Annotated in this window: 57 protein-coding genes, 1 tRNA gene, 1 pseudogene and 2 riboswitches (1 of these 61 only partly in view); of the genes and pseudogenes, 8 read left to right on the top strand and 51 right to left on the bottom strand. The window is 56.8% G+C overall.

The features are described from left to right. Positions 1 to 657 precede the first annotated feature (657 nt). A complete protein-coding gene (locus EL26_RS13075) occupies positions 658 to 1929 on the top strand; it encodes a hypothetical protein (protein ID WP_052036334.1) in 1272 nt (423 codons plus the stop codon). Positions 1930 to 1973: 44 nt separating this feature from the next. On the opposite strand, the gene EL26_RS13080 is transcribed toward EL26_RS13075, so the two are convergent. From EL26_RS13080 to EL26_RS23805, 3 genes are all read right to left on the bottom strand, one after another. Beyond that, positions 1974 to 2050 (bottom strand) — tRNA-Pro (locus EL26_RS13080). Between the two features lie 168 nt (positions 2051 to 2218). Continuing rightward, positions 2219 to 4996, bottom strand: coding sequence for a hypothetical protein (locus tag EL26_RS13085; protein ID WP_038089540.1), 2778 nt, complete (start codon positions 4994 to 4996; stop codon positions 2219 to 2221). Positions 4997 to 5100: 104 nt separating this feature from the next. Then, positions 5101 to 6480, bottom strand: coding sequence for an Ig-like domain-containing protein (locus EL26_RS23805; RefSeq protein ID WP_052036335.1), 1380 nt, complete (start codon positions 6478 to 6480; stop codon positions 5101 to 5103). Positions 6481 to 6704: 224 nt separating this feature from the next. Here EL26_RS23805 and EL26_RS25845 point away from each other — a divergent pair, with 224 nt between their 5' ends. Together EL26_RS25845 and EL26_RS25820 are read left to right on the top strand one after the other, a co-directional pair. Continuing rightward, complete coding sequence (locus EL26_RS25845; protein WP_038089545.1) at positions 6705 to 7025, top strand: hypothetical protein; 321 nt, start codon at positions 6705 to 6707, stop codon at positions 7023 to 7025. Positions 7026 to 7089: 64 nt separating this feature from the next. Then, positions 7090 to 7230 carry a hypothetical protein gene (locus tag EL26_RS25820; protein WP_162835163.1) on the top strand — a complete coding sequence of 47 codons (141 nt, stop codon included), beginning with the start codon at positions 7090 to 7092 and terminating at the stop codon, positions 7228 to 7230. A gap of 64 nt (positions 7231 to 7294) precedes the next feature. Here EL26_RS25820 and EL26_RS13100 read toward each other — a convergent pair whose 3' ends face one another. The 5 genes from EL26_RS13100 to aroQ all read right to left on the bottom strand — a co-directional run bounded on the left by EL26_RS13100 (position 7295) and on the right by aroQ (position 10411). Beyond that, positions 7295 to 7777, bottom strand: a complete 483-nt coding sequence (locus tag EL26_RS13100) for a CD1247 N-terminal domain-containing protein (RefSeq protein ID WP_038089548.1) — start codon at positions 7775 to 7777, stop codon at positions 7295 to 7297. 63 nt (positions 7778 to 7840) lie between these two features. After that, entirely contained in the window at positions 7841 to 8107 is a 267-nt protein-coding gene (locus tag EL26_RS13105; protein WP_038089551.1) for a YqhV family protein, read from the bottom strand. Positions 8108 to 8250: 143 nt separating this feature from the next. Then, positions 8251 to 8811, bottom strand: coding sequence for an elongation factor P (gene efp / locus EL26_RS13110; protein WP_038089555.1), 561 nt, complete (start codon positions 8809 to 8811; stop codon positions 8251 to 8253). A 35-nt stretch (positions 8812 to 8846) separates the two neighbouring features. Next, the gene (locus tag EL26_RS13115) at positions 8847 to 9929 is read right to left on the bottom strand and encodes a M24 family metallopeptidase (protein ID WP_038089557.1); all 1083 of its coding nucleotides are present in this window, start codon (positions 9927 to 9929) and stop codon (positions 8847 to 8849) included. Between the two features lie 20 nt (positions 9930 to 9949). Next, positions 9950 to 10411 (bottom strand): type II 3-dehydroquinate dehydratase, encoded by a 462-nt coding sequence (aroQ, locus tag EL26_RS13120; RefSeq protein ID WP_038089560.1) that lies wholly within the window; start codon positions 10409 to 10411, stop codon positions 9950 to 9952. A 142-nt stretch (positions 10412 to 10553) separates the two neighbouring features. On the opposite strand from aroQ, the gene EL26_RS13125 reads away from it, so the two are divergent. Next, complete coding sequence (locus tag EL26_RS13125) at positions 10554 to 11162, top strand: histidine phosphatase family protein (protein WP_161780726.1); 609 nt, start codon at positions 10554 to 10556, stop codon at positions 11160 to 11162. Between the two features lie 195 nt (positions 11163 to 11357). Here EL26_RS13125 and gcvPB read toward each other — a convergent pair whose 3' ends face one another. From gcvPB to gcvT, 3 genes are read right to left on the bottom strand one after another with little or no spacing between them, the layout of a single operon-like run. Next, positions 11358 to 12830, bottom strand: a complete 1473-nt coding sequence (gcvPB, locus tag EL26_RS13130) for an aminomethyl-transferring glycine dehydrogenase subunit GcvPB (protein WP_038089566.1) — start codon at positions 12828 to 12830, stop codon at positions 11358 to 11360. Then, positions 12830 to 14179 (bottom strand): aminomethyl-transferring glycine dehydrogenase subunit GcvPA, encoded by a 1350-nt coding sequence (gene gcvPA / locus EL26_RS13135; protein ID WP_038089570.1) that lies wholly within the window; start codon positions 14177 to 14179, stop codon positions 12830 to 12832. The genes gcvPB and gcvPA overlap by 1 nt, the downstream gene beginning before the upstream one ends. A gap of 17 nt (positions 14180 to 14196) precedes the next feature. Beyond that, complete coding sequence (gene gcvT / locus EL26_RS13140; protein WP_038089573.1) at positions 14197 to 15294, bottom strand: glycine cleavage system aminomethyltransferase GcvT; 1098 nt, start codon at positions 15292 to 15294, stop codon at positions 14197 to 14199. Between the two features lie 64 nt (positions 15295 to 15358). After that, positions 15359 to 15467: riboswitch (glycine riboswitch) on the bottom strand. Beyond that, positions 15468 to 15593: riboswitch (glycine riboswitch) on the bottom strand. Positions 15594 to 15721: 128 nt separating this feature from the next. On the opposite strand from gcvT, the gene EL26_RS13145 reads away from it, so the two are divergent. Continuing rightward, positions 15722 to 17407 carry a DEAD/DEAH box helicase gene (locus tag EL26_RS13145; RefSeq protein ID WP_238546113.1) on the top strand — a complete coding sequence of 562 codons (1686 nt, stop codon included), beginning with the start codon at positions 15722 to 15724 and terminating at the stop codon, positions 17405 to 17407. Between the two features lie 25 nt (positions 17408 to 17432). Continuing rightward, positions 17433 to 18278 carry a YqhG family protein gene (locus EL26_RS13150; RefSeq protein WP_038089576.1) on the top strand — a complete coding sequence of 282 codons (846 nt, stop codon included), beginning with the start codon at positions 17433 to 17435 and terminating at the stop codon, positions 18276 to 18278. 171 nt (positions 18279 to 18449) lie between these two features. On the opposite strand, the gene EL26_RS13155 is transcribed toward EL26_RS13150, so the two are convergent. From EL26_RS13155 to EL26_RS13190, 8 genes are all read right to left on the bottom strand, one after another. Further along, a complete protein-coding gene (locus EL26_RS13155; protein ID WP_038089579.1) occupies positions 18450 to 19379 on the bottom strand; it encodes a hypothetical protein in 930 nt (309 codons plus the stop codon). Positions 19380 to 19550: 171 nt separating this feature from the next. Then, positions 19551 to 20477, bottom strand: coding sequence for a phosphate/phosphite/phosphonate ABC transporter substrate-binding protein (locus EL26_RS13160; protein ID WP_038089581.1), 927 nt, complete (start codon positions 20475 to 20477; stop codon positions 19551 to 19553). 127 nt (positions 20478 to 20604) lie between these two features. Beyond that, a complete protein-coding gene (locus EL26_RS13165; RefSeq protein ID WP_038089584.1) occupies positions 20605 to 21105 on the bottom strand; it encodes a hypothetical protein in 501 nt (166 codons plus the stop codon). A 34-nt stretch (positions 21106 to 21139) separates the two neighbouring features. Further along, entirely contained in the window at positions 21140 to 22105 is a 966-nt protein-coding gene (gene zapE / locus EL26_RS13170; RefSeq protein WP_052036336.1) for an AFG1/ZapE family ATPase, read from the bottom strand. A 63-nt stretch (positions 22106 to 22168) separates the two neighbouring features. Then, the gene (thrB, locus tag EL26_RS13175; protein WP_038089586.1) at positions 22169 to 23143 is read right to left on the bottom strand and encodes a homoserine kinase; all 975 of its coding nucleotides are present in this window, start codon (positions 23141 to 23143) and stop codon (positions 22169 to 22171) included. Positions 23144 to 23157: 14 nt separating this feature from the next. After that, the gene (locus tag EL26_RS13180; RefSeq protein ID WP_038089589.1) at positions 23158 to 23604 is read right to left on the bottom strand and encodes an ACT domain-containing protein; all 447 of its coding nucleotides are present in this window, start codon (positions 23602 to 23604) and stop codon (positions 23158 to 23160) included. A gap of 129 nt (positions 23605 to 23733) precedes the next feature. Further along, entirely contained in the window at positions 23734 to 25650 is a 1917-nt protein-coding gene (gene asnB / locus EL26_RS13185) for an asparagine synthase (glutamine-hydrolyzing) (protein ID WP_038089592.1), read from the bottom strand. Between the two features lie 91 nt (positions 25651 to 25741). Then, the gene (locus tag EL26_RS13190) at positions 25742 to 26251 is read right to left on the bottom strand and encodes a shikimate kinase (RefSeq protein ID WP_038089594.1); all 510 of its coding nucleotides are present in this window, start codon (positions 26249 to 26251) and stop codon (positions 25742 to 25744) included. Positions 26252 to 26601: 350 nt separating this feature from the next. On the opposite strand from EL26_RS13190, the gene EL26_RS24600 reads away from it, so the two are divergent. Then, positions 26602 to 26796, top strand: coding sequence for an aspartyl-phosphate phosphatase Spo0E family protein (locus tag EL26_RS24600; protein ID WP_081857187.1), 195 nt, complete (start codon positions 26602 to 26604; stop codon positions 26794 to 26796). Here the strand turns inward: EL26_RS24600 and EL26_RS13200 are convergent. The 12 genes and pseudogenes from EL26_RS13200 to EL26_RS13255 form a co-directional block, all read right to left on the bottom strand. After that, the gene (locus tag EL26_RS13200) at positions 26750 to 28927 is read right to left on the bottom strand and encodes a PAS domain S-box protein (protein WP_052036337.1); all 2178 of its coding nucleotides are present in this window, start codon (positions 28925 to 28927) and stop codon (positions 26750 to 26752) included. The genes EL26_RS24600 and EL26_RS13200 overlap by 47 nt on opposite strands. A gap of 64 nt (positions 28928 to 28991) precedes the next feature. After that, positions 28992 to 29330: a hypothetical protein gene (locus EL26_RS13205; RefSeq protein ID WP_038089600.1), complete on the bottom strand. Its 339-nt coding sequence runs from the start codon at positions 29328 to 29330 to the stop codon at positions 28992 to 28994. Then, positions 29327 to 29851, bottom strand: a complete 525-nt coding sequence (locus EL26_RS13210) for a PilW family protein (RefSeq protein ID WP_038089601.1) — start codon at positions 29849 to 29851, stop codon at positions 29327 to 29329. Before EL26_RS13210 ends, EL26_RS13205 begins: the two co-directional genes overlap by 4 nt. Continuing rightward, positions 29820 to 30278, bottom strand: coding sequence for a hypothetical protein (locus EL26_RS13215; protein ID WP_038089604.1), 459 nt, complete (start codon positions 30276 to 30278; stop codon positions 29820 to 29822). Before EL26_RS13215 ends, EL26_RS13210 begins: the two co-directional genes overlap by 32 nt. Further along, positions 30275 to 30757, bottom strand: a complete 483-nt coding sequence (locus EL26_RS13220; protein ID WP_038089606.1) for a prepilin-type N-terminal cleavage/methylation domain-containing protein — start codon at positions 30755 to 30757, stop codon at positions 30275 to 30277. Before EL26_RS13220 ends, EL26_RS13215 begins: the two co-directional genes overlap by 4 nt. Then, complete coding sequence (locus EL26_RS13225) at positions 30754 to 31131, bottom strand: competence type IV pilus major pilin ComGC (protein WP_038089609.1); 378 nt, start codon at positions 31129 to 31131, stop codon at positions 30754 to 30756. The genes EL26_RS13220 and EL26_RS13225 overlap by 4 nt, the downstream gene beginning before the upstream one ends. Before the next feature lie 27 nt (positions 31132 to 31158). After that, the gene (locus EL26_RS13230; protein ID WP_038089610.1) at positions 31159 to 32262 is read right to left on the bottom strand and encodes a type II secretion system F family protein; all 1104 of its coding nucleotides are present in this window, start codon (positions 32260 to 32262) and stop codon (positions 31159 to 31161) included. Then, the gene (locus tag EL26_RS13235) at positions 32259 to 33311 is read right to left on the bottom strand and encodes a GspE/PulE family protein (protein WP_052036338.1); all 1053 of its coding nucleotides are present in this window, start codon (positions 33309 to 33311) and stop codon (positions 32259 to 32261) included. Before EL26_RS13235 ends, EL26_RS13230 begins: the two co-directional genes overlap by 4 nt. 291 nt (positions 33312 to 33602) lie before the next feature. Continuing rightward, on the bottom strand, positions 33603 to 33986 hold the full coding sequence (locus tag EL26_RS13240; protein ID WP_152559266.1) for a hypothetical protein: 384 nt from the start codon (positions 33984 to 33986) through the stop codon (positions 33603 to 33605). 30 nt (positions 33987 to 34016) lie between these two features. Continuing rightward, positions 34017 to 34253, bottom strand: a pseudogene (locus EL26_RS13245) (LodA/GoxA family CTQ-dependent oxidase); the annotation flags it as partial. 163 nt (positions 34254 to 34416) lie between these two features. Next, on the bottom strand, positions 34417 to 35346 hold the full coding sequence (locus tag EL26_RS13250) for an S-layer homology domain-containing protein (RefSeq protein ID WP_038089615.1): 930 nt from the start codon (positions 35344 to 35346) through the stop codon (positions 34417 to 34419). Between the two features lie 201 nt (positions 35347 to 35547). Then, positions 35548 to 36888: an MFS transporter gene (locus EL26_RS13255; RefSeq protein ID WP_038089617.1), complete on the bottom strand. Its 1341-nt coding sequence runs from the start codon at positions 36886 to 36888 to the stop codon at positions 35548 to 35550. Positions 36889 to 37048: 160 nt separating this feature from the next. Between EL26_RS13255 and EL26_RS13260 the strand changes: the two genes are divergently transcribed. Beyond that, positions 37049 to 37843, top strand: a complete 795-nt coding sequence (locus EL26_RS13260) for a sulfite exporter TauE/SafE family protein (protein WP_052036339.1) — start codon at positions 37049 to 37051, stop codon at positions 37841 to 37843. A gap of 69 nt (positions 37844 to 37912) precedes the next feature. On the opposite strand, the gene EL26_RS13265 is transcribed toward EL26_RS13260, so the two are convergent. The 20 genes from EL26_RS13265 to EL26_RS13360 all read right to left on the bottom strand — a co-directional run. Next, positions 37913 to 38269, bottom strand: a complete 357-nt coding sequence (locus tag EL26_RS13265) for a M67 family metallopeptidase (RefSeq protein WP_161780728.1) — start codon at positions 38267 to 38269, stop codon at positions 37913 to 37915. Between the two features lie 17 nt (positions 38270 to 38286). Then, a complete protein-coding gene (gene obgE / locus EL26_RS13270) occupies positions 38287 to 39576 on the bottom strand; it encodes a GTPase ObgE (RefSeq protein WP_038089619.1) in 1290 nt (429 codons plus the stop codon). 12 nt (positions 39577 to 39588) lie between these two features. Continuing rightward, positions 39589 to 40155 (bottom strand): Spo0B domain-containing protein, encoded by a 567-nt coding sequence (locus tag EL26_RS13275; protein ID WP_038089621.1) that lies wholly within the window; start codon positions 40153 to 40155, stop codon positions 39589 to 39591. A 68-nt stretch (positions 40156 to 40223) separates the two neighbouring features. Next, entirely contained in the window at positions 40224 to 40526 is a 303-nt protein-coding gene (gene rpmA, locus EL26_RS13280) for a 50S ribosomal protein L27 (protein ID WP_038089623.1), read from the bottom strand. Positions 40527 to 40540: 14 nt separating this feature from the next. Then, positions 40541 to 40879 (bottom strand): ribosomal-processing cysteine protease Prp, encoded by a 339-nt coding sequence (locus EL26_RS13285; RefSeq protein WP_038089624.1) that lies wholly within the window; start codon positions 40877 to 40879, stop codon positions 40541 to 40543. Positions 40880 to 40888: 9 nt separating this feature from the next. Next, entirely contained in the window at positions 40889 to 41200 is a 312-nt protein-coding gene (rplU, locus tag EL26_RS13290; RefSeq protein WP_038089626.1) for a 50S ribosomal protein L21, read from the bottom strand. Positions 41201 to 41337: 137 nt separating this feature from the next. Further along, positions 41338 to 43032 (bottom strand): Rne/Rng family ribonuclease, encoded by a 1695-nt coding sequence (locus tag EL26_RS13295; RefSeq protein ID WP_038089628.1) that lies wholly within the window; start codon positions 43030 to 43032, stop codon positions 41338 to 41340. A 34-nt stretch (positions 43033 to 43066) separates the two neighbouring features. After that, a complete protein-coding gene (locus EL26_RS13300) occupies positions 43067 to 43987 on the bottom strand; it encodes a M50 family metallopeptidase (protein ID WP_052036341.1) in 921 nt (306 codons plus the stop codon). A 14-nt stretch (positions 43988 to 44001) separates the two neighbouring features. Then, a complete protein-coding gene (locus EL26_RS13305; RefSeq protein ID WP_038089629.1) occupies positions 44002 to 44973 on the bottom strand; it encodes a M23 family metallopeptidase in 972 nt (323 codons plus the stop codon). Positions 44974 to 45085: 112 nt separating this feature from the next. Then, complete coding sequence (minD, locus tag EL26_RS13310; protein WP_038089631.1) at positions 45086 to 45877, bottom strand: septum site-determining protein MinD; 792 nt, start codon at positions 45875 to 45877, stop codon at positions 45086 to 45088. A gap of 17 nt (positions 45878 to 45894) precedes the next feature. Continuing rightward, on the bottom strand, positions 45895 to 46584 hold the full coding sequence (gene minC / locus EL26_RS13315) for a septum site-determining protein MinC (RefSeq protein WP_052036342.1): 690 nt from the start codon (positions 46582 to 46584) through the stop codon (positions 45895 to 45897). Between the two features lie 34 nt (positions 46585 to 46618). After that, entirely contained in the window at positions 46619 to 48514 is a 1896-nt protein-coding gene (locus tag EL26_RS13320; protein WP_038089633.1) for a peptidoglycan D,D-transpeptidase FtsI family protein, read from the bottom strand. 117 nt (positions 48515 to 48631) lie between these two features. Further along, the gene (locus EL26_RS13325; RefSeq protein WP_038089635.1) at positions 48632 to 50548 is read right to left on the bottom strand and encodes a peptidoglycan D,D-transpeptidase FtsI family protein; all 1917 of its coding nucleotides are present in this window, start codon (positions 50546 to 50548) and stop codon (positions 48632 to 48634) included. A 41-nt stretch (positions 50549 to 50589) separates the two neighbouring features. Further along, entirely contained in the window at positions 50590 to 51096 is a 507-nt protein-coding gene (gene mreD, locus EL26_RS13330) for a rod shape-determining protein MreD (protein WP_038089636.1), read from the bottom strand. A 12-nt stretch (positions 51097 to 51108) separates the two neighbouring features. Beyond that, entirely contained in the window at positions 51109 to 51972 is an 864-nt protein-coding gene (gene mreC / locus EL26_RS13335; protein WP_038089638.1) for a rod shape-determining protein MreC, read from the bottom strand. Between the two features lie 42 nt (positions 51973 to 52014). Continuing rightward, positions 52015 to 53049 (bottom strand): rod shape-determining protein, encoded by a 1035-nt coding sequence (locus EL26_RS13340; protein ID WP_038089640.1) that lies wholly within the window; start codon positions 53047 to 53049, stop codon positions 52015 to 52017. Positions 53050 to 53131: 82 nt separating this feature from the next. Next, on the bottom strand, positions 53132 to 53842 hold the full coding sequence (radC, locus tag EL26_RS13345) for a RadC family protein (protein WP_038089642.1): 711 nt from the start codon (positions 53840 to 53842) through the stop codon (positions 53132 to 53134). 5 nt (positions 53843 to 53847) lie between these two features. Next, the gene (locus tag EL26_RS13350; RefSeq protein WP_038089644.1) at positions 53848 to 54456 is read right to left on the bottom strand and encodes a Maf family protein; all 609 of its coding nucleotides are present in this window, start codon (positions 54454 to 54456) and stop codon (positions 53848 to 53850) included. Positions 54457 to 54614: 158 nt separating this feature from the next. Continuing rightward, positions 54615 to 56033, bottom strand: a complete 1419-nt coding sequence (gene aspA, locus EL26_RS13355) for an aspartate ammonia-lyase (RefSeq protein WP_038089646.1) — start codon at positions 56031 to 56033, stop codon at positions 54615 to 54617. 58 nt (positions 56034 to 56091) lie between these two features. Continuing rightward, positions 56092 to 56724: the 3' portion of a hypothetical protein gene (locus tag EL26_RS13360; RefSeq protein ID WP_038089647.1), read on the bottom strand. 273 nt of this gene lie beyond the right edge of the window; the window shows 633 of its 906 coding nt (coding positions 274-906); the start codon falls outside the window, past its right edge — the gene reads right to left on this strand; the stop codon is at positions 56092 to 56094.

Consider the following 56724-nt stretch of genomic DNA (forward strand, 5'->3'; position numbering starts at 1 on the left):
AGTTTTCAAGGATCAATCGGCGAGATCACTCTCGCGTCAACCGCTTGTCTCTCGCGGCGACAGGTATTAAGATACCACACCGAAGAAGCAATGGTCAACTGTTAGTTATTGGAATAGACGCAAACCAAACGCGTTTTGTTTATTTTTTAAGTAAAATATCGTTGGTGAAATTTTCGTTGACGATCAGCCTCCCTCCCCGCTATCCTATTGCCACAAGGACGTCGAATATTTCTAAACATTCGGTGTTCCGATAAAACCTGGGAGGGATTTTCATGAAAAAAGAAATCAAGAAAGCAAACCTCACCCAACACGCGATCGTCACGGAGATGAAAGCAAAACCGACTCCGGACGTGTTTTACGGCGGCACCAGCCGTTGCTGGTAAGCAAACAACAACAGGCACCCGGTCCGCGGGTGCCTGTTTCCTCTTCTCCACTTCCCTCCTGCGAGGTGTTTCTATAATGAACAAACAAGCTTTGCTCATACAGTTCCACTCCCTCTCGCAACTTGCCCATGACCCCTCCGCTTGGCTGGACTCACGGGTCGGAAGCGATCTTTGGGTCGACGGGCTGAATGTGTTTCAGAATATCCAGACCGAGGATTTCGAGAGAGCGCTTACCCTCTTTCCAGAGAGAGGAGGACACTTCGACTCGTCCTCGATGATCCAAACCTTGCACGCGTTGCATCGCTTCTGCTTGGAGCAAAACGCGCGGGGAGAATTCGAACTCTACCAAGCGCTCGCGCTTGGCATGACGTGGTTGACGCTGCAACCGGAGACATATGGGCAGTTTTTTAACGTGCCGACGCAAGTGACAAACCACTCCACCGCGCTGTTGCTCAGCCCCACGTACCAAGCGGTCTGGGCGCACAGCTTCCAGGAGGGCCTCGAACTCTACGCCGATCTGGAAACCCGCCGCCTGTCGCTGTTTCGTCCCGAACACGGCCGCATCTACCAAAACCCGAACTCCTACCACCAAGGCGAGTTCCTGAAGTATCCGTTCCAAAACTTCTTCCATGAAATGACCCACATCTTGCTCACCTACGACGTCTACCCGCGCGTCTTGGGCACGCCGGAGGAAGAACGCAGCTGGCTGACCCAAATCGAAGCCAGCGTCTCTTGCTTGGAAGAGGACGTCATGGCGGAGTTGGTTGCCGTGCGCTCCGACCTGAACATCATCGACGACGGATTCGGCTCAACCGGTTCCTACCCGGAGTACGGCGAATTCCGCTATGCCGTGATCACCGGACAGCATGAAACGGGTCTCTCGCGAAAAGCTCTGCAGCACTTCCGCAAACGCTTCATACAACTGGGTGAAAACGAGACCTACATCCCGGAGAACCCGATCAAAGCGGAAATTCTTGCAAACTTTCAAGTCACCGACGCGGAAATCGAAACGATCCTGCCGCACTTCGCCGCGTACATCGCCAACCAGCAATTCCACACCACGTGGGGCATCGAAAGCAGCGCCCGCAACCGCATTCCCGGATTTCGCGAAGTGATCGAGTTACTTCCGCCCGACCCATATTGTTTGCAAAAAATGAAAGAGTGCCTCCGCCCCGACTCTTGGCCTACGCCGGAAGCGCTGCTCTCCAAAAACCCGCTGCCGGAGCTCTCCCTCGAGCAGCGCAACATCAACCGCCGCCGCTGGCGTTGGCGCGAGTTGCTGTGCCGGGTCGCGGAGATGCGCGGCTTCTTGCAAACAAAAGCGCTCGCCTCAGAGCCGCTCGTGCAAGACGAGCTGTTTGATTGCGCGCATGAAATCGCCGCCACCGTGCCGCTTTCCTTGACAGAAGCCCAGCACGACGTGAAGTACCCCGTCATGCAGCGCCGCATTGCAAACACGCTGCACCTCCTGCAAGACCCTGCCGATCGCGACCGCCTTCTGGAACTGGTCGATCAGCCGTTCACCTACGTTCTCGATCCTCGCTAAACAGAAAAAGCCCGATCTCCGAAGAGATCGAGCTTTTTCTGTTTTGGTCGGAATGCAGGGATTCGAACCCTGGACCTCACGCTCCCGAAGCGTGCGCGCTACCAAGCTGCGCTACATTCCGATATAAAGTTTTGATCGAAGTTTGTTTGATGCCGTGCAGAACAACGAAACTTATAATATCACGCTTCTGCCGCATGCACAACCGCTAATTTTTTCCTCTTGAAAAAAAGCCCGTTTCCGGGGGCTTGGCGGAGCGGAAACGAGCTTTTTCCATAAAGTATTGTCTGTGTTAGAACTCTTCCTCCTCGGAGTCGAGTTTCTGGATCTTGATCTCGCGGTATTCCTCGTCGTCCAGTTCCTCTTCGGCAGGGCGTTTTAAACCGTTGTCCACTTGACGTGCCGTGTCGAAACCGTAGAGGTAGCCATAGGTCTCCGTGCCATCGCGCATCACCAACGGGTCTTGTCCTTCTTGGAAGCCGCGGTTGTAGTCCGCCACCCCTGCGCGAACTCCCACGAACGGCGTCGCCGCATGCTTCTCGGAAGCAAACATGCCGCTGGAATAATCCCGATGTCCCGTCTCCCGTGCACCGTTTTGGATGAGCGGGTTCCTCGGCAGAACCCTCACACCGTTACGTCCGTCCAAAATTCCTGCCTCGTAGTCTTGCTTCGCCAATTTTGCGGCGGGAGTGGCCGGTTGATACGAGGGGTCTCGACGGGCTTGATACGCAGCTTCCAGGTATTCTCTTCGCTGGTAGAGTTCGGTCTTCCAGATTTCTTTGTCCAGAGCGGAGGCTTGATGTTTCGGTTCGTATTGGGTGCGAACCTCCCCCATCTTGGCGCTGTTCTCTTCGGAGTGACCTCTGAACAAGTTGTTGTAGGTTTCCCAGATCTTCGGGTACTTCGCTTTGATTGCGCTCTCCCATTCAAAGAAAATCATCGCCAAGTAAGTCTCTTGGTCTTCCTGAGGCGCGGTTGCCACGGCGGTTTTTTTGACGTCGAGGTGTTTAAGCGCTTGTTGTCGGACTAGGATGTTGATCGCTTCGTTTTTTTCAACTTCGCTCAAGACTTTCTTGGAATCAAGCTTTTTGGCGAGTTCTTTGGTTCGTTTTTCGGAGGATTTGTTGCGGTAGACTTTTTTCTTTTTCTTTTTGCCGAATTCGTTTTTGAATTTGGGAATCCAAACGCTATCGTAGAAGTCGGGCAATTCCTCCACATCTTCCGCTTCTTCCTCTGACGCATTATCTTCTTCGATCTGCATGCTCGGGTCCACGGAATCCGGAACTTCCTCTTCCTCTTCCTCTTGAGCTCCTTCTTCCTCCACGTTGCCACCGAGGTGTTCTTCCAAAAGTTTGAGGTACGTGTTGGCATCCTTCTCCCCGTTGGAAACGGCAGCCCCGTCTGCGTAACTCGCGAGCGGAGAGGAGTTATACGCCACCACATAATCGCTGATCATGTTCTGCAACATCGACGTCCACGCGAGTTCGGTCATCTTCACGTCCACGAGGGATGCTTTTGCTTTCAAGATGTTGGCTTCAATTTTGTTGTGAATGTCTTGCAAACGCTCTTGGTTCTCCTGATTGTGTCTTACCAGGGTTTCGCTTTGCGGTTGTTTCCTCAGGTCTTTTTCATAATGGCTCCCCCGCAGGAAAGGTTTGGTCAATAAATAGGTCCAGTCTTGATTTTTGAGAAACTCCCACTTGGAGAGCATGAGCAGCAGAAATTCCTCCATGTTCTTGCCCTTGGCTTCGGCAATCAATGAATCGCGGATCAGCCCCCAGGAAACGGTGTGGGACTTTTGCCCGGAGCGGTAGTACTTGGTGTATACGCGATCATCCGACATCTTCACGTGATCCAACCGCAATTCACCGGCTGTCAAGACTTGGACGAACGGGGAGGTCGAGTCCATTCCCATGCGGACTTGAAACTTGTCTTGCTGCGGAACTTCCTTTTCGACGACCATTCCGTTGTCCGCGTTGACCGGTTGGTTTTGAACGTTCGCCGGGGCGTTCTCTGCATCGGCGGCGTTCGGCACGACGATGAGGTTGTCGTCAAACGCGGCCTCTTGTTTGCCTTCAAGAACATGTTGAACGGCGGGTTGGAAGTATTTTTGGGTCAGCGGAAAAGCACGTCCGAAGATTTTTTGGAATTCCGCTTGCAGGTACTTGATCTCCTCGGGGTCTTGGACCCCGTGCGGATGGTCGGCACCGAGATCCCAATAGCGTTTGGCGCTCTTCATGACGTTTTTGGCATGACCGCGCAGTTCGAGGAGCGCGGCGTCCCGCGTGCTGTTGTCTTGGAGGAGCGGTTCTTTTTGTTTCAAATAGGATTCAAAACTTTCGAAGTCTTTGTTGGATTGGCCTTCCCCGTGGTATTCGGGACGGTCACCGTTGTAGCCGGTATGGGTCGTCAGCGGTGCCAACTGAATCGCGACAAATAAGTCGGTCACCAGCGATTGCACCAATTCCATCCACTTCAAGGGCGGATGGGAGGCGGCGATCAGACTGTTCATGTAGGCGGCGTCATATCTTTCGAGGTAGGCGTTCAACTCGACATACTCGTCACGGATGTCGGGGTTTTTTTTCTCCAAAAGCTTTAGTTGTTCGTCAAGCGAAAGCCAATCCACTTTGGCGTATGAGGTGAGAAAAGTCTCGACATCCATCCCTTTGGCGGCGGCATAGGAATGTTTGAGCAAAGTCCAAGAGATGGAATGGGCGTTCTGCTTGGCTCCCGTTTTGGTCGGCGGACGGTAGGAACCGGGGAACATGATGCTGCCGATCGTAATCAGATCGGCGGTGACGGCTTGATCGTTCCCTCCGTCTTCGCGGCTGATCTTGACTGTGTTGGTGTAGGTGGAGAGGTCTTCCTGTTCCTCGTCTTGCAGTTGGATCGGCGGTGCAGCAGAAGCAGGGGCGATGCGCTTTTTCATCAACTGGAGCACCGCTTGGTTGCCGTACGCCTTTTGCAACTGCAACAGACGGGCGGAGGAAGTCAGAGGTTGCGTCCCTTTTACGGCGGCAGGACCGTCTGTATGAGGTTTGGACGGGGTATAGCCCGGAGTTTGGAACATGAGGGGGTCCTCCTTGGTCGATCGCCGAATGTGGATAGTGAGTAGATTCCCTGCAAATGAAAAAACTCCTCCCGCATCCAGCACGGGAGGAGTTTCTGGCGATCTTAGAACGGGTGGTAGATCGAGTACGCGTAGTGATACAAGGTCGTCGAGTACTGTTCGCTGGAAGAGGAAATTCCAGAGCCGATCACCATCGGGATGATGTCGTAGTAGTGGTAGCTGACCGGGCCGTACCACATGTAATCCCCCGCAGCCGGGTTCATGTTCGCGAGATTGATCGAGAAGTTGCCGTTGGCGTCGGTGACGCCGCTTGCGGATTGGGTGCCCAAGCGCTCGCCGACCGCGAAGCTGACCGGCATGTTGCCGATGCCTTGGCCGTCCGCGTCACGCAGCGTTCCGTTGACGGTCATCCAGTGCTGCACGCGCCATTTGTATCCCTCATAGTAGTTCACGTAGCCGGAGACGTTCGGGTCGGAGTTGATCGTGTTGAGCGCGATCGACGACGATTGACGGCTGATTTGCAGGTGATACGTCTGCGCCGGGTTGACCGTGCCCGTCGAGAGGACGCGGAGGTAGTAGTTTGTGCCGCCCGCAAACACCAACTTGCCCGCCGCGTTCGCCGGGAGATAGCCCAACGAATTCAACGTTCCGTTGCTGCCCGCGCTGTACACCTGCACGATGTAATTCGAGCCCGTCGGGAGCTGGTCGAACGTCAATTTGGCGTACTCGTTCGCCGCCGGCGTGAAGCGAATCCAGTCTTGGTCAAACACGTTGTCGAGGTTGCCGGTCACGCTGAAGTCGGACGTCTTCGCACGCGCCTGCCAGAAGCTGTCGTCCGGTTCTGCCGCGTCGTAGCCGTACGATTGCACCACTTCGAACAGGTACGGGTTGGTCGCGTCAAAGCCTTGGACCGAATTCACGCACAGGAAGTAATAACCCGGTTGCGCCACCATGCTGACTTGGTCGTCATTGCCCGCGCCAAACGCGGAGTACTGTTCGTTCTCCAGCGCCCCGGTCGTGTCGTTCATATGGAACAGGTGCACGTCGTAGTTGACGCCCGCCGTCTGCATAGCCGGAAGCAACGCGGTCAATTTGCTTGCATCCGGCACGTAGACAAAGTACCAGTCTTGCTGACCTGCTGCGGACATCGTGTTTTGGTAGAGCGTGTTGAGGTCGATATAGATCGCGCTGTTCGGGTCGTGGTTGCCGAGGTCCGCCGCCGCGATGCCTTGTTGGGTGGAGAGCGTCGGTTTTTTCGACTGGTCGCGGTTGAGCTTTGTTTTGAATTTCGAGAGGTCTACCGATTGAAAGCCTTTGCTGTTGGCGTCCACACCGCCTTGCAACGTCACACCCGCTCCGGAAACCTGGGTGATGTGACCCGTCGCTTTCGGTTGCTTCGCGTCCGCATAGGCGGCAGACGGCAAGATGAGCGCCGACGCAAGCAATGCATAAGCAGCCGGTTTCAGCCATTTTGAATAGGTCATTTCTTTTAACCCCTCTCATCTACGAAATAGTTTTATAGAAATATCATAACAACGTTCAGAATAGAAGTAAATATTATCGAAGTAAAATAGGAAAAAAGCCCCACTTACAGGAGTCGATGTTCACACTTTTGACAGGAACCTCCACCCGCACCCCGTGGCAAACAGAACCGCTGCGTGATACGGTAAGGGTAGGAATACATTCCTTTATTTGGAGGCGAATTGGCATGATCTCCTATGATGTACGCTGTTTTTTCTGCCGCTCAATGTTCTCCGTTCTCGAAGGAACTCCTCAATACAAACTTGTCAAACGCAACATGGACGGCCGCCACTGCTGTGACGATTGCCGCAAACTGATCGAGCAAGACGCACAGCGCGAATCCGGCATGACACCGGAACTGTTTGCCGCGCTGGAACAGTTGGAGCTCGAAGAGCGTTTGAGCAAATATGACGATATGAAAGACATCCTCAAGATCCACAAGGAATCCAAAGACCCAGGCCATTCGTCAGATCACCCCTCCGCGTCCGCACCGACAAATGTCCAATAGGTGCACACAATCGTCTCCACCTGCATGTACTACTAAGGAGTGCTGTTTGTAAGGAGGGAGAGACGTGCCAGATGCCATCACGACGGTCACAAAATGGATCGTGGCCTTCCTCATCATTTTCCTGCTCCTGATGATCCTCCTCTTCTCGTTCTTCTGGAAGAAAAAAAACACCCCCGCTTCCCCCCCACACCCTGCCTATCGCTAGGCACAACGCAAAAATCCCCGCTCTCTGCAGAAGAGAGCGGGGATTTTTTGGGTGTGGTTGCGGTTTAGTCGCTGACTAATTCGGTGTTTTCGTATTCATCGTTGACAAGCACCGTTTCGTTGCACTCCGGGCACAACACTTCGACGACTTCGTCGCCGTCGAACACGTCCTCGTCCACGAACACCGTCTCGCCGCAGTTCGGGCAATTCACTTCGATGTATGCGATCGCGGTGTCCTCGTCTTCGTCGTAGCAGTCCAGGTCGAGGTCTTCGTCATACTCGTCCTCGTCATCCAGCAACAGTTCGTCGAGGTCTTCGTCGTACTCGTCGTAGAATTCGTTCTCAAGGTCGGTCAGGTCATCGTCGACCGCCTCGATGTACTCTTCCAGGTGTGCTTGCGTAAGCTCCAAGTTGTCAAGTGATCGGGACATCGCCTGGAGGACATCCATCATCTCGACGAGCACGCGCCCTTCCGGCGAATTCTGCCCTACGTTCAGCCCTTCGGCCAAACCTCGCAAATAGGCCAAGCGTTCTTTTACACCTTTCATCAGTACATTCCTCCTGTCTAGGCCGCATTCCACAAAAAACAGTGTGACCTAGCCGGAGGAAAATTATCCCCGCACCCCCCACAGGATCAATCCCACTCCACCCATGACGACCAGCATCCGCCAGAACTCCAGTTTATCCGCCATGCCGATCAAGCCGAGCGTCGTGACCAAGATCAACACAGTCGGCCCGACCAAGGCGAGGCCGGCGTTGATCATCACCGCTTTTTGCACCGTGCCGAAGTACAACATCAGCAGGGCTGCCGACACTTCAATCAACCCGGAAACAAACCGGAGTCCCGCCATTCCGTTGACAATTGAGTCCTTAAACATCGCCCATCCTCCCTCTGGTTGTCCTGCTAATACCTATGCGGACGAGGGGGTCTGCATGTCCGAAACCGTGAAACACGCAGTACGACAACCACAGCAAAAAACCCCACTGGTGACAGTGAGGTTTTTGCTCAACACGTATGCTGTTACGCGCGGGATACGTATGCGTTGTTGCGGGTGTCGATGATCAGCTTCTCGCCCACTTCGATGAAGAGCGGGACGCTGACTACTGCGCCGGTTTCCATCGTCGCGTTCTTGGAGCCGCCTTGCGCGGTGTCGCCCTTGATGCCCGGTTCGGTTTCTGCCACGGTCAGAACGACGGTGTTCGGCAGTTCGACGCCGATCGCTTGTTCTTCGTAGATCATGACTTGGCATTCCATGTTCTCAAGCAGGTACTTGGTTTCGTCTTCGAGCATGGCAGCCGGAACTTGGAGCTGCTCGAACGATTCGTTGTCCATGAAGGTGAAGTACTCACCGTCGGTGTACAGGTATTGCATCTTGCGGGTTTCAACGCGTGCGCGTTCCAGCTTCTCGCCAGCGCGGAAGGTGGTTTCACGAACAGCGCCGGTGCGGATGTTTTTCAGCTTCGCACGGACGAACGCTGCGCCCTTGCCCGGTTTTACGTGCAAGAACTCGAGGACGCGCCACAGGCCGCCGTCCCACTCAATAGTTACGCCAGGGCGAAGATCGTTGGAAGAGATACTCATTTCGAAAAAAGCCTCCTATATGGTCACAAAATTGATTACTGCTCGAGGATCAACAGTTCTTTGGTGGATTTGGTGAGCACTTCGTTGCCGTTGTCGGTGATGACGATGTCATCCTCGATACGCACACCGCCCCACTCCGGCAGGTAGATGCCCGGCTCGACCGTGACGACCATGCCCGGCTGAAGCACCATATCTCCGCGCAACTGCGACAGCGACGGCATCTCGTGAACGAGCATGCCCAGACCATGTCCGAGCGAATGACCGAAGTTGTCTCCGTACCCCTTGGCTGCGATGATGTCGCGCGCCAGGGAATCCGCTTCCTTGCCGGTCATCCCGGCGCGGATGTTTGCTACAGCGTGCAGTTGGGCTTGCAGCACGGTGTCGTAGATCTCGCGTTGCTTGTCCGACGGCTGGCCCAGCACAACGGTGCGGGTCAGGTCGGAGCAATACCCTTGATAGTATGCACCAAAATCCATTTTTACAAAATCGCCCTTCTCAAGCACCTTGTCGCTCGCACGGCCGTGCGGCAGGGACGAGCGGTGACCGGAAGCCACGATGATGTCAAACGAGGAAGAGTCCGCCCCCGCCTTGCGCATGAAGGTTTCGAGCTCCAGCGCAACTTGACGTTCGGTGAGGCCGGGTTTGAGGAACGTGAGGATGTGCGAGAACGCGTCGTCCGCGACTTTGGCGGCGGCGCGCAGGATCGCCAGTTCACTCTCGTCCTTGTACAGTCGCAGTTCATCCACCAACCCTGCGGCCGGGACGAGTTCGATGCCTGGGAAGGCTTGCTCGAACGCGCGGTGCTGGTTGTAGGTGACGAAATCGCTCTCAAAGCCGAGGCGCTTGACTCCTTGGGCTTGCAATTCCGCAAACACGGAGGTGTTCGGGTTGCCGCCGTTCGGGTACTCCACGATTCGGCAGTGCGGGCTCTGCGCTTGCGCTTGTTGGGTGTAACGGAAGTCGGTCAGAAACACCGGTTGGTCTTGGGTTACGAGCAGCACGCCTGCCGAACCGGTAAATCCGCTGAGATAGCGGCGGTTCACGGGACTCAGCACGATCATCGCGTCGAGTCCTTGCTTGGTAAGCAACGCGCGCATACGGGTCAGTCGTTGTTCCATCCTACTTCCTCCCTGTGTCTTCAGTCTTCTGTTGTCAACAGTCCGCGCTTGGCGAAATCCTCAAGAAAGGCATGGAAAGCGAGCGTGTAGCCGATCGCTCCAAGTCCCGTGATCTGGCCTTTGCAGACCGGCGCCAACAGCGAACGATGGCGGAATTCTTCGCGCGCGTGGACGTTCGAGAGGTGCACTTCAATCGTAGGGATGGAGGTGCCCGCAATGCAATCTCGCAGGGCGACGCTGGTGTGCGTGTACCCGCCCGGGTTGAAGATGATGCCGTGGGTGTTGCCCATCGCCTCTTGCATGCGGTCGATCAGGGCTCCCTCGTGGTTCGACTGGCAGCAGTCGATCTCCACGCCGAATTCCTGGGCGAGTGCGGTGAGGTCGCGGTTGATCTGCTCAAGCGTCGTTTTGCCGTAGACTTCCGGCTCGCGGGTGCCGAGCAGGTTCAGGTTGGGACCGTGCAGAACGAGCAGTTTTGCCATAGGGATAACCTCCCAAAAAGTCCAAGATTCATTGTATCAGAAAATAGGGTTGTTGAAAACGGGGGTTCGATTCCATTATACAGGAATCCAGAGTACAATACAGGAAAGTGTTTCTAGATGGATGTGGAGGAGTGTGAGAGAATTGGGTGAAAAAACGATTGTGACGTTGGTGCGTCATGGGGAGACGGTTTGGAACCGGGAGTTGCGGTTGCAAGGGTCGCAGGATATCCCCCTTTCTGAGGTTGGGTTGGCGCAGGCGGAGGCTGTAGCTGTTCATCTGCGCGAGGAACCGTTTCATGTGGTGTACTCGTCTCACCTGTCGCGAGCTCATAAGACGGCAGAGCGGGTCGCGGAGGCTGCAGGGGTTGAGCATAGGGTTTTAGAGGGTTTAATGGAGCGGTCTTACGGCGAACTGGAAGGCTGGACGCGGGATGAAATCCTCGCGAAGTACCCGGACTTTTGGGGGCCTGGAAAAAAATACTCGGTGCCGGGGTTGGAGTCTTTCGAGGAGCTGGCTGCTCGGGCATCCAAGGCTGTACACGAGATTGTAGAGCAACATCCGGGGCGTAATGTGTTGGTTGTTAGTCATGGCGGAACGATCAACGCATTCCTTCATTCGATATCCGGTGGGGAGTACGGGGCCGGAGTGAATAAGCTCGGAAATACGTCTGTGTCTCGCGTCGTTCGGAATGAAGATGGAAGCTGGAGCGTGTTGGAGGTCGGACGCGTAGACCACTTAGGCGACGCTTAAGTGGTGACCAGGGGCGTCGGGGGGATGTTCCGTCGCTCCTGAGGAATTTTTTTCTTTCTGATTTAGTAAACCCGTTCAATGGATAGGAAAAAGATTCCAAAGTCGCTTCTCCACATCCCCCTCTCCCCCCCTTCTCGGGGTCTTAAAAAAAGAGAGTGCCACATGGCACTCTCTTTTTGTTGCGTTTGTTTTTTCTTAGCCTTCGAAGGTGTATCGAAGAATCGGGCTGCGGGCAGCCGTCGTCTCGTCGAGACGATTGACTTTGGTGCTGTACGGCGCGTTTTTGACGAGGTCCGGGTTCTCTTCCGCTTCTTTGGCGATTTGGATCATCGTGTCGCAGAAGCTGTCCAGCGTTGCTTTGTTCTCGGTTTCCGTCGGCTCGATCATGATCGCTTCCTCGACGTTCAACGGGAAGTAGATGGTCGGCGGATGGACTCCGAAGTCCAGCAAACGCTTCGCCACGTCCAGGGTCTTGACGCCGAATTCTTTTTTGAGGCGCTTGCCGCTCAGGACGAATTCGTGCTTGCAGATTTGGTTGTACGCGACATCGTAATGCTCGGAGAGTCGCTTCATCATGTAGTTCGCGTTGAGGACCGCGTCCTCCGTGACTCTCTTGAGACCGTCCGGACCCATGGTCCGAATGTACGAGTACGCCCGTACGTTAATGCCGAAGTTGCCCCAGAAGCCTTTGACTTTGCCGATCGATTGCGGGCGGTTCCAGTTCAGGACGTATTCTTCGGTTTTTTCGTTGTATTCTACTCGCGGTTTCGGGAGGAACGGGATCAGATCCGCTTTCACACCCACCGGGCCGGAACCCGGCCCGCCGCCGCCGTGCGGCGTCGTGAAGGTTTTGTGCAGGTTGAGATGCACAACGTCAAAGCCCATATCGCCCGGGCGTGCGTAGCCGAGGATTGCGTTTGCGTTCGCGCCATCGTAATACAGAAGGCCGCCCGCCTCGTGGACGATTTCGGCAATTTCGATGATCTGGTCCTCGAAGAGGCCCAACGTCGACGGGTTGGTCAACATCAGCGCAGCTGTATCGGAGTTGACGACTTGACGCAACGCGTCCAAGTCGACGCCGCCTTTGTCGTTGGATTTGACGGTGACCGTGCGGTAGCCCGCTACCGTTGCCGACGCCGGGTTGGTGCCGTGCGCGGTGTCGGGTACGATGACGGTCGTGCGCTTTTCGTTGCGGGATTCGTGGTAGGCACGAATCATCATGAGACCGGTCCATTCGCCGTGTGCGCCTGCCGCCGGCTGCAACGAAACTTCGTCCATGCCCGTGATTTCCGCCAGCTCTTGTTGCAGTTTGTACATCAGTTCAAGTGCGCCTTGAACGGAGGTTGCCGGTTGGAGCGGGTGGATGGACGCGAAGCCCGGAATCCGTGCCATTTTTTCGTTGCGCTTCGGGTTGTATTTCATGGTGCAGGAACCCAACGGGTAGAAGCCGTCGTCTACGCCGTGGTTGCGCTTGGAAAGCTCCGTGAAGTGACGGACGAGGTCAAGCTCCGCGAGCTCGGGCAGGTTCGCCGGAGTTTGACGCACATATTCCGCAGGAATCAGTTCGTCAACCGGGATTTCTTCAACGTCCAGTTCCGGGAGGGAATAGGAGACGCGGCCCGGGACGGAGAGTTCGAAGATGAGGGCTTTATCTTTTTCTTGACGCATTACAGGATCGCCTCCAGTCGTTCCACAAGCAGGTCAATGTCTTCCTTGGTGCGCAGCTCGGTGACCGCGAGCAACATGCAGTTTTCATACTCCGGATAGGTGGAGCCGAGGTCGTAGCCGCCTACGATGCCCGCTTCGAGCAACTGACGGTTCACATAGGTGATGTCCGCGTCAAGTTTGATCGCAAATTCGTTGAAGAACGGAGTCGTGAACAGCGCTTGGACTTTCGGCAGAGCGGTCAGACGCTTGTAGGCGTAGTGCGCTTTTTGCAGGTTGAGTTTGGCGACGTCTTGCATGCCTTGTTTGCCCATGTACGAGACGTACACGGTCGCTGCCAGCGCATTCAGCGCTTGGTTGGAGCAGATGTTCGAGGTCGCTTTTTCACGACGGATGTGCTGCTCGCGCGCTTGCAGCGTCAACACGAACGCACGACGGCCGTCCAAGTCGGTCGTTTGACCCACGACGCGGCCCGGGATGCGGCGCATCTGTTCTTTCGTCGTTGCCAGCATCCCGAGGTACGGGCCGCCGAAGGAGATGTTGTTGCCCAGCGCTTGACCTTCGCCAACGACGATGTCCGCGCCGCATACGCCCGGGGACTCCAAGAGGCCCATCGCGATCGGGTTGACCGAGACGACGAAGAGCGCTTTTTGCGCGTGCGCAATGTCCGCCAGTTTGCGGAGGTCTTCGATGCCGCCGAAGAAGTTCGGGTATTGGACGAACACACCCGCGATGGTGTCGTCGAGTTTGTTGTTCAAGTCGTTGAGGTCTACGACACCGTTTTCGATGGCGATTTCTTCGACTTCGATGTTTTGGCCGTAGCCGTAGGTTTTCAGGACTTCGCGGTATTCCGGGTTGACGGAACGGGCGACGAGCACTTTGTTGCGGCGGGTCGCCGCGCAAGCCATGAAAGCAGCCTCGCCGAACGCGGTCGGGCCGTCGTACAGAGAAGCGTTCGACACGTCCATGCCGGTCAGTTCGCAGACGATCGTCTGGTACTCGAAGATCGCTTGAAGCACGCCTTGGGAAATTTCCGGCTGGTACGGGGTGTACGCCGTGAAGAATTCCGAACGCGAAATGATCGCGTCCACGACGGACGGGATGTAGTGCTGATACGCACCCGCACCGAGGAAGTTGATGTTGTCTTCGAGGTTGTCGTTCTTGCCCGCCAGTTGGTTGAAGTAGCGGTTGAGTTCGAGTTCCGACAGTTTCTTCGGCAGGTTCAGTTCACGCTGAAAGCGCGCTTTGTCCGGAATGTCGGCGAACAGGGCTTCCACAGAATCGACGCCGAGGACGTCGAGCATGGCTTTGCGGTCGGCTTCCGTGTTCGGAAGGTAGCTGTACTTGTTCAAGGTTGTGCCTCCTCTGCTTACTTCTGACGCTTGTAGAACGGAGTTTTGACGATCACGGCTTTGACCGGTTTGTTGCGGATGATCACGTCGATCTCTTGGCCGATCGTCGCATGTTGCACGTCGATCAGGCCGAGGCCGATGTTTTTCTTGACCGTCGGACCCATCGTGCCCGTGGTGCACTCGCCGATTTTTTGCCCGTTCACTTGGATTTCGTAATGGCTGCGCGGAATGCCACGCTCCAGCATTTCAAAGCCGACCAGTTTGCGGGTCACGCCTTCTTCTTTTTGCTTCGCCAATGCGTCTCGTCCGATGAACTCGCCCTTGTCGAGCTTCACGAAGAAGCCAAGGCCCGCTTCCAGCGGCGAGATGTCCGCCGTGATTTCTTGGCCGTACAGCGGCAGGCGCGCTTCAAAGCGCAGCGTGTCGCGTGCGCCGAGACCGATCGGCAATACGCCCGCGTCCTTGCCGGTTGCCAAGATGGAATCCCAAAGTTTTGCGACATCTGCCGCCGCACAGTAAAGTTCGAACCCGTCTTCGCCGGTGTAGCCCGTGCGCGAAACGAGACAGGATACGCCCGCCACGTCCACGCCTTCCGCGAACCAGTAGTATTTGATCTCAGAGAGGTCGGTGGTGGTCATGCTTTGCAGAACTTGTTCCGCCAGCGGTCCTTGGAGCGCCAATTGCGCGATGTCGGCAGAACGGTTTTCAAGCGTTACGTCTCCGAACGCGTGCGACTTCATCCAGTCAAAGTCCTTCTCGATGTTCGCTGCGTTGACGACGAGCAGGTAGTCGTTGTCCGCTTTCTTGTAGACCAAGAGGTCGTCGACACAACCGCCGTTTTCATAGCACATCGGCGAGTACAGCGCTTGGCCGTTCGCCAACTTCGACGCGTCGTTGGTGATCAAGTTCTGGATGTTCGCCAGCGCGTCCGGTCCCTGCATCGTGATCTCACCCATGTGCGACACGTCAAACAGGCCCGCGCGCGTGCGCACCGCTTCGTGTTCTTCGAGGATTCCGGCATACTGCACCGGCAACGCCCAGCCGCCGAAATCGATGATCTTGCCTCCGTAGTTCGGATAGACCTCAAACAGCGGTGTTTTCTTCAGATGATCCACACCTATTCCTCCTAAAGCGAGTAATGAGCAACAAAAAAAGGAGACACGGATGCCCGTCAGGCCCCGTCTCTCCTCTGTCCTCTTAACCTGAGAGTTCCCCCCGCCCGCACGCAAGATGCGGACAAAGTTACCCCTTGGGTGGCCGCAATCACGCGCGGCACTCTCCAGAGATGCGTCCCGCAACGGTCCTTATGCCTGAGAGATTCGCAAGGTGTTCTTGGGCAGAACCCCCGCTTGCTCCTTCGGCGCTACATGTCCCAAAAAACACGAACATTGTAAACTCTCCCGTCAGCGATCATTCGCATTATTCTGTTCCTTGCCCCTATTCTACCACAGGTCTGTTGATCTTTGGAGTCTGCTTCGAAAAATTTTCCCTATCTAAGGTCATACTATCCCTTACAAACCTTGGCTTTGGAGGTGGGTTCCGTTGGAGAAGACCGGTTTTATGCCGAGGCTGGAGTGGGAAGAAACGTTGTTTGACCTATTTCAAGAGCGTTTGCAGACCCACGAATGGGCGACGTGGGATCTGTTCCGATTGGCCTATGACGCAGAACGCACGCGCGTGGTGCCAAACTTCGACCAGTTGATCTGCTTGCAGCAACTTCCCGAAGTCACGCCCTACCCGCACCAGATCGACACCGCCAAGAAAGTCCTCAACGAACTGCACGGCCGCGCCATCCTCGCCGATGAGGTCGGCCTCGGCAAGACGATCGAAGCCGGGCTGATCTTGAAAGAATACCTGATTCGCGGTCTCGTGAAAAAAATACTGATTCTCGTCCCCTCCTCGCTGGTCATCCAGTGGGTGCGGGAACTCAACGAGAAGTTCAAAATCCCTGCCGTCCGGCAAAAAAACGCCTACACCTGGGCGGACTGCGACATCGTCGTCTCCTCGATCGACACCGTCAAGCGCGACCCGCACCGCGAGATCGTGCTGAATCAAGAATACGACCTCGTCATCGTCGACGAAGCGCACAAATTGAAAAACAAGAAATCCAAAAACTACGAGATCGTCAACAACTTGCGAAAAAAATACCTGCTCCTCCTCACCGCCACGCCCGTACAAAACGATATGAAGGAGCTCTACAACTTAATCACGCTGTTGAAACCGGGACAACTCGGCTCGCAAAATGACTACTCCTCGATGTTCATGGAGTCCAAGCGCACGCCGAAAAACCGCCAAGAGTTAAAAAAAGCTCTCTCCGACGTCATGATCCGCAACAAGCGCTCCGAGGGCGGCGTGCAGTTTACAAAGCGCAACGTACAATCCCTGCTGCTCGATCTCTACCCGGAAGAGCAACAACTCTATGAGAGCGTGACCGAATTTATCAAGGAGCAATACACCAAGATGCGCGAGGAAGGCAAAGGAAACTTCCTGCAACTGATCACGCTGCAGCGGCAAATCTGCTCCTCTCCGTACGCCGCGCTGGTGTCGCTGAAAAACATGAAGGAAAGCGAAAAAACCCCGCACGACATCCGCGGGCGTGTCGAAGAGTTGTATGCGATGGCGGAAAGCATCCCTGCGTATAAGAAAATCGACAAGCTGATCGAGCTCTTGAAGACGATGGACGACAAAGTGATTATCTTCACCGAGTATCGTGCGACGCAGGATTTTATTTTGTACATGCTGCAACAGCACGGCATCCGCGCCGTCATCTTCCGGGGCGGCTTCAAGAAGAACAAAAAAGACTGGATGACCGAGCTCTTCAAGAACCGCTTCCAAGTGCTCGTCGCCACCGAGGCGGGCGGCGAAGGGATCAACTTGCAGTTTTGCAACCAACTGATCAATTTCGACCTGCCGTGGAACCCGATGCGCTTGGAACAGCGGATCGGGCGCGTCCACCGGCTGGGGCAACAGCGGGATGTGCACATCTACAACCTCTCCACCCGCGGGACGATCGAGGAGCACATCGTCTCGCTCTTGGAGGAAAAAATCAACATGTTCGAGATGGTCATCGGGGAACTTGACTTGATTCTCGGCAATTTGAAAGTCGGACGAAAGCTCGACAACGAGATGATGGATCTGTTCATGCGCGGAGCAAGCCGCGAGGAGATGAAAAACAAATTGGATGAGTTGGGCGAAGAGATGATGCGCGTGTCGGATGTCGTGCGCTGAAGACACAGAGAGAGGAGGTTCTGAGATGGAGACGCAAGCGGAGATTCAAGATTATTGTCGGCGGTACTTTCAGGCGGTACATGCGCCGATCCTGCGGGACTTGCCAAATTTTTTGGAAGTGGAATTGCCGCGCGATGTGGACAAGGAATTGATCGATCGTCCGTACCACTGGATGATGGTGGAGACGATCTATCAGGACTATCCGAATACGGTCAAACAGTTGATTTTTGAGCAGAACGTCAATGTTGAGGAGATGGAGCGGCCGGAATATCTGACGCTCGGGAGTTTGTTTCTGACCAAGATGATCGATTCCACAAAAAAGCGCGGGAGCTGCACGTTCGGCTACCAGCAAGGGGTGCCGACCGGGTCGGTTTTGCGACCGGTGTTGCTGATGACGTGCAAAATCTCGTATGTGGCGGACCGTTGCCGGGATGAGATCGTGACATATGGCGTCAGTCTCGGGTCGGGTGAGGTGTACCGCGATTTCTACGAGCAGGTGGTGGACTTGAACTTCTCGACGGAACCTCCCTCTCCGATGCAACTCGTGCACGTGGAAGCACCGAAGCTCACCGTCAAGCAAGGGTTCAAGAAGATTCGCGATCAAGTGCATAAAGAAATTCGGTTGCTGGACCACACCTGGGCAGAAGAAGCGGAGGAACATCTGGCACGGGAGCGGGAGCAGTTGGAGACGTACTACCAGTCGCTGGGGCTGGTCAATGCCGACTCCACCGTGCCCGATGCAGAAAAAATAGCGAAGGCACGGCTCTATGAAGATGAGCTGAAGATGCGGCTCGACGAACTGGAAAAGCGATGCAGTCCGAGGATCAAGATCGAGCCCTTCCAGTTCGCGTTGCTGTACGTGAAAGGTTAGTTGATGGTTAGCAGCACATGTTTCCTGTACCCTACTAGGTAAAAAATTCTGCACCATTCCTTGCACATGTTTCGTAGGGGATATTTGCGTGCGCCCTTTTGTAAAAAACTCCAGCGGCTACTTTAGTCGCAGGAGTTTTCTCGTGTTCCTCCTCTGCGGAGGCTGCCCTCTCTATTTCCCACGCACCGGCACAGCCGTTACGGGGAATTCAGCGTTCACGTACACCGGTTGACGTTGCGCGTCGTTCAGCGCGAACGGGTCGGTGACGCCGAAGTAGGTGGCTTCGGGGGTGAGGGTGATTTTTTGCTGAAGGTTCAGCGCGACGAACAGCTTGTCCGGAATCGCGTCATATACCATTTCAGCCGGTTCCGCCGCCTCCGTTTGCTTGGCGAACTCTTGCAGAGGCACGCCCCCTGTCCCCTGCTCCCCAAGCTTCATCTTGCCGTACAACCCCGTCGCGTACACCGCGTCGTCTTCGCCGTGCACAATCTCCGGAAGCGCAGTCACGGCGGCGGACTGTTGCTTTTTTTCCAACGCGAGCGCCGGGAGTTTGTCCGGCACGCGGTTGAGCAGTTCGCCGCTGGGCAGTTCTTCGCCCGACATCAAGTTGTACAGTTGCGGTCCTTGCTGTCCTTGCACATACGCCAGTTGCAACGCCGGCCCTCCGTACAGATATCCGTTCGGGATCGCCTGCTCGTCCCCCGGCAATTCCGGCGTCGGGCGACGGCTGAACTCATAGAGAGATTGTCCGTCTGGAGTGGTCACGAGATACCCGAGCGCCTTCCCTCCCGTCTGCACGCGCCACAACACCGCGTTGACCGCTCCCTCTCGATCATGCAGATTGCGCACCGCTGCAACGTCTGCACTCCCCCAATCTTCAAAGCCGGGCACGCTTGCCACCACGCCCAGCAACGGATGCACATCCAACGATGAATCCACAGGTGTCACGGTGACCGTCTGCCCGTCCATCACTCGTTGTTCATCCAGCACGGATACCGCCACAGGCGAATTCCCTTTCGGCGACACCATCGTTCCGGACACAACCGACGATCCCACCATCATGACGGAGATCATGCACGCACTCCACACCATGTTTTTCATTTCGTTGACACATCCTCTCGCAGAGTCAAATCTGAACCCGTTTGATGTTGTTTTCATCGTAAACGAATCTGTCTGCAATGTTTGTTAGAACCTGTCAACGAGATTGAAGTTTTTTCCGACAAAAAAAGCGACCCTCCCGCAGGAGCGTCGCTTTTTGTCCAACGATATAGCTTACTTCGGTTGTGCGCCGGTAGCTTCGATCATTTTGCGAACCGGATCGAAGTTCTTGTCGTCGCCCGGTACGAGGCCGTCGAAGTTGTAGATGTCCATGCCGATCTTCTTGCCTTCGTCGGTGGACATGATCTTCGTGAACGCATCCGCAACTTTCTTCTTGAAGTCAGCCGGGAGGTCCGGGCGGATGGAAACGGTGTCGTTCGGGATCGGCTCGGAGGTTGCGAAGATTTCGAGCTTCTCTTTCGCGTCCGGAGTGGTTTTCGCGATGGTTTGGTCGATTGCAGCGTCAAATACGGTTGCAACGTCAACGTCACCGCGGTAGAGCGCCATCAGCGCTTTGTCGTGGCCGCCTGCCATGATGCCTTGAACGTCGGTGTCCGGGTTGAGGCCCGCGTTTTTGATCATAACGACCGGGTAGAGGTAACCTGCAGCGGATGCGCCGTCAACATAAGCAATTTTCTTGCCTTTGATGTCCTTCACGTCCTTGATGGAGTTGTCGCCTTTCTTCTTGACGAAGACGGACTTGTAGGACGCGGAACCTTGACGGGAAGTTTGCAGGAGAAGATCAGCAGCCTTCTTCTTATCGTGAGCGAATACGTAGTTAACCGGGTTCAGGAAGCCGACGTCGATTTTCTTCGCAGCCATGCCTTCAACGAGCGCGTTGAAGTTGGTGGTGACAGAAACTTCGACCGGAATCCCCAGTTCTTTGGAGAGCAAGTCACCCATCGGCTTTGCTTTTGCTTGGAGGGTTTCTGCGTTTTGGGACGGGATGAAACCAACGACGAGTTTGTCCGGAGCTTTTTCAGCTGCCGGCTTGGTAGCGGTGTCGCCGGTAGAAGCGTTGTTGTCCTTGGAACCGCAACCTACAAATGCGGTAGCTGCCAATGCAAAGGTGAGACCCACTACTACGGATTTCTTAAACATTTGTTTTCCCCCGATGAAATGAAGATTTTGACTAATTCCATGAGTTAGTATAGCACAATCCACGAGAAAGTATATATTCTTTTTTTGTAGTTTTTGTAATCAAAAGTCGAATTTTGTCTACGAACCCCTACAGATGCTTCGGACCGTGCTCGGAGGGCGGGACGGGTTTCAGTTGGCGCACGCGCTTTACTTCGGCCTCGATTTCGGCGTGAGCGCTTTGCAGGGCCGCTAGCTGTTCCGTTTTTTTCTCGACGAGCAGAATCAGAACGGAATGCATCTTGCTGTAGTCTTTTTTGGCTTGGGCGGCGTAGTAGAGTGTGTGGTAGTCTTCGATCTCCCCGCGCAGGGTTTGGGCTTTTTTGATTTCTTCATGGAACTTTAAGAGGTTTTTTTGCGTGGTGGCGCGTTCCGTGTCGCTCATCGTCTGCGCGCGGTGGCGCAGCTCGCTCGTCGACGCTTTCAAGACGCGCATGATCTTGTGAATGTCTCCGTCGAGTTTGACGACTTTATTCTGCTCCATCGTGAGTTGTTGCGGCGTCGGACTTGCAAAAGCCGGAGGAACAGCGGGTGAAAATAAAAAAGCCGCCGCAGTGAGACTTGCGGCGACAAAGCGCGTACCTTTCTTCATCGTCCTCACCTCTTGCGGGTAGCTTACCCGCAAACTAACGACCCGATGCGTCCAGGATGTCCATCTGAGTCATCCGGTAATCGCGTCCGGCGAGACGTCCGATGCGCGTCATCTGGATGATCCGCGAGACCAGCGCATCGACGGTGCGCGTCTGGTCGCGGAACGTCTGGTAGACGACCGGCGGTTCGTAGTTGGAAGTGAAAAGCGTCGGCAAATGATTGGAGAAGCGATAGTTGATGATGCGGAACATCTTATCGAGCGTGAACTCGTTGGCCCGCTCTTGGGCGAACTCGTCGATGGCCAGAACCGGAACGGTGCAATACTTCTCGATGACCGTCTCCATGTCCTTGCCCGCCCCCACGCTCATGCGCAGTTTGTCAAAAATGTTGTCGGCATGCACGAAGATGTTCGGAATCTTGCGCTCGTCGAGGCGGTTGCAAATCGCAAGCACCAGATGGGTCTTGCCCACGCCGGGCGGTCCCCAGATGTAGAGGCCCTTGAACGGCGCGTCGCTCGCTCCGGCACGTTGCAGCTCCTGCTGAGCCGGAGTGTAGCAATCGGCGAATTCCAAAGCGGCCGCATACAGCTCCGGGAATTTTCGCGCTTGTTCCGACGGGAAGTTGTCAAACCGAAACCGCTTGTCGGCGGAACTCTTCTGCGCGTACTCGTTCAAAGAATCGATCTGCTTGCGCTCCACCCAGTTTTGGTACGGCGGGCAATGCGTGGTGCGGATCGTCAATTGGTCGTTGTACAGTTCCAAATAGTCGTACAGCCCCTGCGCGTCGCCGTCCTTGCCGCACTTTTCGTAGCCTTGGCAATTGCCGCAGATGTGTTCTTGCTTGATCTGGTCGAGCAGGAGAATTCCGCCGCGCTGGATCGCCGCGTCGCTGACGTCCATCGCACGCAGTTGCGGAATTCGCTCGCGGAAATATTCCGGTGTGTATTGGTTGCGGGTCTGGTATTGCCGACCGAATTGCAACGTCGAACCGATGTGATCCATCCGGCTCCCCCTCTCTCTACGGTCTGTTTAGATGTTCACATACTATCACAAATCTCGCGGAAGTTACAAAACGTGAACGCCGCTGGTCTCCGGCTTGAGCTGGAGAATGCGCGTCGGAACGCCCTGCTGCGCAAACGTCCGACGCATCGCGTCGCCAACTTCTGTTGCGTTTGCAGTCGTCAGCGCCAACAGCGACGGGCCGGAGCCGGAGATCGCCACGGCGAACGCGCCGGCGTTCCTCGCCGCCTGCGCCGCCTCCACGCCGCCCTTGATCAACGGAAACCGATACGGCTGATGCAAAAAATCCGCCATCGCGTCGGCGAACACCCGCTCGATCATCGCAAGGTCGCCCGTCGCCATCGCCGCTGTCAAGAGGCTTGCGTTGCGCACGTTTTGCACCGCTTCTGAAAACGGCACTTGCTCAGGCAGAGCGCGCCGCGCCAGACCGGTCGACAGCATGTATCCGGGAACGGCAACGACGCAACACAGCCCTGCGGGCGGCGTCAAACGCAGCGTATGCAGGCGCGGACGGGAGACGGTTTTTTTTTCCAAACGGGATGAAGAAGCAGATTCCGGTGCAAAGTCGGACGTGTAGAGTCCGCTGGCGACAAACCCGCCGTAGATGGCAGGCGCGACGTTGTCCGGATGACCTTCGATCTCGACGGCGAGGCGAAGCAGTTCTTCGCGGTCAAACTGGCATCCGTCGAGCAGGTACGCGGCGCACAGGCCGCTGACGATCGCCGTCGCGCTGGAGCCAAGCCCGCGCGTGACGGGAATTTCATTGTGGATGTGCAATCGCACGCCCGGTGCCTGTCGTCCACGGACGGAAAAATAGCGGGCAAATCCGCGGTACGCCAAATTGTAGTCCGGCACGCGCGGAACATCTTCTACCCCCTCGCCCGAGACTTCGATGCGCACCGAGCGGTTCGGGCGCTCTTCAAACTCCAAGATGTTGTAGAGCGAGAGCGACATTCCAAACACGTCAAAGCCCGGTCCGAGGTTTGCCGTCGTCGCCGGCACCCGAATTCTCACGCCCATAGCGCACTGTCCTCCTACGAGTAACCGACGATCTCCGCCTTGCGGACACCGTTCATCTTCTGAAGGTTATCGGTCAGGTCATCCAGCGAGCCGTTCAAGTTCTTGACGTCCACCGTCATCGTCAGGTGTGCGGCTTGGCTCATCGGGATGCCTTGGTTGATCGTGATGATGTTGCCGCCCGTTTGGGCGATCGCATTCAGAACGGCCGAGAGAATCCCCTGGCGGTGTTCGAGGATCAGCGACAAGGTGATCAGTCGTCCTTGTCCCTCTTCTTCGTACAGGAAGACGAGATCGCGGTACTTATAAAAAGCGGAACGGGAGAGCCCGACTTCGTTTACCGCTTCGTGTACGGTATTCGCTTCGCCGCGTGCGAGCATGTCCTTGACTTGAACGGTCTTGACCATCGCTTCCGGCATGATATCTTCGGCGACCAAGAAGAATTTGCGTCGTTTCGTATTCATCGGGAGACCCCACCCCTTTCCTCGTCAGTTTGTTAAAGTTTCGTGTATATCGAATATACTCCATCTGTGGCGGACAGTATACCCCCCAAAAAAAGACCCTCCAAATTTGCGGAGGGTCTTTCGGACGGCTTATACAGTTTGCGCTTGGTAGGCGCGGCGGCGTTGCACGTTCGGGGTGACAGACGGCTTGATCTGCACGGAACGCTCGACGTAAATCTGATGCCACAGCAAGAACATCAGCACCGTCCAGACTTTGCGCGCGTTGTCGCGGACTCCGTTTTTGTGTTCTTCTAGCAGGTTCAAGACATACTGTTTGTTGATCAAGTGATCGACGTTCGAGGACGCGATCAACTCGCGAGCCCAATTGTAGTGCTCGTTTCGCAGCCACTGACGGGTCGGAATCGGGAAGCCGAGCTTCGGACGCTCCGCCACTTCGCGGGGGAGGATGTCCTTCACCGCTTCGCGCAGCACGTACTTGGTCGTGCCGTTCATCAGGCGGTACTGCATCGGAATCTGGGAAGCAAACTCAAACACTTCCTTATCCAAGAACGGAACGCGCAGTTCGAGCGAGTTCGCCATCGTCATTTTGTCCGCTTTCATGAGGATGTCGCCCGGAAGCCACGTATGGAAGTCGACATACTGCATCTGCGTCACCGGGTCATACTTCGACGCGCGGTCATAGTACGGCTGGGTGATGTCGAGATAGCGGCGCAAGTGCATCTGTTCCGGATTCAAGCGCACGAACTCTTCTTTCATCTGTTCGCCGAAGATGAACGCGTTGCCGACGAAGCGCTCCTGCAGGGTCTTCGACCCGCGCATGAAGAACGAGCGGCCCTTCATGCCTTCCGGGAACGCAGAAGCGACGCTGCCAAGCGTGCGGCGCAGGGACATCGGCAAGTAATCGAACATCTTGAGCGAGAGCGGTTCGCGGTAGATGGTGTAGCCGCCGAACACTTCATCCGCGCCCTCGCCGGAGAGCACGACGGTGATGAATTGGCTCGCCAGTTCCGCCACGAAGTACAGCCCGATCGCCGACGGGTCGGCGATCGGCTCGTCTTGGTGGAACATCAGACGCGGCAAGGCTTCCAGATATTGCGAAGCGGAAATCAACACGTCGCGATGCTCGGTGCCGAGGATGTTGGCCGTCTCGCGGGCGTACGCCAATTCCGATTGGCCCCCTGCGCCTTCAAAGCCGACGGTGAACGTTTTGACCTGCTCCATTTCTTTGAGCAGCGCCACGATGGTCGACGAGTCGACGCCGGAAGAGAGGAACGCGCCGCGCGGAACGTCGGAGTTCATGTGCGCTTTGACGGAGTTGCGCAGAATTTCGCGGGTGCCTTCGATGTAATACGAGATCGGACGCTGGACTTCTTCGAATTTCAGTTCCCAATAGCGTTCGATCTTGAACTTGCCGTCCTTGATCACCATGAAGTGCGCGGCCGGCAGCTTGTGGATGCCCTTGAACATCGTCAGCGGGTCCGGCGCATATTGGAAAGTCAAGTAGTTCCAGAACGATTCCGGGTTGACGTCGCGGCGCACGCTCGGATGCTCCAGCAGGGATTTGATCTCCGAGCCCCAGAGAATCGAGTCTTCGGTTTCCGTGTAGTAACAGGGTTTGATCCCGAAATGGTCGCGTGCAACCATCACTTGACGGTTTTTGGCATCATAGATCGCAAAGCAGAACATGCCGCGCAGATCCTTGACGCAGTCGACGCCCTTCTCTTCATAGAGATGCACGATGACTTCGGTGTCTGCTTCGGTCTTGAACTGGTGACCGCGCTCGACGAGGCCGCGGCGAATTTCTTGGTAGTTGTAGATTTCTCCGTTAAACGAGATCCAGACGGTGCCGTCCTCGTTGCAAAGCGGTTGGTGACCGCCCTCCAAGTCAATGATCGAGAGACGACGGAAGCCGAGGCCGATGTTGTCTTGCAGGTGCACGCCCATGTCGTCCGGACCGCGGTGCACGATCTGGTCGCTCATCGCTTCCAACACATTCTGCTCGACGGGACGCCCTGTTTTGTTAAACAACCCCACGATGCCACACATCTCTATGTAAAACCTCACTTTCGTATCTCCAAAAGGTGTCAAACATCAAACTACTTTGCTAGTGTACCCCCACTCATTGTGCCCGTCAATGTTAAGAGGCAGACAGTTTCATGACGATTTCGCCGACGATGTCCGCGAGACTCCTGCCTGTCGTGTCAAGGGCAAGATCGGCGAACTCATAGAGTCCGGCGCGCGCCTCTTGCAGCGCCAAGATGCGCCCCTTGAGGTCGCCGCCCTGCAGCAGCGGGCGGTTCGGGTCGTTCTCCACCCGTCGCACGATCTCCTCGACCGTGGCGGTGAGGCAGACGACGAAGCCGCTTTTTTTCATCATGTCTCGGTTTTCAGCCGCAAGCACCGCTCCGCCGCCTGTCGTGATCACAGCCGGACCTCCCGCGGCAAGTTCGGTGAGCATCGCCGTCTCCAGCTTTCGGAAATGAACTTCGCCGTCGGCGGCAAAGATTTCCGGGATGCTCCGCCCCTCCCGCTTGACGATTTCCTGGTCGGAGTCAAACAGCGGTACGTCCAAGGCCGACGCCAGTTGCTCGCCCACCGTGGTCTTGCCGGTGCCCATAAAGCCAATCAAAAAAATACGCGCTCCCATAGGATTCGATCCCGCCCTTGTCTTTTGGTCTCATCGTATCGCCACAAAGCGGACTGGTCAACGAAAATGTGCTGTCCGTCACGGAAAGGGTGCACGAGGTAAGGTAAGCAAAGCAAAGGCACGCCTTCAGAGCGGCGTGCCTTGCTTGTTAAATGGTATTTCCATGCGGAAAATTCCGTCTTTTTGCGGAAATGACGAGGTTTCGACTCCAGAGTCGATACTTCCTCAGAAACTGACAAAACTCTTGTAAATGTGTCGAAAGAAATCAGTAGAATACCGCGTTGGAGTTGCATATAATCCAATATGTTATCTCTTGTTTTGACTTATCCGTTCAGAAGTGGGGGAACGCCATGAGCAACACGCAAAAACTGGTTGGGAAGATCGAAGGGCTGCGCGCGGAGATGATTCGCGCAGCTGAATCCGCCGAGAACCTGCATGATCCGAAAGTCGTCGAGATCAGCCAGCAACTGGATCAGTTGATTCTTCGCATGCAGATTCTTACCCAACGTCCCCCACAGTCAGCACGTTCTTGCTGTCCTGAATGATCGGCAACTCCACTTCCACGGTCGTACCCTCTCCCAATCGGCTTTTAAAGCGAATGTCGCCTTGATGGTCTTTGATGATCTTGTAGCTGACCATCAACCCCAACCCGGTCCCCCGTTCCTTGGTCGTATAAAACGGCTCTCCCAATTTCGGAATCCGCTCCGGATGAATGCCGCATCCGTCATCCAATACTCGAACCCTCACCAAGTCCGCTCCCGCCCGTTCCGTTCGAATACGTAAATTTCCGCCGTCGGGCATCGCCTCGATGGCGTTTTTCATGACGTTGATAAACACTTGCTTCAGCCGGTTGGTTTCACAGGTGATGTTGGGCAAATTGTCTTCATATTCGGTTATGATTTGCACGTTATTGATGATGGCCTGCGTTTCCAAGAGCGCGACGATGTCGCCGAGCAGCTCTTGCAAGTCGGTTTTCACAAACTTCACCGCTTGCGGTTTGGCGAGCACGAGGAACTCGTTCATGATAAATTCAATGCGGTCCAATTCCGAAAGCATGATGTCGAGGTAGTGGTTGTACTCCGGCAAGCGGTTTTTCATGAGTTGGGCGAATCCTTTGATCGACGTGAGCGGGTTGCGAATTTCATGAGCCACGCCGGCGGCAAGTTGACCGACAACCGCCAACTTGTCCGACTTGCGCAAGAGCTCCTCGGTACGGCGCCGCTCTGTGTTGTCGCGGGCGATGACGACGAGTCCGATCACCTGCTCGTGGAGGTCAAACACCGGCATCACCATCGTCTCCAGCCATACGTAATGACCGTCTGCATGGCGTTGACGGAAAACGATTCGCACCGACTCTCCCGTACGGTACAGACTGTCAAGCCTTTCCATGATTTCACCAAAATCGTCCGGATGCAAGTGGTCAAAGTTGTTGGTCCCTATATAATCATCAGCAGAATATCCGAAGATCTGGTCCACTCGGGGCGAGACGTACTGAATGATTTGGTCTTGGTCGTAAATTGCGATAATGTCCGAAGTGTGTTCCGTGATCAATCGGTACCGATACTCGATTTCCCGCAAAGCCGACTCCACCCGCTTGCGCTCGGTGATGTCTCGCCCGATGCCCGCCAAAGCGACTCGTTGGCCGTTCTGGTCGCGGATGACCGAGACGGTGATCGAGACATCGAACAGGCTTCCGTCCTTGCGCATGCGGACCGTTTCATAGTCGGTGAGATGCTCTTGGCAATCCAAGTGCTCATTGAGTTTGCGCATTTCCTCTTGCCGACCCGGCGGGACGAGCAGAGAGAAGTTTTGTCCGATGATCTCTTCGGCCGACCACCCGTAGATGCGCTCAAACGCTTCGTTGACTTTGCACACGATGCCTTGGTTGTCGATCAAATAGATCGCATCGGTGGTGCTGGCAAAAAACGATTCGAGCAGTTCCTTGGTCTCGGCGAACTCTTCTCGGGTATGGACTTCGTCTGTGATGTCTTTGGCGATGCCGTACACCCCCATCACCCGGTCTTCCACGAAGATCGGAATGTTGGTGACATCGAGGAGAATCACGTGACCGTCTCGATGCACGATGCGGCACCGATAATGTTGCACCTCTCCCTCATCGATCGTCCGTTGGAAGCGGTACTTGACTTCCGGTGCGTCTTCGGGGTACAGAAATTGCGAAAACGAATGGTGGAGGGCTTCTTCAAGCGTGTATCCGGAGACGGCGACGCATGCGGCATTCGCTTCAATAAAGTTGCCCTCCAAATCGCAGGAGAACACCATATCGGGATGGGTGTCGAACAGCGAACGATACCGTTGCTCGCTCTCTTCCACAACCCGTTTGGTCAATTTCCGTTCCAAGACCCGCGCGCCGGTGGTGTCTTCCACATACTCCGAGAATTTATCCTCGCTCTCTTGCAGGGCCGCTTTGAGTTGTTTGATCTGGACGGAATTGCGAGCCAGCAGTCCGTACGCCACCAATCCGGAGCCCATCCCGAAGACGATCTCGGAAAGCAGATGCAAACGAGACAGCGTCGCGTCTCTCTCGACCAGCATCCAGTCCGTGATGATGTGAAAGAGAACCACGCTAACTCCCCAGAAGATCATGTACAAAGCCAGAGAGCGGAATGGCACCATACGCGTATTCAGGACTTTTCCGTTGTTGAGATCTTCGCTCATCCCCTAAGCCCCCTCGAACAGGATAAAAGTGTTAGTTCAACTATCCAATATTTATGGAGGCTCGTCAATGTTTGGAAGAGAAACTTACAATCTTTTTCGATAACTTCTTTGAGCGGCCGGCCCAACCTGTGCTTTCAATCAAGAGACTTCCGTTGCCGAGGTCGCTGACGGCGACCGAATACGCCCCCGTTGCGCAAGGAATGTTTGGAAGCGCCCCGCGCCAGGAAGGGTCGGCGGCCAATCGGTGCTCGGCGTGCAACACCCCTGATTCGGCGAGAACTTGCGCTTGTTCGGCGGAGATCAGGTCTTCTGTCATGCGCAGGTCTTGGGTGGTCAATTGAAGGAGGGCGCCGAGCAGCAAGAGCGCGAGCGTAAGGAAGGCCAACGGGAGGGCGATTTTCATGGCAGCGGGCTCCTTCCTGTCAAAGTTTCGCTGAGGTCGACGACCGCTCGTCCGGATTGGGTACGAATATGCAGAGAAAGAACGTCGGGCGGCGGCCGGGAATCCCCGTCTGCCGGGGCGAGCGTGACGAGTCTGCCTTGGAAGTCTGTGAGCTTAGCGCCGATGACGGAGCTGCCCGCGCCTGATTCGATGCGTTGCAGCAGTCCGGTGCGGGCGGAGAATCGGTATTGAATCAGCGTGTTGCGTTCATCTAGAAAAGACACCCCCTCCGATTGAACGGTGAATCCGTGCCCGGCTCGGATTTCGCTTTCTACCTTGCGCAGCACGCCGAGGGCTTGCTCGCGGGCCTCTAAGCGATCGACAGAGCGCGTATAGGATTGCACGGTGAACAGCAAGCCGCCTGCGATGACGGGCAGCAGCAGGGCCCAGATGGAAAGGGCGATCAGCAATTCAAGGAGGGTGTGTCCTGATCTGTCATGCAGGATTTTGTTACAGATGCAGCGCGGAGAGGGTTTGGACATAGGAGCGGCCTCCTTCATTCCAGGTGTACGTCAGGGTGAGCATCGTCAGCCCGCTGATCGGGTCGGGCTTGATTTCTGAGGCTTCGGTGATCGGCATGGGAGTTTGCAACAGAGAGGCGACGTCGCGGATGGTTGTTCCGGCAGACAGAGAAGGTTTCGCGCGGGCTTCTTCGAGCGTGGAGACGGCAAGCCGAGAGACGAGGAGGTGCAGGTTCGCCTTGCGGTCTTGGGCGGCAGACGCCTGCCAGAGTTCCGCAGCAGTGAGAAGAGCGAGGGAGAGCAGGAAGAGAGCGAGCAGGGTTTCGAGGAGGACAAAGCCTCGCTGGTTGGAGGCGGGGGTTGAAGGGATGACTTTGGCGGGGTTTGAGGTGATGCTTTGCGGAGTGAGATGCGGCTTTTCTGAAAATCCGTGTTTTGTGGTGTTCATGGGTGGACGCCCTCGTAGGTGACGGTGCCGGAGAACATCAGGATGTTGATGTCTGCCCCCTCCCTCAGTCTGTTTACGAGGCGTACTTGCCCGCTGCCGGTCGGCGTTCCGTTTTGGTCAAAGCGAAAAACGGACGATCCGGCTTCGAGGAACCCGCTCTGGTACTGAAGCGAGTCCGGCATCTTCACGACACCGGCGTTTTGGCCGTTGATCAAGCGTTGGTATTGCGGTTTGAATCGGTAGAGCCATAGTTCCTGCACCTCCCCGTGCGACCAAGCCGCCATCTGGCTGCCGCGAACAGCACTGACAAATTGCCGTGCGGAGGCGTCAAGCTCGTGGTGTTGGAAGAGGCGTTTGAGACTCGGCACCGTCATGGCAAAAAACAGGGACAGCAGGACGAGCGTGGTCAGGAGCTCCACGAGGGTGTATCCTTGTTGTGAGCGTTCCTGGTTTCGAGCGTGTTTCAATCGAATCTTCATAGTCCGAGAGCTCCGTGTTTGCTGCAATCGACGGTGACCGAGTTTTTGTCAGCAGCGATCGTAATGTGATACGTTCCGCCCAAGGGGCAGGTCGGGAGCGTTTGCAAGTACCCCTGTGTCACCAATTGCTGCAGACGATCGGTGTCGGTCAGCCCGGTGGGATAACCGTGCTCGGTGAGAAAGTAGTTCTCCAATTGCGCGCGGATCAATCGTTGGTTCCCTTCACACGCGACTTTCGATGCTTTGTCTCCCGTCCCGCGCAAGTTCGGCAACGCGATGGCGATCAAAATCGAAATCACAAAAATCGTCACAGCCAACTCGATCAGCGTAAATCCGCGTTGGTCGCGCCAGAGTGAGCACAGCGTTTTTTTCATAGGAAATCCTTCCTCTCTCGGTTTTGATTAAATCGATTGCAACAAGTCGAGCATCGGCCAGAACAAAAACAGCGCCACCACCCCGACAAAACCTCCGACAACCAACAAAAGCAAAGGCTCAAACATCTTGAGCATCAAATCCATTCGTTGTTTGCGCCGGGCGGCGAGATCGGTCGCGGCCGCAAGCAGGGAGCGCCCAAGATCGCCGGTGGCTTCGGCGACTTGGACGGAGAGCAGCAGAGAATTCTCGAACGGTTCGTGAAGCAGAGCCGTGCTGAGCGAAAATCCTTGGCGGATGGCGGAGGAGACGCGTTTGGAGACCGCCGTGGAGTCTGCCGGCAACGCGAGGTTGCTTTGTATCTCCAGCGCTTGCAGAAGCGGCAATCCGCCCTCCACGAGGACGCCCAGCGTGATCGTCCATTGGTGCGTGCGGTCGAGGAGATCGTAGTGGCGAAAGACCGGCAAAGAACGGCGGCAGCGCCGAAGCGTGAAAAAAAGCAAAGCGGCTCCCGCGAGAAGCCCGGTCAGCACGAGGAAATCATGTCTCCCCAACGCGAACATCATGCGGGTCGTCGCGCCTAAGTGAACCCCCATGCCCGCGTACAGATCGGCAAACCTCGGGATGATCACTTCAAACAAAAACAACAACAATCCCAACAGCAACAAGCAGAGAAAAAACGGATACGCCATCGCTTGTTGCCGCTCCCGCCGCCACGTTTCGCGCTGGGCGCAGGAAGCGGCCGCCCGTGCCAGATTGCCCGCGAGGTCGCCGTTGTGTTCGCCTGCTTGCACCAAAGCCAAGACCAACAGCGGCGCGCGCTCTCTGTGCATCGACTCGGACAGCGTGTTCCCCGCCCGCAACTGCCCCCCCATTCCCTCGGCAAGCTCGCGGACGCGGCGTTCGCTTCTCCCCGCAAGAAACGCCAACGCCTCCAACAGCGGTACACCGCCCTCCAACAACCGCCCCAACTCCTCGGAAAAACGACCCCACGTCCCTTCGGAAAGCGGCCGGTCGGCAAGGTGCAGCGTTTTCCGGAGCGCTCGCGCTTTTTCGGTCATGCGTTTGGCTTTCTGCAAGAGACGTTCCGCCTGTTGAAGCCAGGCGGAAACGTCGTGGTGCGGGCGCGTCATCGCAATCCCCGCTGGTCGAGATGGCGGTCGTACGTCTGATCGTCAATCAACCCGTGATCGAGCCACTCGCTGAGAATGTCGGGCAACAAACGAACTCCGTCGCGGCGCGCACGGACGGTCAGCTCATGCAGATCGGCCCGGTGGTACAGCCCTTGGCGAATCGTTTCGCTCATCGGCAAGCACTCAAACACCGCCCGTCGACCCTGCGCGCTTTCCACCAACCGCTGTCCGACGACTCCGCGCACCGAAGTGGCAACGACTTGCGGCGGAATGCCGAGGTCGATCAAGCGCAGCAGCGCCCCCACGGCGCTTTCGCTGTGCAGGGAAGTCAACACCAGATGCCCTGTCAACGCAGCGCGCGACGCCGCTTCTGCTGTCTCCCCGTCACGGACTTCACCGACCATCAACACATCCGGGTCTTGCCGCAAAATCGAGCGCAACGCGGTTCCAAACGTCAGCCCCATGCGCGCTTGAATCTCGACTTGGTTGATCCCTTGCAGTTTGACCTCGACGGGATTTTCCAACGTGGAGATGTTCACGCCGGCGTGTTGCAGATGCAAAAGCGTCGCGTAGAGCGTGGTCGTTTTTCCCGAACCGGTCGGGCCGGTGACGAGCACCATCCCGTGCTTCGCTTCCACCCACGACCGATACAGCCGCAATTGTTTCATGTCAAATCCCAGTTCGTCCAACGCATGCCGCGTGTGGTTGGGCAGCAAGCGCAACGCGAGTTTCTCGCCGTGCACAGTCGGAAGCGACGAGACGCGTACGTCCACCGACTCTTCTTCGTTCAGCCCCATGCGAAAACTTCCATCCTGCGGTAACCGCCGTTCCGCGATGTCCATGCGGGCCATCAATTTGACGCGCGACACGGTTTGTTCAAGCGTGCCCTCGACAGCTTGCCACGTCTGCAATCCCCCGTTCACGCGCACCCGAATCGCAAAGTGCCGCTCGTCCCCCGGCTCGATGTGGATGTCGCTGATCCCGTTCTCGTAGGCGTGGCGGATTAAACCCTCGATCGGATCGGTCATTTCGTTTTCTTGCACTTTCATGGTGTCAGCAGCTCCTCTTCTAGTTTGCGATGCGCATCTTGCAACGGAATGTAACACCAATTTCCGCGCAGGTAAAGTGACAAATTTGACTCAATATCACTCAACAGGCTGTTTAACAAGAGGCGTTGCAGGGTTGGAGAAACCGATGCCCGTCTTGCGTGAGCCTGTTTTTTTCATTATAGTGCTGTGATTTTCTTCATTTGAAAAACTCAACATTCTTAAATATTCCATCAAACCAAAAAGTATCGGTCTTTCAAAAAAACCGCTTTTTCCACAACTCGCACAGGTCATTTAATCACGAAAAAAAGACCCCGCACGCAACGCGCAGGATCTCCCTGGCACTAATTTAGGCTGTCCCCGCAACCGCTTCCGAAGTTCCGCGCGGGTTGCAAGAGACGCTTCAATCGCCGTGCCGATCGCCTTGTGAATGCCTTGCGACGACAGCGGGTCGCACGCCGCCGCCGCATCGCCAACATCCTGCCGGCCTTCCCCTTGCGCGTTTTGCAAACACGAACTGTTGGCATTGAAAACTCGCGGAATTTCTGCTACGGTAGATCCAAAGCCCTCCGGCAACCCGCCGATTCTCCTCGTCCGCGCCAGTCCGGTTCTCCGCGCATCCGCCTCACCAGCCGCCTTCGTCTGCGGCAAATCCCCGTCGCTTAGAAACTCAAGCACCCGCTTCTCGCCCGGAATCTTCGCCGTATATCACCATCCGTCTTCCACCGCTTCGATCTCCGTAAACGAATCCGGTCTTCCGTCATTGCCTCCGTTTCCAGTTGACAGTCGTGCGTATCCGTCGTTCCACGCCGCTTTTCGATTCAAAAGTTGCACCGTCCACGTGAGTTCTTCCACACCCGGGTCTTGTGCCGCCGACTCGCGCACCACCTCGCCCGCGCAGTTCAACCCGTAGAGCCGGAACTTCGCCGCTTGCCGATTGATCCGGCCTTGGTTGTCCTACTGCCCGCCGTCCGGCGTGACAAACACCCCCGTCACTTCCGGCCCGACAAAAAACTCCTCCGGTGAATTCCCCATGTGGATGTACAGAAAAATCACCCGGGCATAAACCCGGGTGCAGATCCCGATGAAACACAATGGGCGGACAAACTTACATCGGTTTGGTCAACTCCGGCAGGTAGCGGATCAACTGCTCCACTCCCCGTCCGCGATGGACCGACTCATGCGCCAGCGTGGACGCCTCCTCAACCCAACCAAACGACCAACTCTTCGGTGCAACATCCGGGAAGTGTTGCTGAACCGCGATCGTGCCTTCCTTGAGCGGGCCGCGCAACAGCGCGATGTCAAACATCTTCGCCGCCGACGCACGGTCGGTGGAATCGTTCGGCCGGAACTTGCCGTTGCCGTCGCCGTCCACCCAATTCAACGCGTTGGCGGTTCCGATGAAATCTTTCGCCCATGTATCGTTGGCATCGTCAAACGACGTGAACGGAGCTTCCTGCACGCCGCGCATCACCAGCACCAAGCGCACCAATTCCGCACGGGTGATCGGCGCATCCGGGTGGAACGTGCCGTCCGGATACCCGACAAAAAACGGCTGATCCACTTCTGTCCCTGTTTTGCACTTGATCTTGGGCGTCTCCATCTTCCACTTTCCGTCTTCCTCCACGACGCAAGACAGTTCAAACGACGTGTTCACCTCTGCGTCCGCTTTGACTTTGAGATGGAAGTGGGTGACGCGCGCTCCGTTGTTCTCCACATCCTTGAGGTTCCACGTCAGCATGCGCGCAGCGGCATCCCAAGAGGCACCGTCGGCATCGGATTCGTCCACATCCAGCCCTTCCGGCACTCGCACTTTCAGCTGCACGCGGGAGTTGTTTTTGTTCTCCACGTTGTGGTAGAGAGTGTGGTAGCCGATCTCTCCGCCGGCTCCTACCGTGTCGCAATCCTCGACCATCTGCACGCTGAGGCGGTTATCGGCTGCGTAGGCGACGTTCCCCGCTGAAGCAAAACCCAAGTACGTGGTGGTCACAGCGCTGGAGGCCAAGATCAAAGCCATTTTCTTCAGGTAAGAAGCCAATTGAAGTACCCTCCCCATGAGTGGTTGCGATCATGGTGAAGTGTACGGTGTGATATTTAAGCACATGACAATCAAATTCTTGCAAAAAAACCGCCGTTTCGACGAACACTAGCGGAAATAAGGGGGTGGTTGCGCCTATGTGGGACGTGCTTTCACATCTCAACATCGGCTGGATCGTGTTGATCGTCCTGTTCGCTTCTGTCACCGTGGAGCGGCGTTGGTTTGCCGATCCGACCGAACCGCCCGCTCACCCCGACGATGACGAATGGTGGTAGGCGGCGGCAGGCGCCAAGATAAAAACAAAGCAACGAGCAAGAGGATCAGCACGATCCCAAACACAGTTTCGTACGAGACGATTTGCAACAGTTCCCCAGAGAAGATCGGCAGCACCGACAACGGCGCGATGCAGAGATTCAAGTACGCAACCATACGGCCGCGCGTCTGGTCGTTGGACATTTCAAGCAGGTAATTGGTGAAGCCGATCCACCCGCTGCCGACGACGCCGAGCAACCCGAATGCGGTCACAACCAACTTTTCACGCCAACTTCCCGCCCCCTGCTGTCCGGCGAGCAAGATCAACACAGGCACCGCCGCGTTGCACAGCACCGCCCAACAGATCGCCGTGCGGTTGCCGAACTTCTCGCTGAGCACCCCGAACAGCAAACCGCCCGCGAGACCGCCGGCGATCTGCACGATCACCAACTCCCCGACCACGTTCATGTCGACGCCCGGCATCGTCTGCACATAGAGGATGTAAAACGGCATCGCCAACTGATGCAGCCCGCACAGCATCTGAATGGAGATCAGCTTTCGAAACGGCGGGTTCGTGCGCAATGTCCCCGCAAACGAACGCGGAGGTTCGGGACGTTTTTTTTCCTCGTCGGCGGGCAATTCCATTCTACGAGGAGCTTCCTTGACATATAGAAAGGACAGTGAAGAACAGAACAGCAACAAAAACGCCGTGGTGAACATCATCAGAAAATTCAACGGATACGGAAATTGTTCCGGGTGCGAGATGACGCGCTGGATCAAAAGCCCCGCTGCAAAGGAACCGGCGGCTCCGAGCGTCTGCATCAACCCGAACAGCTTGCCGTGGTTTTGCGGTCGGATCGTACGTCCCGTCAACTCCATCCACGGAACTTGAATCAACCCTTCACCCAAGCAAAACATCGCATGCCCGATGAAAAAGCAGATCAGCACCCACGGAGATTGCGAGTTGTACAGCAACATCCCGATGACGAGCAAAAATCCAAAGCGGCAAATCAAGTACGTGCGGAACACGAAGCGGCTGAGGCGCGGGATGCGGTGCATCCATTTGGCGATCAACACTTGGGGCAACACGAAGCAGAGTTGACGAATGGCTGTGGCGAATCCGATGAGTAGTGGGGAACCGCTGACGTGCTGGAGGAACAAGGGGATGAGAATCGTGGCGTCGAGGAAGGTTAAGGCAATAAAATACAGAGCACCGTCTGTGGTTAAACCGGCAAAATTTCGTCTTTCCAGCGCCGAACTGAACCAGTTGGGACGCATTGTGGGACGCATGAGAAAGAAGCCTCCTCTCGAAGTAAGGGCAAAAGTCTACACGCGCAATGGGAAAAAAGCCCCGCGTGCGGTACAATAGAAGGAAACGTACATACTTTCAGACTTCCAAAGTTTCGACTTACGTACGACTGCAAAAGCCGGGAGGTGCTTTGTTACACTCATGATCGATTCACTCCTTTTGTTTTTCTTCGGGGTGGTGGCGGGATTCTCAGGGTCGATCGTCGGCTTGGGCGGCGGCTTCATCGTGGTGCCGACGCTGGCGTTTTTACGACCGGATCTCGTGCCCTCGCACATCACAGCCACTTCGATGGCGGTGTTGCTGTTCAACTCGATTTCTTCCACCCTCGCCTACACGCGTCAGAAACGGATCGACTTCACGGCCGGAGCCGCGTTTGCCGCCGCTTCGATTCCGGGCTCGATCATCGGAGCGTTGGCCGCAGAACACATGAGCGGCAAGGGCTTTTTTGTCGGGTTCGGCTGTTTCTTGATCTTCATCTCGCTCTTCTTGGTCTTTAAACCGAAGAACCCGCTGAAACTGGGCTTGCCTGTTACCGTGCGCCGTTCGTTTGTGGACGCGATCGGCACGAGATTCGAGTACGAATACAACTTGTGGCTTGGCGTGGTCATCTCCTTCTTCGTGGGATTTTTGGCTTCGCTGCTCGGCATCGGCGGCGGCTCGTTGCTGGTGCCGACGATGACGCTCTTGCTGTTGTTCCCGCCGCACATCGCCGCGGCAACGTCGATGTTCACGATCTTCTTGACAGCGATCGTCTCGACCGGCACGTACTGGGTTCGCGGCGACATCGAGTGGTGGCTGGTGCTGTTCCTGGCACCGGGCGCGTTCATCGGCGGACAACTCGGAGCCCGCGTGGCTGCGAAACTGCCGGCAAAGCTGATCTTGCGCATCCTCTCCGCGATGCTGATCATCGTGGCTCTGCGCCTGATTACAAAATGATACGCCCCGCACTCACCGAAAATAACACAAAAAAACAGGACGACTGCGCGTCGCCCTGTTTTTCTTTTGTTAAAGTTGAAACGCTCTCCACCGCGGCGTGCCGTCCGCAAACGAGACGATCACGCACCACAGGTCCGGGTAGTACCAGTGCTTGCGGTCGTGTGCCGAAGGAACGGGCGGCGCGGTCGGATGGCTGTGCACCAACGCCAGCGGCGCTTCGCCGCGTTCCGAGCTCGAAACGAGCGCCTGTATCCAATCTTGCGGATGCACCGTAAACCGCACGCGCCGCTCGCCGTGTCCTGCCGCATTCGGCAAAAACGTCCACGTCCGAACTTCCTGCCCGCTTCCGCTCCACAAGCCGACTCCCTCTTCGGGGAGCATTCGGCTCAGGTCGGCAAACGTCTGTTGCAAAACGGCTTCCGGCACTTGAAGCGCCGCCCGCATTACTCCACGAAGTCGAAGCTGTATTCCCCGATCTCGATGGTGTCGCCCTCGGAAGCGCCCGCTTTGCGCAGCGCGGAGTCAACGCCCTTCTGCTTCATGATGCGTTGGAAGCGTTTGACCGAATCGTACTGCTCGAAGTTGGTCATCTTGCAAAGCTTCTCAATCCACGCGCCGTTGACCACGTACGCTTCGTTGTTGCGCGTGATCCAGAAACGTTCTTCGTCTTCCTCCAGACGGTAGACTTTGCGCTCCTCCGTCTGCTCCACTTCTTCGAGGTCGATGGTGGTGAAGTCGGGCGCCGTCTCCAACGTGTTGGCGATGGCGTACAACAGCTCGTCGATGCCTTGACGGGTCACGCCGGAAACCGGATAGACCGGGTATTGGTTGTCGGTTTTCTCCAAGAACGCTTTCAAGTTCTCTTCCGCTTCCGGGATGTCCATCTTGTTCGCGACGACGATCATCGGGCGCTCTTCCAAGCGGTAGTTGTAGAGGCGCACTTCCTCGTTGATCTTCACGAAATCTTCGTACGGGTCGCGTCCCTCCGTCCCCGCCATGTCGAGCACGTGCACGATGACGCGCGTGCGCTCAATGTGGCGCAGGAATTGGTGACCCAAGCCTTGGCCTTCCGATGCCCCTTCGATCAGACCCGGCAAGTCGGCCATGACGAAGCTGCGTCCGTCCGGCACGCCGACGACGCCGAGGTTCGGGGTGATCGTCGTGAAGTGGTACGCTGCGATCTTCGGCTTCGCTGCCGAAACGGAAGCCAGCAGCGTGGATTTCCCGACAGACGGAAACCCGACCAGCCCGACGTCCGCGAGCACTTTCAACTCCAACTGAATGTTGCGCTCTTGGCCCGGCTCGCCTTTCTCCGCGATCTCCGGCGCTTTGTTCGCCATCGAAGCGAAGCGTGTGTTGCCGCGCCCGCCTCGCCCGCCGCGCGCGACGACAAGTTTTTGCCCGTGCTCGGTCAGGTCGCCGAGGTACTCCAACGTGTCGGCGTCGGTGATCACGGTGCCCGGCGGAACTTTGATGTACATGTTTTCTGCGTTGGCGCCGTGCTTGTTCGACGTCTTGCCGTACTCGCCGCGCTCCGCTTTGAAGTGGCGCTTGTACTTGAAGTCGAGCAGGGTGCGCAGCCCTTCGTCAACGACAAGCACGATGTCGCCGCCCTTGCCGCCGTCACCGCCGGCAGGACCCCCTTCCGGGATGTACTTTTCGCGGCGGAACGAGACGATTCCGTTGCCGCCGTCGCCGCCTTTGACGTACACTCTCGCTGTATCTACGAACATTTTGTCTCACCTCTATTCTTGCAACTGGAAACGCACGCGGTACTCGGTGCCGTCCTCGCCGATTTCTTGGACGAATTCCACACCTTCCCCCGCATACGCCGTCGCCCATGCCGCCCAGTCGTGCGGCAGATCGGCGAACCAACTTATCTCATAGCCTTGACGGAATGAGACAATCCATACATCCAAAGCCAACGGTTCGAGCCACGTCTTGGAAGCTTCGCCCAAGGTGTCGAGGAGGCTTAAAAGCAGGCGGGCGGCCAAAACTTCTGCCGCTTCCGTCGGTTCTTCCTGCTGTTCATAGGAGACGTGCAGTTGCAGCATCTGGTACTTGATGTCACGGGAGAGCACGACATAGGACAACATCGAACTCGGCAAGGATGACCATTCGGTATGGCGTCCAGCTTCCTGCACCAACGATTGGATCGGTTCATTCAGCCGGTCGTACTTCTTGAGTTGCGAGTATGCCTGCAGCAATTGCACCTGATTCATGAGATCGTGGCGATAAATACGCAGAACTTCTAAGCTATCCTCCATCATCGAGCGAATGTCCGCCGCGGGAGTTCGTGGGTGTCCGTTCATGCCCGTTCTCTCCTCCTTATGTAAAAAAGACGGCCCTCCGCGGAGAGCCGTCTTGCCGTCGTCTCAGCTTACGCTTCGAGAGCTTCAGCTTGCACAACCGGATATACGCTGACACGTTTCTTGTCGCGGCCCATGCGCTCGAAAGCAACACGGCCCTCAACTTTTGCAAACAGGGTGTCATCGCCGCCCATGCCTACGTTCAGGCCCGGGTAGATCTTGGTGCCGCGTTGGCGAACCAGGATGGAACCAGCGGTTACCACTTGACCGTCTGCACGCTTCACGCCCAGACGCTTCGAGATGGAGTCACGACCGTTCTTGGAGGAACCTACCCCCTTCTTGGACGCGAACAGTTGAAGGTTCAGTTTCATCATTGGAGATTCACCTCCTAGAGGTTTTTCATATTGACCTTCACAAAGTCGGGATATTCCTCCCGAACCGAGTTCAGGCCTAAGACCATTGCTTCGAGAAGCAATTGAAGTTTGTCGTCAGCCGTCTGATCAGCCAGAACCGGAATGGAGCACTTCACATCGCCGGGTGCTGTGGTGTCATCGGTCGCCAAGATCACGCCGAGCAGTTGCTCTGCGGAGTTGACGGTGTTGATGACCAGCATCGATACAGCGGCACAGACAATATCTTGTCCATACTCAGCCGCATCGGCATGCCCTTGAACCGAAAAGCGACCCACCCGTCCTTGCTTGTCCCGCCAGATGATCGATCGAATCATGCGCAGAAACTACGCGTTGATTTTTTCGATTTGTACTTGGGTGTACGGTTGGCGATGACCTTGCTTGCGACGGTAGTTCTTCTTGGACTTGTATTTGAAGACCAAGATTTTCTTCGCTTTGCCGTGCTTCAGGACCTTCGCGGAAACGGTAGCGCCTGCAACAGTCGGGGAACCGACTACAACGCCGCCTTCCTTGGAAACGAGCAGAACGTTGTCAAAGGTAACTGCTGCGCCATCTTCAGCTTCGAGCTTCTCGATGAACAGAACATCACCTTCTGCAACTTTGTACTGCTTACCACCGGTTTGAACGATTGCGTACATGTGTGCACCTCCTCAATAAAAGACTCACTATCCCTAGGTACTCCGCAGAGTTTCGAAACCCGGGCTACGTGGTGTAACGCAATGTGTGTCAACACAAGACGCTTACTAAGCTACTTTATCATGGTAGAAGGCACCTGTCAAACAGATTCCTCAATGACGATCCCTTTGCCATATGTGCGGTTGACCTGCGTGACTTTGACGAGCACTTGCCGACCGACAACCCGGCCGGCGTTTTGAATGTCGAGCACATACCCTTCGAGGCGGGCGATCCCGTCGCGGGCGTTGTGCACGTTCGGCTCGTCTATTTTAATCGAAAGGACTTGTCCCACCTGCACCGGCAGCGCCCGAAGCTCGACTTCTTCCACCGTGCCCGCCCACGAGATGCGGTGTTCCGCCAAGTGGAGCGAATCTTTGCCCTTGATATAGACTTTGATGTGCCATTCCTCTTCCATCCGGCGCAAGTTCTGCCCGCTCTGCCCGATCAAGAGCGCCGCCACCGCCGGGTGGCACTCGACGAGCACCGCTTCATGGTCGGCGCCGCGCAGGTAATCGGTCAGTTCGCGCTCGATGCGCGCGGCCGTCGTCTCTTCGGAGAGGACTTTGCCTTTGCCGTCGCATGTCGGGCAGGGGCGGTGCAACACTTCGTCGAGCGATTGCCGGACTTTTTTGCGGGTCATCTCGATCAAGCCGAGCTGCGTCATCCCAAGCACGTGCGAGCGCGTCCGGTCGCGGCGCAGGGCTTTTTGCAGCTCTTCGACGATCTGCTCCTTATGCCCGGCGTCGCGCATGTCGATGAAGTCGATGATGATGATGCCGCCGATGTCGCGCAGGCGCAGTTGGCGGGTGATCTCCTTGGTCGCTTCCACGTTGGTCTTGAACACCGTCTCTTCCAGCGACGAACTTCCGACAAACTTGCCGGTGTTCACGTCGATGACGGTCAACGCCTCGGTTTGGTCGATCACGAGGTAGCCGCCCGATTTCAACCAGACTTTGCGCTTCAGCGCTTTTTCCAAGTCTTGGTCCACTCGGTGCGCCGCGAACAAATTCTCACGGCCTCTGTAAAGCTTCACGCGCTCATACAAGTTCGGCGAGGAGCGGCGCAGCATGTCGCGCGCCGACTCGAACGCTTCCAGATCGTCGATCCACAACTCCTCGACATCTTCGGTAAAAAAGTCCCGCACCGAACGTGAAAGCAGATCGAGATCGCGGTAGACCAACTCCGGCACTTTGGCCCCCTTCGACTGCCGCAGGATCCGCTGCCACGTTCCGTGCAAGAAATGATAGTCCTGTTCCAAAGCCTGGTCCGCCACGCCCACCGCCGCCGTCCGCACGATGATGCCGACTTCCGGGTCGCGCACGCGCTCGGCCGCTTGGCGGATGCGCTCGCGTTCCGCTTCATGTTCGATGCGGCGAGAGACGCCCACATAGGGGGAGTTCGGCATCAGCACGATGTGCCGGCCGGGCAGGGAGATGTTCGCCGTCACCCGCGCTCCTTTGGTGCCGACCGGTTCCTTGACCACTTGCACCAAGACTTCCTGCCCCTCTTTGAGCACTTCGGAAATCTGCGGTTTACGCTCCGGGTTGGGCGTTCCGGCGTAGAGCGCAAGCGCGTCGTCCAGGTAGAGAAAGGCGTTTTTCTCCGAACCGATGTCGACAAACGCCGCTTGCATGCCCGGCAAGATGTTCGCGACCCGCCCTTTGTAGATGTTGCCGACGTGCGGCTGGGCAGCCGTCGCTTGTCGTTCCGTGTAGTATTCCACTGTGCGACCGTCCTCGAGGATGGCCGCGCGCAACTCGCGACGGTCCTGACTCACCAAGATCTGTTTGCGCACTTGTCACCTTCCCCTTTCTGCACGTTCGAATCTATCACAACTTCGACAAGCGTTTGTCATTTCCTTTTCCTGTTCTCTCCAGCACTTGACGAAGCGTCCAATGCATCCCGTTCTCTTCGAAGACAACAGAGACCAGATCTTCTTCCTCCAGCACAGTTTGCACTTTTTTCCGCTCATCCAAAACATAGATCATGTGATACGCGTCCGGCGCAAACTGTTCGATCACTTCTCCGACGCGCATGCTCTCCGGCACCGCCAGTTGGCGCACGTCTTGAGCAGATGATTTTTTGCCTCGCCGTTTGGCGTCGAGGAAGCGGATGACGTCGACGCGCATGCCCTTTCTCAACTCCCACGCGGAGAACAGCAGGAACGAACCGAGCATGAGGAAAGCGAGGTTTACGTAGCCGGCCCACAGGGAAAGCAACCCGAACAGGATCAAGACCAGCGCGATCCCAAACGACATGCGCACCGCCACCTCCGTCGCCGCCCGAAAGCCCCGCGTGCCGGACGTCGCCGCCCGCAAGATGCGGCCCCCGTCCAGCGGCAGGGCCGGCAGCAAGTTAAAGAACCCAATCATCAAATTGCCTTTGATAAAAAACTGCGTCAACCCGTCCGACCACCAGCCCGCCGCATGCAACAGCACGGCGACGAGAATCATCAGCAAATTGTTCAGCGGCCCGGCGATGGCGATCGCCACTTCATGCCGCGGGTTCCACCCCATCGCGCCGTGTTCGAGCTTGGCGACCCCTCCATAGGGCAAGATCTGCATCTCGCGAATGCGATACCCGTACGAAGTGGCGACGAAGATATGGCCAAGTTCGTGGACGATGACGATCGTGAACAGCACCAGCGTCTCCACGATCATCCCCGCCCCGATGCTCGCCAGCAACAACAGCAAGAACAAGGGGTGCACGCGGACTTTCATGCCCGTCGGCCAAAAGGATCGCTTCGACATGCGACTTGCCACCGTCACGCTCCGGAGGGTTTCGTCTGCTTCGCCGCTTCCGTATCGGTCGCAGCGTTCAGCAGGTCACCCGGATTGACGTATGCGCCGTCCTTTTGATACGCAAAAAAGAACGATGCTGCCGTGCCTGATTTGCTGAGCGTGCCGATTTTCTGGTCGGACGACACCGTGTCGTTGGCGGCGACGGTGACCGACGCGAGGTGGGAATAGACGGTGCGACCGTTTATGCCGTGGCTGATCGTGACGGAATAGTCCTCGCCTTGGCCTTTCTCGATGCGCTCCACCGTGCCTTTGGCTGCGGCGTGAACGTCCGCTCCGAGCGGCGCGGTATAGGAGATGCCTTGCTGTTCTTTGCCGTCATAAGCGGTTTTGACTTTCGCGCCTTGGACGGGTTGGACGAACGCGAATTTCGCTTCTTGCGCCGGGACGGCGGCATCATCCGCCGGAGTCGTGCCGATTCCGGTGCCCATCGCGGGAACCGTCGCTTTATCAGTGACATTCGATTGCCACCACGCGGTGAGTTTGGAGAAGTTGCTGTCGTTGGTCATGTGTTGCGTCACATACTTTTGGACGCTCACAGCAGACGGAGACTGGCTGTGGAACGTGAAGTAGAGAATCCCGGTCAGCGCGACGGCACCGATGATCTGCATGATGCGGTGCACCGGCAAACCGGACGGCTCTTCTTCTTCATAGAATCGACGGCTGCCGTGGGCGCTGTCGTAGGAGCGGCCTTGTCCACCGTAACTTTGGCCGCCGCCGCGTGCGCGCAGAAAATCTTCATAGGTGCGCGGACGGGCAAGGCTGCCGGGCGGCGCCGATGTGAACACCGGGTTGGCGCGGGTCACGTCCCAATCTTCTTCGGAGCTGAACAGGCTGGATTGCGTGGTGTCCGCTTGGAAGCGCTCGTAGTTCCACGATGCGGCTTCCGGCGGCTCCTCCTCTTTGCGTTTGCTTTTCCAGAACTCAAACTTTGCCATGATGCGTTCCTCCTCGTCCCACTTGTTTCTGCTCCAATTCTATGTGCACAGGGACGAGTTTATGAAAAAAGCGAGCCCCCGCCGGATGCGGAAGCTCGCTTCTCTTCAAGGCCTACAGCCCGATCATTTTTTTCATTTTCGAGAAAAAACCGCCCCGTTCGTTCAGGACCATCAGCGGCACCGAATCGCCGAGGATACGGCGGGCGATGTTGCGGTACGCCATGCCGGCTTTGGTGTTCGGATTGAGCGCAACCGGTTCGCCGCTGTTGCCGGCGGCGATGACGCCGTCGTCGTCCGGCACCACGCCGAGCAGGTCGATGGCGAGGATGGAGACGATCTCGTCGATGTCGAGCATCGTCCCGTCGTTGACCATGTGTTGGCGGATGCGGTTGACGATCAATTTCGGTTGGTGAATCTTGGCCGCTTCCAGCAACCCGATGACGCGGTCGGCGTCGCGCACCGCTGCCGCTTCCGGATTGGTGACGATGATGGCGCGGTCCGCGCCGGTGATCGCGAGCCGGAAGCCGAGTTCGATGCCCGCCGGGCAGTCGAGCAACACGAAGTCAAACTGCTGCTTGAGTTTCTCGACGATCGGCTTGAACGCGTCAGGGGTCAGCGCGGATTTGTCCTTGGTCTGGGACGCGGGCAGCAGGTACAGGTGATCGAACCGTTTGTCCTTGATCAGCGCCTGTTCCAAACGGCACTGCTCGGTGACCACATCGACCAAATCATAGATGATGCGGTTCTCCAGTCCCATCACCACGTCCAAGTTGCGCAGCCCGATGTCGGTATCGACCAGGCAGACTTTCTTGCCGCTCAGAGCCAGCGCCGTGCCGATGTTGGCGCTGGTGGTCGTCTTGCCAACGCCGCCCTTGCCGGAAGTGATGACGATTGCCTCTCCCACTGTTACATTCCCTCCTCTTAATTCTCGCGGGGCCGGATGGAGTAGAGGTGGTTCATTTTATCCACCGCCATCTGGCCGTCGCGCAGATACGCAAATTCCATCTCCGTGCCCGCCAACTCCCGCTGTTGTTCCCGGGTGAGGTCCGGCGAGCGCGAGATCACATCACAGATGCGCAACTGCGTCGGTTGGAAGAAAACGGCGGCGATGATCGCCCGCTTGTTGCCGCGCCATCCCGCATGAGCGAGTCCGCGCAACGTCCCCATGACGTAGATGTCTCCCGTCGCGAGCACTTGCCCGCCGGGATTGACATCTCCGATGACCACGATGTCGCCGTCGTGCTCCACAATCTGGCCGGAGCGCACGGTGCCGTGGTAGAGGTGCGGGGGTTTGACCGCCGATGACTTCAACAGCTGTTCGGCTGTCGATTGAAATTCCTGAATGATCAAATTGCCGTGGCTCGCAAGTTTCTCGCGAATCGTCTCCTGCTCCTGCTCCGTCAACACCCGCATCCCGCTCTGCACGTGGACGCGCACGAGCGGGCCCGTCAGCAGTTGGCGGTGGGAACCGTTCAATTTATCCTCAAGATCTTCCACAATCTCTTCGAAGGAGCACTGATCATGTAGGATGAAGACCAGTCCATCACGGATGCCCTTGATCGTAACGGGCGTTCTGGTTCGATTGAGCTCGCATCCCGTTTGATGTCCCATACCGGTCCTCCTGTTCCATCACTTGCATCAGTAACTAATTCGCGGAAGTTGCGGTTTTTTCCTGCTTTTTGTCGTCCGGCTTCTTATCCTTGTCGAAGTACGCGTCAAACAGCGCTTTGGCGACCGGCCCGACGGTGGTCGAGGAGTGACCGTTCGCTTCGTTGTCCGGGATGATGACGGCGACGGCGATTTGCGGGTCGTCGTACGGAGCATAGCCCACGAACAGCGAGTTCTCCGTGCCGCGCCCCGTCTCGGCGGTGCCGGATTTGCCGGCGATCACTGGGTTGTAGTTGGCGAACATGTTGAACGTCCCGTAAGAAGCGTGGGTGACGTCGTACATGCCCTTCTGGACGACTTTGATCTGGTCTTGCGTAAACGGAATCTGTTCCACTTCTTTCGGCGCGATTTCCGTCTTCTTGCCGTCCGGGTCGATGATCGTCTTCACCACGTGCGGCTGCATGCGTTTGCCGTTGTTGGCGATCGTCGAGACGTAGGTCGCCAACTGCATCAAGTTGTACTTCTCGTTCTGACCAAACGAAGCCAGCGCCCAGTCGAAGATCGTACCGTCGGTGCTGAGTTCGCCGGCGTTTTCAAACGGAAGGTCAACGCCGGTGGTTTGCTCGCCAAGGCCCATGGTCTTGTGGTAGTCCATGATCTTCTGGAGCACGCCCGGCATGACGTTGTTGTAGTAGGAGTCAAGTTGCGACCAGTCCATCCCCGGACGCCAGCCGGAGAGGTTCTTGAACGTGTTGATCATGTAGACGTTACTGGACTTCGCCAGAGCGCTGTAGGCGTTGACATAGCCCAAGTTCGGCGCCCACGAGCGAATTTCCTTATCCCCGAGGTAGATGCCGCCCGGGTCGAGAATCGAAGCGTTCGGGTCTTTGATCGCGCCTTCCTTCATCCCGATCAAGACGGTCGCCATCTTGACGGTCGAGCCGGGGAAGTACAGTTCGGTCAACGCGCGGTTTTTCTCCGCCGGAGCGAAGTATTCTTGGTATTTCTTATCGCTCATGCCTTCGATCCACATGTTCGGGTCAAAGGACGGGTAGCTCGACATCGCGAGGATCTCGCCCGTTTTCGGGTTCATCGCGATCGCCGCCCCTTCCTTGACGGTCGGGATCGATTTGTGAATGGTCTGCACGGTCTCCGCCAGCGCTTTGTCGGACGCTTCTTGGATGTGCTGGTCAAGCGTCAAGACGAGGTCATGTCCCTTGACCGGGTCTTCCGTCCGCTTGTCTTTGAGCGGCTGGTAGTTGATGTTGACTTCGACTTTCAGCGTGCCGTCTTTGCCGTGCAGGAGGTCTTCGTACTGCTTCTCCACGCCGGCGGTGCCGATCATGTCGGTCTGTTGGTACTCGTCTTTGTGATCCTTCCAGAAATCCATCGGGATCGAGTTCAAATAGCCGAGCACGTGCGACGCGGTGTTGCCGTCCACATAATCACGGATCGGTTCGACGACGACGTTGAAGCCCGGCAGCTCGTCGGCGTGTTCGCGGATGTAGGCCACTTGCTTGTCGGTGGCGTTTTTGACGACTTTGCGCGCCATGCCGAGCGAGTACTTCTCACCGTACGGGTCCATCGCGTCCCAAAGTTCCTCCGGGCGCATGTTGAACAGTTCATACAGCGTCGCGTCGAGCATGAGCGGGTTCTGCACGTCGTCGCTCAAGCGCTGAAACGTGATGGTGAACGCCGGTTTGTTGCGTACCAACTCATTCATGTTGCGGTCATAGATCAGGCCGCGCGGGGCCGGTATCGATTGAGTGATATAACGGTTGTTCTCCGCTGTCTTCAGCAAGTCTTGACCCTGCGACAGCTGCAGAAAGCTCAGGCGAAAAATTAAAACGGCCAAGGAAATGAAGATGACCAAAAACAACAGGTTCATCCTTCTCCCCGTGACCGAGTGTTTCTCCCGCTCCAGGTTGGTCACTCTCGTTTCTCCTCTCTATTTCCCTACTCCTTTGCTTTTCGTTAGCAAACTGTACTTCGTTTTTGCACAGCGTGATTCCTTCTCTTTGGAACTAGAAAAATATGAAGAAAAACCGACTCATCGCCGAGTCGGTTTGAATTGGGCAGGTGCTGCCGTGGTGTTATTGAATTGAAAGTACGCGTCAAACATCGCCCGCGCCAACGGGCCCAGCGTGTCGGAGGAGTGCCCGTTCGGCATGTTGTCCGGAATGATGATCGCGATGGCGATCTGCGGATCGTCCGCCGGGGCGTATCCGACAAACAGCGAGTTCTCCGTGTTGCGCCCCGTCTCCGCAGTCCCGGTCTTGCCCGCCACTTTCACCGGATATTTCCCGAACACGGAGTAAAACGTGCCGTACGTTTTGTTGTTGACGTCGTACATCCCGCGCTGCACCGCCGCCAATTGGTCTTGCGTGAAGTCCAGTTGGTTTTGCTGCTCGATCGGAATCGTCTGCGGAGTTCCGTCGGGCGGGATGATCTCCTTCACGACGTGCGGCTTCATGCGCTTGCCTCCGTTGGCGATCGTGGAAACATATTGCGCCAGCTGCAGCACCGTGTAGTTTTCCGTCTGCCCGATGGCGGAAAACGCCAAGTCGGACACATAGCCCTCCCGCGTAATCTGCCCTTCGGCTTCGTACGGCAAATCGACGCCGGTGGTGGTCGGCCCCATGCCGAATTCCTTGTGGTAGGCGGCGACTTTGTCCATCGTCTTCGGAAGTCGGTTTTTGAGGAAATCGTTGACCTGAGCCGTGGGCATGTCCTCGCGGTATCCGGCGAGATTTAAAAACGTGCGGATCATGTAGACGTTCGACGATTCGGCGAGCGCGCGGTAAGAATCGGCGTACCCGATCGTCTTCCACGATTTGATGTAGTTCGGCTTGCCGTTGGGCAGGTAGCCGACTTGGATGCGGCCGGGGTCGTAGATCACCGAGCCGGGCTGGATGACCCCTTCCTTGAAGCCGATCAACTCGGTCGCCATCTTGACGGTGGAGCCCGGTTGGTAGAGTTGTTGGAGCGCCCGGTTCATCTCGGCGGGGGCGAACTGCTCGGTGTATTCCTTCTCCGTAACGCCCTTGATCCAGATGTTCGGATCGTAACTCGGGTAAGACGCCATCGCCAAAATTTCGCCGGTCTTGGGGTCCATCGCGACGGCGGCGCCGTTTTGCACGGTGCGGACGGTGCGTTTCAACGCTTGCACGCGCTCCGCCAGCGCTTGTTCGGTCGCCGCTTGCACCTTGGAGTTGATCGTCAACACCAAGTCGTGACCCTTGATCGGGTCCACGAGGCGCTGGTCTTGGAGCGGCTGGTTGTAGATGTTGACTTCCACTTGCAACTTCCCGGCCTTGCCGCGCAGGTATTGCTCGTACTGCCGCTCCACCCCGGCCATGCCGATCAAGTCGGTTTGCTGATACTCGTCTTGGTGTTTCTGCCAGTAGTCGCTGGGGATGTTGTTCAAATACCCGAGGATGTGGCTGGCGAAGTTGTTGCGCTCATAATGCCGAATCGGCTCGACGACGACGTTGACGCCGGGCAAGTCGGCCTGGTGTTCCTTGATATACGCCACTTGCTCGTCGCCTGCGTTCGTCAATAGCCGCCGCGCCATCGACAGCATGAAGTGCTGGCCCTTGAGGTCCATCGAGTTGAGAATCTCATCCGGAGTTTTGTGCAACACGGGAGCAAGCATGGCGGCGATCTTCTGCGGATCTTGCACGTCCTTGCTCAAGATCGTGTAGAGAACGGCAAACGACGGCTGGTTCGTGACGAGCAAATTGCGATCGCGGTCGTAGATCTGCCCGCGCGGGGCGGGCACCGACTGCTGGATGTAGCGGTTCGTTTCCGCGCGCTTAAGATAGAGCGAGCCTTGCGCCAATTGGATGAAACTCAACCTGACGATGAGCACAGCTAAGGCCACGAAGACCAGCACGAACAAATAGTTCAGCCGTTTCCCCGTGGCCTTTTTAAGGTCTTCGTCGAGTGAGTTCTGGTTGTACAGCATAGACCGCAACTCCCTTCTGAAGTGGAGATCTCAGAGGGGGCTTAGAGCGATTCGTCCGCCAACCCGCGTCGTTCGGAAGCCAGCAAGCGCACCGACGGCACGTAGAGGATCAACGCCATGATTCCGTTCCAGATCATGATGCTCACAGCGTGCGTGAGCGCCGGCATGAAGTCGACGTGCTGGAACCCGAACAGTCGGGCCAAGCCGTAGAGCATCATCTCTTGCAGGAACGTGTAACCGATCACGATCATGATCACCATGATCAATTGGCGCGCCCAATACGAGCGGAACGTCGACCCGGCAAAGTAGCAGATCAACGCGTAGGTAAACGCATGCGGCCCGAGGTAGGTGCCAAACAGGATGTCTTGGATCAGCCCGATCGTCAATCCGGTGTACAGCGAGAGCATCGGCCCGCGCGCCAACGAGACGTACATGAGCATGACAAAGACGATGTTCGGCTCGGCATACGAGAACGGCTGCACTTGAAACACGGTCGATTGGATGACGAGCATGCCCATCATCGTCAACAGAATCCAAGCAGGGTGCATCGGCGCTCCTCCTTATTGACTCGCCTTGGCCTGATTCACGACATAGAGGAAGTCCATGTTGTTCAAGTTCGCCGCCGGTTCCACTTGGGCGATCTTGGTGAGGCCGAGCTTGTCGTTTTCAATGGAGGTGATCGTGCCGATGATCAAACCGGCCGGGAAGATGTCGGATACGTTCGAAGTGACGACAGAGTCGCCTACTTTGACTTTGTCCGCGCCGAGCTTGATGCCGCTCATCTCCAGCATCGGTTTGCTCGTTTGCGACACGTCGACGGAAGCCCCCGAGATGATCCCGTATCCCTGTTCGTCAGAGGTGACTTTCGCCGAGATGCCCATCTTGCCCTTGTCGGTGATCAACAGCACTTTCGCATGGTAAGGGGTGACTTCGTAGACACGCCCGACCAAGCCCCGGTTGGCCGTGACGACGGCCATGTTCTTCTGCACCCCGTCATTGGTGCCGACGTCGAGGGTGATTTCCGAATTCCAAGTCGACGGCGAACGGCCGATCACGTTGGCGGAGATCAGTTGAAGATCGTTGACGTTGCGATTCTTCAACCCTAAGTCCTCTTTGAGTCGTTTGTTCTCCTGCTCCAGTCCCTGAATGCGTACGCGCATCGACGAGTAGTCGTTGAGGTTTGCTTTGAGCTTGGCGTTTTCTTCGTACAGTTGTTTGATGTGCTGCATGTCTTCGAAGAATCCGGCCATTTCCTGCACCGGGGCGTAGACCACCCCTTGCACCCAGCCGAACGCATCGATCAACATCTTCTCAGGCCAAGTCGGGTTTTCGCGTTCACGCAAGGTCACCCCGACCAAAGCGGCGAGCAAAATGAAGCTGGCGAGCAACACCATCAACCGTTTGCTTGTGAAAAATCGGGTCACCCGTTACCCACTTCCTTTGCAATTCCGGTTGTAAGAGGGACGTCAGCGTGCACGACGCTTCTTGCCCGTGTCGCTGGACTTGAAGAGATGGCTGTACTCCAGCGACTTGCCCGTACCGATCGCCACGCAGTCCAGCGGGTTCTCCGCCACCAGCACCGGCATGCCGGTTTCACGCGACAGCAGACGGTCGAGGTTGCGCAGCAAGGCGCCGCCGCCGGTCAACACGATCCCGCGGTCCATGATGTCGGCCGCCAGTTCCGGCGGGGATTTCTCCAGCGTGATCTTCACGGCTTCGACGATTGAGTTGACCGTGTCCGCCAGCGCTTCGGCGATTTCTTGCGCGGTGATCGTGAGGGTCTTCGGCAGACCGGTCACGAGGTCGCGGCCGCGCACGTCCATCGTCTCTTCCTTATCGGACGGAATCGCGGAGCCGATCGTCAGCTTCAGCTCTTCGGCGGTGCGCTCCCCGATCATCAGGTTGTACGCCTTCTTAATGTACTGAATGATCGCTTCGTCCATTTCGTCGCCCGCCACGCGGATCGAACGGGACGTAACGATCCCGCCCAGCGAGATGATCGCGACTTCCGTGGTGCCGCCGCCGATGTCAACGACCATCGAGCCGGTCGGTTCGCCTACCGGAAGCCCCGCGCCGATCGCGGCCGCCATCGGCTCTTCGATCGTCATCGGGTCGCGTGCGCCCGCTTCGCGAGCTGCGTCTTCGACGGCGCGTTTTTCAACGGCGGTGATGCCGGACGGCACGCAGACGACGACGCGCGGAGCCGGCAGCCAGAAGCCCTTTTGCTTGATCGCTTGGCGAATGAAATGGCGAAGCATGGTCGCGGTGGTGTCAAAGTCGGCGATGACGCCGTCCTTCATCGGACGTACCGCGACGATGTTGCCCGGAGTACGGCCGATCATCTGCTTTGCTTCTTCGCCGACCGCTTTGATCTCTCCCGTGTCAATTCGGGTTGCGACGACGGAAGGTTCGCGGATGATGATGCCTTTGCCTTTTACATATACGAGGGTGTTGGCCGTACCAAGGTCAATACCCATATCTCGTGAGAATCCTTTGAACATCTAAGCTAAACTCCCTTCCTGACGTGTGACAGGGCTTGTTATGTTAACATTTGACTATTATACAGGAAGCGGCTCTTCATGCCTAGTCCAGCCAGCCTTTTTCCCGCATGCTGCAGTAGGAATGCGACCCGATGACGATGTGATCCAGCACGTCGACGCCGAGAATCCGTCCGCACTCGACGAGGCGGCGGGTGACTTCGAGATCTTCATAGCTGGGCGTCGGGTCCCCGCTGGGGTGGTTGTGCAGACAAATGATCGCCGACGCGCTGCGCTTGATCGCGGTCTTGAAGATCTCCCGCGGGTGGGCGACGGTGCCGTCAAGCGTTCCGACGGAGACGATTTCCTCTCCGATCAGTCGGCGCTTGGCATCGAGATGCAACGCGACGAAGTGTTCCTTGAGTTGAAACTGCAACCGGTCCATCATGTACTCCGCCGCATCTTGCGCCGTGAGAAACTGCGGCGCGCTGCTTTGGGAGAAACGGGCGATCCGACGTCCAACCTCGATGGCCGCTTTCAGTTGCGCGGCTTTGGCGAGGCCGACTCCGGGAATCTCGGTCAACTCTTGCAGGTCTGCATGAAGCAGTTCCCGAATGGAACCGAACCGCTTCAACACCTGTTCGGCGAGGTTGACCGCCGAACGGCCGCGCGAGCCCGTGCGCAGGAGAATCGCCAGAAGTTCGGCGTTGCTCATCTGCTCGGGGCCCACTTGGCGCAACCGTTCGCGCGGGCGGTCTTCCTCCGGAATTTCGCGGACGAGCACCGGCGATGCAGCCAGAAGCAGCGCTTCGCTCATCGTGCTCACCGACCTTCCGAACCCGAACGCGGCAGCACGTCAAAACCCCACTCGGCAAGACGATCTGCCAACAGCGCAACCGGCAAGCCGACCACGGTGAAAAAGTCGCCGGTGATACCGGTGATGAACTGCGAAGCTTTGCCTTGAATGCCGTAAGCTCCTGCTTTGTCCATCGGTTCACCGGTGGCGACATACGCGTCGATCTGCTCGTCCGTCAGCGGCTTAAACCGCACTTCGGTGCCGCTCACATCGCGCACCATCCGCCCCGGCTCCCCCGCATCGACCAGCGCAATGCCGGTGTAGACGGTGTGCGAGCGTCCGGACAAGCGTCTGAGCATGCGCTTTGCGTCTTCCGCGTCCGACGGTTTGCCAAGAATGTCATCGTCACAGACGACGATCGTGTCAGCTCCTACTACAATGCCACCGGACAAAGTATTCGCAACGACGCTTGCTTTTCTGTACGCCAACTCCTGCACGATTTCCACCGGCGAAAGTCCTGGCGCAAACGACTCGTCCGCCTCGCTGACCAAAATGTCAAACGTCAGTCCAAGGCCCCCGAGCAATTCCTTGCGCCTCGGGGAGCCGGACGCCAAGATCAACAGGTGTTCCTGCATGATGGATACCCCTCCGATTGTTGGGAAATCTGGCTTTATGTAGTTTGTCCTCAATTTGGAAAAACTATCTGCACATACTGATTCATTCTACCGATTATCGCAACGCCTGTCCAGATGAACAGAAAATCCGCCCGGCAAGGGCGGATTCGCGGTTCTTCTTATTCGCCGAACAACAGCTTGGCGCCGGAGATTCCGGGGCTTGTCATCTCAAACGGGTTGAGGATGACTTCGAGCTCTTCCGGCGTCAGCACGCCGCGCTCGGTGCAGATGTCGCGCACGGAGCGTCCGGTTTGAATCGCTTCTTTGGCAATCGAAGTCGCGGTCTCGTAACCGACGTGCGGGTTGATCGCCGTGACGATGCCCACGCTCTGCTCCACGAGGTCGCGGCAGCGGTCGACGTTGGCTTTGAGGCCTTCGACGAGGAATTGGCGGAACACGCTGAGGGCATTTTGGAGAATGGAAAGAGATTGCAACAGATTGAACACCAGCACCGGCTCCATCACGTTCAATTCCAATTGGCCCGCTTCGGACGCCAAGGAGATGGTGTGGTCGTTGCCGATGATCTGGAACGCGACTTGGTTGACCACTTCCGCCATAACCGGGTTGACTTTGCCCGGCATGATCGAGGAACCCGGCTGGCGCGGCGGCAGTTGCAGTTCGTTGAGGCCGGTGCGCGGGCCGGACGCCATCAAGCGCAAGTCGTTGCAGATCTTCGAGAGGTTGACGGCGCAGATTTTCAGCGCGCCGGACACTTCGGTGTAGGCGTCGGTGTTCTGCGTGGCGTCGACGAGGTGCTCGGCGCGACGCAGGTCCAGACCGGTGATCTCGCGCAGGAACTCCGTGACTTTGACGATGTAGCGCGGGTCGGCGTTCAGCCCGGTGCCAACCGCCGTCGCACCCATGTTGATCTCGCGCAAGTTGTCCAACGAGCGTTTCACGCGCTCCACATCGCGTCCGACGACGCGGGAGTACGCTTCAAACTCCTGCCCCATGCGAATCGGCACCGCGTCTTGCAAGTGCGTGCGTCCCATCTTGATCACTTGGTCGAATTCGACCGCTTTCAACGCGAACGCTTGGCGCAACAGTTCCAGTTGCTCGATGACGCCCTTGGCGAGATTCAGCGACGCGATGTGAATCGCCGTCGGGAACACGTCATTGGTGGACTGCGCCATATTGACGTGCGTGTTCGGGGAGCAAAGCAGGTAGTTGCCGCGCTCGCCGCCCAAAAACTCAATCGCGCGGTTGGCGATGACTTCGTTGGCGTTCATGTTCATCGAAGTCCCGGCGCCGCCCTGAATCGAATCGACGATGAACTGCTCTTGCCACTTGCCTTCGAGAATCTCGTCGGCCGCTTTGGCGATCGCTTCGCCGATTTCCTTTTTGAGAACGCCGACTTCCATGTTCGCGAGAGCTGCGGCTTTTTTGATGGAAGCCAGCGCTTTGACCATCTCCGCATGCGGCGGAATCCCCGTGATCGGGAAGTTTTCCACGGCACGCAGAGTTTGAATGCCATAATAAGCTGCTTTCGGGACTTCCTTGGTCCCGAGCAGGTCTTTTTCAATTCGTACATCGGTCATGAGAGGTACATCTCCTTTGAGAACTCGTTCCACTGCATGCCGTTATTGTACCATATTTTTATTGAACACGAATCAATTGGTTGCCCAAGTCTTCATACTCGACGAAGAAGGCGGTCAGTTTCGCTTGACTCTCCAGCAGGTTCGGAGTGCCGGCGGAAAGCTGGTCGACCGCTCCTTGCAGTTGTTTGAAGAGCGCGTCCCACTTGCCGGCTTCCTCGCTCAACCCTGCTTGAAGCAGGAGCGCCCGCGACGCTTTTTGCTGGCCGCTCAGTTGGGTGAGGTTGGTTTTCAACGCGGCAAGTTTGTCGCTGTCCGGCTTGGCGGACGTCAGCACGTTCATCGCGTCGAGGCCGAGTTTCGCTTCGCTTTGCAGCTCTTGCACGACGGTGCGGGCATCGGCGTCCTTCAAGTTGGCGATGTAGCCTTGGCGCTCGGAGATCTTGAACTCCTTGGCGTAGAACGTGATCTTGCGCTTGTTCAACTCCGCTTCAAACGCCGTGTTGGATTTTTTGTCAGGGGCGACGGCGGAAAACAGTTGATAAGGACCCTCGCCGCGCAACGTGGTGACGATGCACTGTGCGGCCAAATCCTGCTGCGCTTTCTCGGCTTTGGCTTTTTCCGGGAAAGATCCCAACTGCCACACGTACAGGCTTTGCGCGGGCAACTCCGCCGCTCCCTTGACGGCCGGAGT

Origin of the sequence: Tumebacillus flagellatus, from assembly GCF_000714935.1 — a bacterium.
GTDB classification, from domain to species: Bacteria; Bacillota; Bacilli; order Tumebacillales; family Tumebacillaceae; genus Tumebacillus; species Tumebacillus flagellatus.

Bases quoted from the DNA above. Each gene is read 5' to 3' on its own strand.
- EL26_RS13075 (WP_052036334.1), top strand. From the start codon at position 658: ATGATCCAAACCTTGCACGCGTTGCATCGCTTCTGCTTGGAGCAAAAC.
- EL26_RS13085 (WP_038089540.1), bottom strand. From the start codon at position 4,996: ATGTTCCAAACTCCGGGCTATACCCCGTCCAAACCTCATACAGACGGT.
- EL26_RS23805 (WP_052036335.1), bottom strand. From the start codon at position 6,480: ATGACCTATTCAAAATGGCTGAAACCGGCTGCTTATGCATTGCTTGCG.
- EL26_RS25845 (WP_038089545.1), top strand. From the start codon at position 6,705: ATGATCTCCTATGATGTACGCTGTTTTTTCTGCCGCTCAATGTTCTCC.
- EL26_RS13100 (WP_038089548.1), bottom strand. From the start codon at position 7,777: ATGAAAGGTGTAAAAGAACGCTTGGCCTATTTGCGAGGTTTGGCCGAA.
- EL26_RS13105 (WP_038089551.1), bottom strand. From the start codon at position 8,107: ATGTTTAAGGACTCAATTGTCAACGGAATGGCGGGACTCCGGTTTGTT.
- efp (WP_038089555.1), bottom strand. From the start codon at position 8,811: ATGAGTATCTCTTCCAACGATCTTCGCCCTGGCGTAACTATTGAGTGG.
- EL26_RS13115 (WP_038089557.1), bottom strand. From the start codon at position 9,929: ATGGAACAACGACTGACCCGTATGCGCGCGTTGCTTACCAAGCAAGGA.
- aroQ (WP_038089560.1), bottom strand. From the start codon at position 10,411: ATGGCAAAACTGCTCGTTCTGCACGGTCCCAACCTGAACCTGCTCGGC.
- gcvPB (WP_038089566.1), bottom strand. From the start codon at position 12,830: ATGCGTCAAGAAAAAGATAAAGCCCTCATCTTCGAACTCTCCGTCCCG.
- EL26_RS13150 (WP_038089576.1), top strand. From the start codon at position 17,433: ATGGAGACGCAAGCGGAGATTCAAGATTATTGTCGGCGGTACTTTCAG.
- EL26_RS13155 (WP_038089579.1), bottom strand. From the start codon at position 19,379: ATGAAAAACATGGTGTGGAGTGCGTGCATGATCTCCGTCATGATGGTG.
- EL26_RS13160 (WP_038089581.1), bottom strand. From the start codon at position 20,477: ATGTTTAAGAAATCCGTAGTAGTGGGTCTCACCTTTGCATTGGCAGCT.
- EL26_RS13165 (WP_038089584.1), bottom strand. From the start codon at position 21,105: ATGAAGAAAGGTACGCGCTTTGTCGCCGCAAGTCTCACTGCGGCGGCT.
- zapE (WP_052036336.1), bottom strand. From the start codon at position 22,105: ATGGATCACATCGGTTCGACGTTGCAATTCGGTCGGCAATACCAGACC.
- thrB (WP_038089586.1), bottom strand. From the start codon at position 23,143: ATGGGCGTGAGAATTCGGGTGCCGGCGACGACGGCAAACCTCGGACCG.
- EL26_RS13180 (WP_038089589.1), bottom strand. From the start codon at position 23,604: ATGAATACGAAACGACGCAAATTCTTCTTGGTCGCCGAAGATATCATG.
- asnB (WP_038089592.1), bottom strand. From the start codon at position 25,650: ATGTGTGGCATCGTGGGGTTGTTTAACAAAACAGGGCGTCCCGTCGAG.
- EL26_RS13190 (WP_038089594.1), bottom strand. From the start codon at position 26,251: ATGGGAGCGCGTATTTTTTTGATTGGCTTTATGGGCACCGGCAAGACC.
- EL26_RS24600 (WP_081857187.1), top strand. From the start codon at position 26,602: ATGAGCAACACGCAAAAACTGGTTGGGAAGATCGAAGGGCTGCGCGCG.
- EL26_RS13200 (WP_052036337.1), bottom strand. From the start codon at position 28,927: ATGAGCGAAGATCTCAACAACGGAAAAGTCCTGAATACGCGTATGGTG.
- EL26_RS13205 (WP_038089600.1), bottom strand. From the start codon at position 29,330: ATGAAAATCGCCCTCCCGTTGGCCTTCCTTACGCTCGCGCTCTTGCTG.
- EL26_RS13210 (WP_038089601.1), bottom strand. From the start codon at position 29,851: ATGTCCAAACCCTCTCCGCGCTGCATCTGTAACAAAATCCTGCATGAC.
- EL26_RS13215 (WP_038089604.1), bottom strand. From the start codon at position 30,278: ATGAACACCACAAAACACGGATTTTCAGAAAAGCCGCATCTCACTCCG.
- EL26_RS13220 (WP_038089606.1), bottom strand. From the start codon at position 30,757: ATGAAGATTCGATTGAAACACGCTCGAAACCAGGAACGCTCACAACAA.
- EL26_RS13225 (WP_038089609.1), bottom strand. From the start codon at position 31,131: ATGAAAAAAACGCTGTGCTCACTCTGGCGCGACCAACGCGGATTTACG.
- EL26_RS13230 (WP_038089610.1), bottom strand. From the start codon at position 32,262: ATGACGCGCCCGCACCACGACGTTTCCGCCTGGCTTCAACAGGCGGAA.
- EL26_RS13235 (WP_052036338.1), bottom strand. From the start codon at position 33,311: ATGAAAGTGCAAGAAAACGAAATGACCGATCCGATCGAGGGTTTAATC.
- EL26_RS13255 (WP_038089617.1), bottom strand. From the start codon at position 36,888: ATGCGTCCCACAATGCGTCCCAACTGGTTCAGTTCGGCGCTGGAAAGA.
- EL26_RS13260 (WP_052036339.1), top strand. From the start codon at position 37,049: ATGATCGATTCACTCCTTTTGTTTTTCTTCGGGGTGGTGGCGGGATTC.
- obgE (WP_038089619.1), bottom strand. From the start codon at position 39,576: ATGTTCGTAGATACAGCGAGAGTGTACGTCAAAGGCGGCGACGGCGGC.
- EL26_RS13275 (WP_038089621.1), bottom strand. From the start codon at position 40,155: ATGAACGGACACCCACGAACTCCCGCGGCGGACATTCGCTCGATGATG.
- rpmA (WP_038089623.1), bottom strand. From the start codon at position 40,526: ATGATGAAACTGAACCTTCAACTGTTCGCGTCCAAGAAGGGGGTAGGT.
- EL26_RS13285 (WP_038089624.1), bottom strand. From the start codon at position 40,879: ATGATTCGATCGATCATCTGGCGGGACAAGCAAGGACGGGTGGGTCGC.
- rplU (WP_038089626.1), bottom strand. From the start codon at position 41,200: ATGTACGCAATCGTTCAAACCGGTGGTAAGCAGTACAAAGTTGCAGAA.
- EL26_RS13300 (WP_052036341.1), bottom strand. From the start codon at position 43,987: ATGTCGAAGCGATCCTTTTGGCCGACGGGCATGAAAGTCCGCGTGCAC.
- EL26_RS13305 (WP_038089629.1), bottom strand. From the start codon at position 44,973: ATGGCAAAGTTTGAGTTCTGGAAAAGCAAACGCAAAGAGGAGGAGCCG.
- minC (WP_052036342.1), bottom strand. From the start codon at position 46,584: ATGGGACATCAAACGGGATGCGAGCTCAATCGAACCAGAACGCCCGTT.
- EL26_RS13325 (WP_038089635.1), bottom strand. From the start codon at position 50,548: ATGCTGTACAACCAGAACTCACTCGACGAAGACCTTAAAAAGGCCACG.
- mreD (WP_038089636.1), bottom strand. From the start codon at position 51,096: ATGCACCCTGCTTGGATTCTGTTGACGATGATGGGCATGCTCGTCATC.
- EL26_RS13340 (WP_038089640.1), bottom strand. From the start codon at position 53,049: ATGTTCAAAGGATTCTCACGAGATATGGGTATTGACCTTGGTACGGCC.
- radC (WP_038089642.1), bottom strand. From the start codon at position 53,842: ATGAGCGAAGCGCTGCTTCTGGCTGCATCGCCGGTGCTCGTCCGCGAA.
- EL26_RS13350 (WP_038089644.1), bottom strand. From the start codon at position 54,456: ATGCAGGAACACCTGTTGATCTTGGCGTCCGGCTCCCCGAGGCGCAAG.
- aspA (WP_038089646.1), bottom strand. From the start codon at position 56,033: ATGACCGATGTACGAATTGAAAAAGACCTGCTCGGGACCAAGGAAGTC.